55 protein-coding genes and 3 tRNA genes (1 of these 58 running past the window's edge) are annotated in these 55,799 nt (G+C 72.4%); 31 read left to right on the plus strand and 27 right to left on the minus strand.

Annotated features, from left to right (window positions below; translation table 11 throughout):
• Positions 1-23: 23 nt before the first annotated feature.
• Positions 24-515 (plus strand): hypothetical protein, encoded by a 492-nt coding sequence (locus ACFYPS_RS15910; RefSeq protein WP_387325201.1) that lies wholly within the window; start codon positions 24-26, stop codon positions 513-515.
• Between the two features lie 365 nt (positions 516-880).
• Positions 881-1,522: a hypothetical protein gene (locus ACFYPS_RS15915; RefSeq protein ID WP_354962986.1), complete on the plus strand. Its 642-nt coding sequence runs from the start codon at positions 881-883 to the stop codon at positions 1,520-1,522.
• Positions 1,523-1,735: 213 nt separating this feature from the next.
• Here the strand turns inward: ACFYPS_RS15915 and ACFYPS_RS15920 are convergent.
• Positions 1,736-1,807, minus strand: a tRNA-Val gene (locus ACFYPS_RS15920).
• Positions 1,808-1,857: 50 nt separating this feature from the next.
• Positions 1,858-2,487 (minus strand): TIGR02611 family protein, encoded by a 630-nt coding sequence (locus tag ACFYPS_RS15925; RefSeq protein WP_387325204.1) that lies wholly within the window; start codon positions 2,485-2,487, stop codon positions 1,858-1,860.
• 294 nt (positions 2,488-2,781) lie between these two features.
• On the opposite strand from ACFYPS_RS15925, the gene ACFYPS_RS15930 reads away from it, so the two are divergent.
• Positions 2,782-3,213, plus strand: a complete 432-nt coding sequence (locus tag ACFYPS_RS15930; protein ID WP_007457244.1) for an SsgA family sporulation/cell division regulator — start codon at positions 2,782-2,784, stop codon at positions 3,211-3,213.
• A 114-nt stretch (positions 3,214-3,327) separates the two neighbouring features.
• Here ACFYPS_RS15930 and ACFYPS_RS15935 read toward each other — a convergent pair whose 3' ends face one another.
• Positions 3,328-4,104: a glucose 1-dehydrogenase gene (locus tag ACFYPS_RS15935; protein WP_354962988.1), complete on the minus strand. Its 777-nt coding sequence runs from the start codon at positions 4,102-4,104 to the stop codon at positions 3,328-3,330.
• A 227-nt stretch (positions 4,105-4,331) separates the two neighbouring features.
• On the opposite strand from ACFYPS_RS15935, the gene ACFYPS_RS15940 reads away from it, so the two are divergent.
• The 4 genes from ACFYPS_RS15940 to ACFYPS_RS15955 all read left to right on the plus strand — a co-directional run bounded on the left by ACFYPS_RS15940 (position 4,332) and on the right by ACFYPS_RS15955 (position 6,606).
• Positions 4,332-5,294, plus strand: coding sequence for an AraC family transcriptional regulator (locus ACFYPS_RS15940; protein WP_354962989.1), 963 nt, complete (start codon positions 4,332-4,334; stop codon positions 5,292-5,294).
• A gap of 7 nt (positions 5,295-5,301) precedes the next feature.
• The gene (locus tag ACFYPS_RS15945; protein ID WP_354962990.1) at positions 5,302-5,757 is read left to right on the plus strand and encodes an Rrf2 family transcriptional regulator; all 456 of its coding nucleotides are present in this window, start codon (positions 5,302-5,304) and stop codon (positions 5,755-5,757) included.
• Positions 5,757-6,275: a GNAT family N-acetyltransferase gene (locus ACFYPS_RS15950; protein ID WP_354962991.1), complete on the plus strand. Its 519-nt coding sequence runs from the start codon at positions 5,757-5,759 to the stop codon at positions 6,273-6,275. Before ACFYPS_RS15945 ends, ACFYPS_RS15950 begins: the two co-directional genes overlap by 1 nt.
• 151 nt (positions 6,276-6,426) lie before the next feature.
• A complete protein-coding gene (locus tag ACFYPS_RS15955; RefSeq protein ID WP_089016974.1) occupies positions 6,427-6,606 on the plus strand; it encodes a DUF4236 domain-containing protein in 180 nt (59 codons plus the stop codon).
• A gap of 93 nt (positions 6,607-6,699) precedes the next feature.
• Here the strand turns inward: ACFYPS_RS15955 and ACFYPS_RS15960 are convergent, their stop codons facing one another.
• Both ACFYPS_RS15960 and ACFYPS_RS15965 read right to left on the minus strand, forming a co-directional pair.
• Entirely contained in the window at positions 6,700-7,590 is an 891-nt protein-coding gene (locus ACFYPS_RS15960; protein WP_354962992.1) for a hypothetical protein, read from the minus strand.
• 24 nt (positions 7,591-7,614) lie between these two features.
• Positions 7,615-8,136 carry a VOC family protein gene (locus tag ACFYPS_RS15965; RefSeq protein ID WP_074318189.1) on the minus strand — a complete coding sequence of 174 codons (522 nt, stop codon included), beginning with the start codon at positions 8,134-8,136 and terminating at the stop codon, positions 7,615-7,617.
• A gap of 49 nt (positions 8,137-8,185) precedes the next feature.
• On the opposite strand from ACFYPS_RS15965, the gene ACFYPS_RS15970 reads away from it, so the two are divergent.
• Positions 8,186-8,647 (plus strand): MarR family transcriptional regulator, encoded by a 462-nt coding sequence (locus ACFYPS_RS15970; RefSeq protein WP_354963300.1) that lies wholly within the window; start codon positions 8,186-8,188, stop codon positions 8,645-8,647.
• Between the two features lie 57 nt (positions 8,648-8,704).
• Positions 8,705-10,369, plus strand: a complete 1,665-nt coding sequence (locus ACFYPS_RS15975; RefSeq protein WP_354962993.1) for a tetratricopeptide repeat protein — start codon at positions 8,705-8,707, stop codon at positions 10,367-10,369.
• 19 nt (positions 10,370-10,388) lie between these two features.
• Here the strand turns inward: ACFYPS_RS15975 and ACFYPS_RS15980 are convergent, their stop codons facing one another.
• Positions 10,389-11,753: an ATP-binding protein gene (locus tag ACFYPS_RS15980; protein ID WP_354963301.1), complete on the minus strand. Its 1,365-nt coding sequence runs from the start codon at positions 11,751-11,753 to the stop codon at positions 10,389-10,391.
• Between the two features lie 173 nt (positions 11,754-11,926).
• The gene (locus ACFYPS_RS15985) at positions 11,927-12,583 is read right to left on the minus strand and encodes a response regulator transcription factor (protein ID WP_354962994.1); all 657 of its coding nucleotides are present in this window, start codon (positions 12,581-12,583) and stop codon (positions 11,927-11,929) included.
• Between the two features lie 95 nt (positions 12,584-12,678).
• Between ACFYPS_RS15985 and ACFYPS_RS15990 the strand changes: the two genes are divergently transcribed.
• The gene (locus ACFYPS_RS15990; RefSeq protein ID WP_354962995.1) at positions 12,679-13,821 is read left to right on the plus strand and encodes a sigma-E factor regulatory protein RseB domain-containing protein; all 1,143 of its coding nucleotides are present in this window, start codon (positions 12,679-12,681) and stop codon (positions 13,819-13,821) included.
• A gap of 113 nt (positions 13,822-13,934) precedes the next feature.
• Here ACFYPS_RS15990 and ACFYPS_RS15995 read toward each other — a convergent pair whose 3' ends face one another.
• Positions 13,935-14,570 carry an SGNH/GDSL hydrolase family protein gene (locus ACFYPS_RS15995; RefSeq protein WP_354962996.1) on the minus strand — a complete coding sequence of 212 codons (636 nt, stop codon included), beginning with the start codon at positions 14,568-14,570 and terminating at the stop codon, positions 13,935-13,937.
• 13 nt (positions 14,571-14,583) lie between these two features.
• Here ACFYPS_RS15995 and ACFYPS_RS16000 point away from each other — a divergent pair, with 13 nt between their 5' ends.
• Together ACFYPS_RS16000 and ACFYPS_RS16005 are read left to right on the plus strand one after the other, a co-directional pair.
• Complete coding sequence (locus ACFYPS_RS16000) at positions 14,584-14,709, plus strand: hypothetical protein (RefSeq protein ID WP_354962997.1); 126 nt, start codon at positions 14,584-14,586, stop codon at positions 14,707-14,709.
• A 9-nt stretch (positions 14,710-14,718) separates the two neighbouring features.
• Positions 14,719-17,013, plus strand: coding sequence for an ATP-binding domain-containing protein (locus ACFYPS_RS16005; protein WP_354962998.1), 2,295 nt, complete (start codon positions 14,719-14,721; stop codon positions 17,011-17,013).
• Positions 17,014-17,092: 79 nt separating this feature from the next.
• Here ACFYPS_RS16005 and ACFYPS_RS16010 read toward each other — a convergent pair whose 3' ends face one another.
• Positions 17,093-17,515 carry a hypothetical protein gene (locus ACFYPS_RS16010; protein WP_354962999.1) on the minus strand — a complete coding sequence of 141 codons (423 nt, stop codon included), beginning with the start codon at positions 17,513-17,515 and terminating at the stop codon, positions 17,093-17,095.
• Positions 17,516-17,706: 191 nt separating this feature from the next.
• Between ACFYPS_RS16010 and ACFYPS_RS16015 the strand changes: the two genes are divergently transcribed.
• Positions 17,707-19,749 (plus strand): glycerophosphodiester phosphodiesterase family protein, encoded by a 2,043-nt coding sequence (locus ACFYPS_RS16015; protein ID WP_354963000.1) that lies wholly within the window; start codon positions 17,707-17,709, stop codon positions 19,747-19,749.
• A gap of 173 nt (positions 19,750-19,922) precedes the next feature.
• Complete coding sequence (locus ACFYPS_RS16020; RefSeq protein WP_354963001.1) at positions 19,923-20,300, plus strand: hypothetical protein; 378 nt, start codon at positions 19,923-19,925, stop codon at positions 20,298-20,300.
• Between the two features lie 74 nt (positions 20,301-20,374).
• On the opposite strand, the gene ACFYPS_RS16025 is transcribed toward ACFYPS_RS16020, so the two are convergent.
• The 3 genes from ACFYPS_RS16025 to ACFYPS_RS16035 all read right to left on the minus strand — a co-directional run bounded on the left by ACFYPS_RS16025 (position 20,375) and on the right by ACFYPS_RS16035 (position 23,275).
• The gene (locus tag ACFYPS_RS16025; RefSeq protein WP_354963002.1) at positions 20,375-21,328 is read right to left on the minus strand and encodes a sporulation protein; all 954 of its coding nucleotides are present in this window, start codon (positions 21,326-21,328) and stop codon (positions 20,375-20,377) included.
• 142 nt (positions 21,329-21,470) lie between these two features.
• Entirely contained in the window at positions 21,471-22,253 is a 783-nt protein-coding gene (locus tag ACFYPS_RS16030) for an ABC transporter permease (protein WP_354963003.1), read from the minus strand.
• Entirely contained in the window at positions 22,250-23,275 is a 1,026-nt protein-coding gene (locus ACFYPS_RS16035) for an ATP-binding cassette domain-containing protein (RefSeq protein WP_354963004.1), read from the minus strand. Before ACFYPS_RS16035 ends, ACFYPS_RS16030 begins: the two co-directional genes overlap by 4 nt.
• A 43-nt stretch (positions 23,276-23,318) precedes the next feature.
• Between ACFYPS_RS16035 and ACFYPS_RS16040 the strand changes: the two genes are divergently transcribed.
• Both ACFYPS_RS16040 and ACFYPS_RS16045 read left to right on the plus strand, forming a co-directional pair.
• Positions 23,319-24,053 (plus strand): TetR/AcrR family transcriptional regulator, encoded by a 735-nt coding sequence (locus ACFYPS_RS16040; RefSeq protein ID WP_387325215.1) that lies wholly within the window; start codon positions 23,319-23,321, stop codon positions 24,051-24,053.
• A gap of 367 nt (positions 24,054-24,420) precedes the next feature.
• A complete protein-coding gene (locus ACFYPS_RS16045) occupies positions 24,421-24,657 on the plus strand; it encodes a hypothetical protein (RefSeq protein ID WP_387325513.1) in 237 nt (78 codons plus the stop codon).
• Here ACFYPS_RS16045 and ACFYPS_RS16050 read toward each other — a convergent pair.
• The 3 genes from ACFYPS_RS16050 to ACFYPS_RS16060 all read right to left on the minus strand — a co-directional run bounded on the left by ACFYPS_RS16050 (position 24,654) and on the right by ACFYPS_RS16060 (position 28,505).
• Complete coding sequence (locus ACFYPS_RS16050; protein WP_387325218.1) at positions 24,654-25,541, minus strand: bifunctional 5,10-methylenetetrahydrofolate dehydrogenase/5,10-methenyltetrahydrofolate cyclohydrolase; 888 nt, start codon at positions 25,539-25,541, stop codon at positions 24,654-24,656. The genes ACFYPS_RS16045 and ACFYPS_RS16050 overlap by 4 nt on opposite strands.
• A 147-nt stretch (positions 25,542-25,688) precedes the next feature.
• The gene (locus ACFYPS_RS16055; protein ID WP_354963007.1) at positions 25,689-26,465 is read right to left on the minus strand and encodes a DeoR/GlpR family DNA-binding transcription regulator; all 777 of its coding nucleotides are present in this window, start codon (positions 26,463-26,465) and stop codon (positions 25,689-25,691) included.
• Between the two features lie 36 nt (positions 26,466-26,501).
• Complete coding sequence (locus ACFYPS_RS16060; protein WP_354963008.1) at positions 26,502-28,505, minus strand: beta-galactosidase; 2,004 nt, start codon at positions 28,503-28,505, stop codon at positions 26,502-26,504.
• Positions 28,506-28,789: 284 nt separating this feature from the next.
• On the opposite strand from ACFYPS_RS16060, the gene ACFYPS_RS16065 reads away from it, so the two are divergent.
• From ACFYPS_RS16065 to ACFYPS_RS16095, 7 genes are all read left to right on the plus strand, one after another.
• Positions 28,790-30,115 (plus strand): ABC transporter substrate-binding protein, encoded by a 1,326-nt coding sequence (locus tag ACFYPS_RS16065; protein WP_354963009.1) that lies wholly within the window; start codon positions 28,790-28,792, stop codon positions 30,113-30,115.
• A 21-nt stretch (positions 30,116-30,136) separates the two neighbouring features.
• Positions 30,137-31,093 (plus strand): sugar ABC transporter permease, encoded by a 957-nt coding sequence (locus tag ACFYPS_RS16070; protein WP_354963010.1) that lies wholly within the window; start codon positions 30,137-30,139, stop codon positions 31,091-31,093.
• Positions 31,090-32,001, plus strand: a complete 912-nt coding sequence (locus tag ACFYPS_RS16075) for a carbohydrate ABC transporter permease (protein ID WP_354963011.1) — start codon at positions 31,090-31,092, stop codon at positions 31,999-32,001. Before ACFYPS_RS16070 ends, ACFYPS_RS16075 begins: the two co-directional genes overlap by 4 nt.
• Positions 31,998-34,136, plus strand: a complete 2,139-nt coding sequence (locus ACFYPS_RS16080) for an alpha-galactosidase (protein ID WP_354963012.1) — start codon at positions 31,998-32,000, stop codon at positions 34,134-34,136. Before ACFYPS_RS16075 ends, ACFYPS_RS16080 begins: the two co-directional genes overlap by 4 nt.
• A gap of 114 nt (positions 34,137-34,250) precedes the next feature.
• Positions 34,251-34,643: a YciI family protein gene (locus ACFYPS_RS16085; protein ID WP_354963303.1), complete on the plus strand. Its 393-nt coding sequence runs from the start codon at positions 34,251-34,253 to the stop codon at positions 34,641-34,643.
• Positions 34,644-34,646: 3 nt separating this feature from the next.
• Positions 34,647-35,930, plus strand: coding sequence for a sigma-70 family RNA polymerase sigma factor (locus ACFYPS_RS16090; protein WP_354963304.1), 1,284 nt, complete (start codon positions 34,647-34,649; stop codon positions 35,928-35,930).
• Positions 35,931-35,937: 7 nt separating this feature from the next.
• Positions 35,938-36,267: a multidrug efflux SMR transporter gene (locus ACFYPS_RS16095; protein WP_354963013.1), complete on the plus strand. Its 330-nt coding sequence runs from the start codon at positions 35,938-35,940 to the stop codon at positions 36,265-36,267.
• A 45-nt stretch (positions 36,268-36,312) separates the two neighbouring features.
• Here ACFYPS_RS16095 and ACFYPS_RS16100 read toward each other — a convergent pair whose 3' ends face one another.
• A complete protein-coding gene (locus ACFYPS_RS16100; RefSeq protein WP_354963014.1) occupies positions 36,313-37,677 on the minus strand; it encodes a cellulase family glycosylhydrolase in 1,365 nt (454 codons plus the stop codon).
• Between the two features lie 380 nt (positions 37,678-38,057).
• Here ACFYPS_RS16100 and ACFYPS_RS16105 point away from each other — a divergent pair, with 380 nt between their 5' ends.
• A complete protein-coding gene (locus ACFYPS_RS16105; RefSeq protein WP_354963015.1) occupies positions 38,058-39,020 on the plus strand; it encodes a TIGR03557 family F420-dependent LLM class oxidoreductase in 963 nt (320 codons plus the stop codon).
• A gap of 417 nt (positions 39,021-39,437) precedes the next feature.
• Here ACFYPS_RS16105 and ACFYPS_RS16110 read toward each other — a convergent pair whose 3' ends face one another.
• From ACFYPS_RS16110 to ACFYPS_RS16135, 6 genes are all read right to left on the minus strand, one after another.
• On the minus strand, positions 39,438-40,247 hold the full coding sequence (locus tag ACFYPS_RS16110; protein ID WP_354963016.1) for an endonuclease/exonuclease/phosphatase family protein: 810 nt from the start codon (positions 40,245-40,247) through the stop codon (positions 39,438-39,440).
• 10 nt (positions 40,248-40,257) lie between these two features.
• On the minus strand, positions 40,258-41,748 hold the full coding sequence (locus ACFYPS_RS16115; RefSeq protein WP_387325226.1) for a phosphatase PAP2 family protein: 1,491 nt from the start codon (positions 41,746-41,748) through the stop codon (positions 40,258-40,260).
• A gap of 80 nt (positions 41,749-41,828) precedes the next feature.
• Positions 41,829-42,830: a YihY/virulence factor BrkB family protein gene (locus ACFYPS_RS16120; protein ID WP_387325229.1), complete on the minus strand. Its 1,002-nt coding sequence runs from the start codon at positions 42,828-42,830 to the stop codon at positions 41,829-41,831.
• Positions 42,823-43,827, minus strand: a complete 1,005-nt coding sequence (locus ACFYPS_RS16125; RefSeq protein WP_354963019.1) for a diacylglycerol kinase family protein — start codon at positions 43,825-43,827, stop codon at positions 42,823-42,825. Before ACFYPS_RS16125 ends, ACFYPS_RS16120 begins: the two co-directional genes overlap by 8 nt.
• Positions 43,828-43,925: 98 nt before the next feature.
• Entirely contained in the window at positions 43,926-44,504 is a 579-nt protein-coding gene (locus ACFYPS_RS16130) for a Clp protease N-terminal domain-containing protein (protein ID WP_387325232.1), read from the minus strand.
• On the minus strand, positions 44,504-44,740 hold the full coding sequence (locus tag ACFYPS_RS16135) for an HTH domain-containing protein (protein ID WP_074318164.1): 237 nt from the start codon (positions 44,738-44,740) through the stop codon (positions 44,504-44,506). The genes ACFYPS_RS16130 and ACFYPS_RS16135 overlap by 1 nt, the downstream gene beginning before the upstream one ends.
• 168 nt (positions 44,741-44,908) lie before the next feature.
• Between ACFYPS_RS16135 and ACFYPS_RS16140 the strand changes: the two genes are divergently transcribed.
• The 5 genes from ACFYPS_RS16140 to ACFYPS_RS16160 all read left to right on the plus strand — a co-directional run bounded on the left by ACFYPS_RS16140 (position 44,909) and on the right by ACFYPS_RS16160 (position 52,011).
• Positions 44,909-45,769, plus strand: coding sequence for a universal stress protein (locus ACFYPS_RS16140; protein WP_354963020.1), 861 nt, complete (start codon positions 44,909-44,911; stop codon positions 45,767-45,769).
• A 72-nt stretch (positions 45,770-45,841) separates the two neighbouring features.
• Positions 45,842-48,235, plus strand: a complete 2,394-nt coding sequence (locus tag ACFYPS_RS16145) for a phosphoketolase family protein (RefSeq protein WP_354963021.1) — start codon at positions 45,842-45,844, stop codon at positions 48,233-48,235.
• 10 nt (positions 48,236-48,245) lie between these two features.
• Complete coding sequence (locus tag ACFYPS_RS16150) at positions 48,246-49,103, plus strand: universal stress protein (protein ID WP_354963022.1); 858 nt, start codon at positions 48,246-48,248, stop codon at positions 49,101-49,103.
• Between the two features lie 141 nt (positions 49,104-49,244).
• Complete coding sequence (locus ACFYPS_RS16155; RefSeq protein WP_387325516.1) at positions 49,245-50,240, plus strand: Acg family FMN-binding oxidoreductase; 996 nt, start codon at positions 49,245-49,247, stop codon at positions 50,238-50,240.
• A 94-nt stretch (positions 50,241-50,334) separates the two neighbouring features.
• On the plus strand, positions 50,335-52,011 hold the full coding sequence (locus ACFYPS_RS16160; protein WP_387325519.1) for a GAF domain-containing protein: 1,677 nt from the start codon (positions 50,335-50,337) through the stop codon (positions 52,009-52,011).
• Positions 52,012-52,026: 15 nt separating this feature from the next.
• On the opposite strand, the gene ACFYPS_RS16165 is transcribed toward ACFYPS_RS16160, so the two are convergent.
• Entirely contained in the window at positions 52,027-52,665 is a 639-nt protein-coding gene (locus ACFYPS_RS16165) for a response regulator transcription factor (protein ID WP_089017008.1), read from the minus strand.
• Positions 52,666-52,884: 219 nt separating this feature from the next.
• Between ACFYPS_RS16165 and ACFYPS_RS16170 the strand changes: the two genes are divergently transcribed.
• Positions 52,885-53,862 (plus strand): Acg family FMN-binding oxidoreductase, encoded by a 978-nt coding sequence (locus ACFYPS_RS16170; protein ID WP_354963023.1) that lies wholly within the window; start codon positions 52,885-52,887, stop codon positions 53,860-53,862.
• A gap of 34 nt (positions 53,863-53,896) precedes the next feature.
• On the opposite strand, the gene ACFYPS_RS16175 is transcribed toward ACFYPS_RS16170, so the two are convergent.
• From ACFYPS_RS16175 to ACFYPS_RS16185, 3 genes are all read right to left on the minus strand, one after another.
• Positions 53,897-54,889: an NAD-dependent epimerase/dehydratase family protein gene (locus tag ACFYPS_RS16175; RefSeq protein WP_354963024.1), complete on the minus strand. Its 993-nt coding sequence runs from the start codon at positions 54,887-54,889 to the stop codon at positions 53,897-53,899.
• 145 nt (positions 54,890-55,034) lie between these two features.
• Positions 55,035-55,109: transfer RNA gene (locus tag ACFYPS_RS16180), tRNA-Val, on the minus strand.
• A gap of 47 nt (positions 55,110-55,156) precedes the next feature.
• Positions 55,157-55,229 (minus strand) — tRNA-Gly (locus ACFYPS_RS16185).
• 148 nt (positions 55,230-55,377) lie between these two features.
• Here ACFYPS_RS16185 and ACFYPS_RS16190 point away from each other — a divergent pair.
• Positions 55,378-55,620, plus strand: coding sequence for a DUF6458 family protein (locus tag ACFYPS_RS16190; RefSeq protein ID WP_387325239.1), 243 nt, complete (start codon positions 55,378-55,380; stop codon positions 55,618-55,620).
• Positions 55,621-55,758: 138 nt separating this feature from the next.
• Here the strand turns inward: ACFYPS_RS16190 and ACFYPS_RS16195 are convergent, their stop codons facing one another.
• Positions 55,759-55,799, minus strand: the 3' portion of a protein-coding gene (locus tag ACFYPS_RS16195) for an isocitrate lyase/phosphoenolpyruvate mutase family protein (protein WP_354963026.1). It continues 775 nt past the right edge of the window; the window shows 41 of its 816 coding nt (coding positions 776-816); its start codon lies off the right edge, out of view; it ends in the stop codon at positions 55,759-55,761.

Consider the following 55,799-nt stretch of genomic DNA (forward strand, 5'->3'; position numbering starts at 1 on the left):
CACACAACCGTCCATGATCGACGGTGGCTGCCCTCGTTCCCACACCGCACCGAGCCACAGCTCAGCCAAGGTCAACAACCCCGGCTGGAGTACTAGCCGTTCTCTTCCTCGACGAACTCGTCGTCGGGTTCTGGAACCAGGCCTTTCCCGAGAGCTTCTACAAGAACTTTCCGACCGTCGCCCTCACCCCGCCATTCAGCGAGCACTACGCGCGAGACTTCGGCGGAGCCACCCTCGGCCTCGCCGTCGTCCTCGGCATAGCGTTCGTCGCACCTCGAGCCGTGTTCACCATCCCCGCGGCGGCGGCCTTCTCGACCTTCGCCATACCCCACTTCTTCTACCACGTGACCCACCTCGACCACGCCACCCATGGCGAGGCCGTGTTCCTCACGGCTGCCAATGCCGTCGTCGCCCTGCTCGGCCTTCTCGTCATCGCCCTGACCCTTGTCCGGGACGCCAGGCATCGCCGACGCCACGGCGTCGAACGGCCCCCGAGCGGAGCCGTCAGCGGATAATCGTGTACCTGGTCAGGAGCCGCAGATCGCCATCTCGGCTACAGAGTTCTGCCGTGTCTGGACGTCAGCCGCAGCGCGGCGACGGTGGTGCGCGGAATTGTCTCGGAGATCCACAAATTCGGCGTCTTCGTGCGTCTCAAAGGGTGCGGCTGTCGCTGAAAGCGTTGCAGGAGGACCCGCTGGTCCAGTTCGCGGACCAGGTTGGTGAGGTGCTGTCCGGGCCGGTCGTCAAAGGTGGTGCCGTTCGGTGTCTTCGTCCGCGTCGCGCCGGGGATCGCGGGCCTGCTCCACGGGTCCCCGGGCCGTGTATGTCGCACCGATCAGGCAGTATCTGCAACGTCCCCCAGAACGTGAGGAGTCGGCGCATGGCCAAGAAGGCAACGGTCTACACGTGGACGAGCTCAGTGGGACATCCGCTGGCCATCAGCGTCGAGCCCGCATGTATCGACTGGAGGACGTGGGTCGCCGGGCGGGGGAAGGTTGACCCCGCCGAGCCCTATTTCACCGAGTGGACCACGGTTCGTTCCACCGAACTCATCGAGGATCGTTATGTGCTTAATGCCGGCCCGGACCGGCAGGGCGATCGCGATCGCGACTGGGCATGGGCCGCGCCACAGATTATGCGTGGCGTAGCGCCTGCGAAGGAGTATGTGCTTAAACCGCCCGGGAAACGCACCGCCGAGGCAACCAACACCACAAGCAAATGGTCGTGGACCTTCCTGGACGTGTACGACCTCACGCCCGGCGGTGTCGCCTGGGCTCCATTCAAGTCGGAGCATCCGTTCTATGAGCGGTCGCGTCAGATCGCCGAGGAGGCGAGGGCCTGGCTGGAGGCGGCCCACCCGGAATGGCGGGCGGAGTCCAAGAATCTCGGCATCGAGGCCGACCTGACCCACCAACGGGATAGCGTTTCGCGGACGCAAGCAGCTATCCGCGAAGCGCGCGCGACGATCGGAGAGTCGCGCCGCCGCACGAACGTACTGCAGGCGTTGCGCCCGAAGGTGTAGGCATCGGCAAGCGGCCCGATCGGCGTACTGGGCCCGGTTTCCCCGGTGGCGGCGTCGCACATGAGGGCGGTCAATCGGATCGCCAGCAATGACCCGACCGGGACCGCCACCTCCGCCGCTGCTCCCCAACTGCTCCCAACGTAAGCCGCACATACAGCGAAGCCCGTTACCGGCTACTCCGGTAACGGGCTTCGTACCTGCAAATACTTACGGTGGGCGATGCTGGTATCGAACCAGCGACCTCTTCGGTGTGAACGAAGCGCTCTCCCACTGAGCTAATCGCCCTCAGCGCCACTGACTCTACCCGATCGTGGAACCAGACCGGAAATCCGGGGTCAGTGCGTCGCGAGGTAGTGCATCGCGGCGGCCACCACGTCGATGCCGAGGCTGTACTTGAGTGACAGCCACACCACCACGGCCACGAAGACCAGGCCGACGGAGCCGAGCACGATTCGCACCGGCAGCGACTGGCGTTTCGCCCAGTTGGTCCAGCCGTGCACGTGTCGGCGGGTGAAGCCGAGCAGCCGGCGGGCCCAGTGGTATTCGACGGCCCAGATGCCGAGCCCGGCGATGACCAGCAGCCAGCCCGGCCCGGGTAGCGGGATGAGGGCGATGCCGATGGTCACGACCAACGCCCCGGCGATCGCAATGAAGATCTTGAGGGTGATCCGGCCGGTGGGGTTGGCCCGGATCAGGTCGAGGGTGGTGGAGATCCGCTCCCGCCAGTTGGGGCGCCGCGGCGGGTCCGCCACCACGAGGAGGCCACCGGCACGACCGGCCCCGTCCCGGACGGCACGGCCCGTGCCAACGGCGCCAGAACGGCCCGCTTCTCCGGCACCGGGACGGCCGGGCTCGGACGCCGGCCGACCGGACCGCTCGGGCTGCTCCATTGGCACTGCGTACCCCCGCTTTTCGGCTGCTCGGACCGCGACGTTCGGCGGACCGGACGCCGCTGCCGGATCCACTGAGGATCGCTTCGCGACCATTTCACCCCCCAGTGTCGCTCGGGCCCGTCACTGCAACGGCCGACTGGACGTTACCGGAGTAAGTCGACGACTGAGCCACCCGATGCCGGGCGGGATCACGCACTGGGCAGAACCGGAAATCCTACATGAATCCTCACATTCACGCGGCCTTTCCGTCCCCCTTCCCACCACTGGGTGAAGTCAGCGTATGGCGGAGCGTAGCCAGGAGTAGCACCTGAGTATGGGAAAAGCGGGACACGCGCGTTCCGCAGCGGTGCCGGGGGGAGAACGTCCATGAGTGTCATCCGACCGACGACCGTAGAGGTCGAGACGTCGCTAAGGCTCGTCGCACCTGACGCCACCGCATTGCCGGTGCGTGCCAGTCTGCGTTACGACCCTGCTGACCCGTATGCGGTCCATGTCCTGTTCCATGCCGAATCAGCTGGCGGCGAGGCGGTGAGTTGGTCCTTCGCTCGCGAACTGCTCGTCACCGGCCTAGACGAGCCAGCCGGCATCGGTGATGTGCGGGTCTGGCCCTGGGCCACCCCGCGCGGCGACTTCGTCGCGCTGGCCCTGTCGTCACCGGACGGCAACGCCCTCTTCGAGGTGCCGCGCAGCGTCCTGGTGCGTTTCCTTCGACGGACCTACGTCGTCGTCCCGCGCGGCCGCGAGGCCGAGCACCTGGACGTCGACACGGCGGTGAACCGGCTGCTCGCCGGTCGCTGACCACCGCCCGAACGGGCAACACCGGCCATGACGGGGCCGCGCGGATCTGCCGACCGCGCGGCTCCGGCACACCCCGGGAGTACGCGGGCCTGCCCGCTCCGGGTCGGCCGGTGCTCAGCCGTGCGTGGTGATGCCGCCGTCGACCGGGATGACCGCGCCGGTGAGGTACGCGCCGGCCCGGGAGGAGAGGTAGATGGCCGTGCCGGCCATGTCCTCCGGGCGCCCGATGCGGCCCAGCGGCACCTGCTGCTCGATGCTGGCCCGGCTCGCCGGGTCGTTCAGGGCGAACGCCATCATCTTGCTCTCGAACGGGCCGGGCGCGATCGCGTTGACGGTGATCTGCTCGCCGGCCAAATGGTGGGCCAGGCTGCGGGTGAGCATGTGCACGGCCGCCTTGGTGGCCGAGTACGCGTACACCTCCATCCACGGCACCCGGATGCCGTCGATCGACCCGATGTTGATCACGCGGGCCGGGTCGTCGGCGCTGGCGGCGGCGCGCAGCGCCGGCAGCAGCGCGGTGGTCAGCCGGAAGACGGCCTTGACGTTGACCGCCCAGAGCTTGTCGAACGCGGCCTCCGGGTAGCTTTCCAGCGGGGCGCCCCAGGTCGCGCCGGCATTGTTGACCAGCACGTCGAGGCGGGGGAAGCTCTCCCGCACGGCAGCGGCCAGCGACTCGGCCCCGGCGTCGGCGCCCAGGTCGGCCGGGATCGCCTCGCAGCGCCCCTCGGCGGAGAGTTCCTTGGCGACCGCCTCGCAGACGTCCGCCTTGCGGGACGAGATGATCACCTGCGCGCCGGCCCGGACGAAGCCCTGGGCGATCATCAGACCGATCCCCCGCGACCCGCCGGTGACCAGGACCGTCTTGCCTTCGACCGAGAACAGCTGCGTCATGCCCATCCCATCGCGAGTCGGCGGGTCCGCCGGTCCGGCGGGCGGCCGGCGGGGCGCCGGGCGGACCGGAGACCGGACGGCGCTACCGCCGGGTAACGTAGCCCGGCCGCCGGGACCGCGACAAGCCCGTGGCGGCGCGCCGGATCCGCCGGTGGCCGGGATGCGGTGACCTGCGGTTCGGGCTACCGTCGCAGGCGATGGTCTCCACCGGTCCCCTTCCTGCGGCAATGATCGGAGCGGCGCCACCCGTCCCCGACGAGATCGCCACGTTCGCGCTGGCCGACCTGGCCGGCGACCGGGGCTGGCTCCGTCCGGTGTTCGTCGAGCGGGAGCTGCTGATCCTCACCACCCGTGGGCACGGCGACGCCGAGCTGGATTTCCACCTGCTGCCGTGCCGGCCCGGCACGCTGCTGCGGGTGCGCGCCGGCCAGGTGCTGCGCTGCGCCGGCCCACAGTTCGACGCCACCGTGGTCGGTTGGGATTCCGAGGCGCTGCGCGGTCTCGACGTGGACCCGGACGCGCCGCCGACCTGGCGGCAGCTGGCCGGCGAGGACGAGGACGCCGTGATCAGCGAGGTGAGCCAGCTGGCGGTGGACTGCCAGCGGCACCGCGACACCCCCGCCGGCCGCGCCCTTCTCCGCCACCAGCTCGCCGTGCTGCTGCTGCGGCTGGCGCTGCCCGGCGGGGACCGGTCGGGTGGCCGGCCCGAGGCCGAGACGTTCCACCGGTTCTGCCGCGAGGTGGAGCACGCCTACCAGTACACCCGGCGGGTGGAGGACTACGCCGCCGCCCTCGGCTGCTCGGTACGGACCCTGACGCGGGCCTGCCTGGCCGTCACCGGGCGCAGCGCCAAGCAGGTCATCGACGAGCGGGTCGCGTTGCAGGCCGGACGGCTGCTCGCCGCGACCGACGAGCCGATCGCCCGGATCGGTCGGGACCTGGGCTTCTCCGAACCCACCAACTTCGGCCGCTTCTTCACCCGGGAGATCGGGCTCAGCCCCGGCGCGTTCCGGGCCGCCCGGGACCAGCCGGCCGCCGCCCGGGTGGTCCGGCCCCGGTCACCGGCCGAAGCGGCGACCGCCAATGCCGGCTGGTTCCGCCCCGGTGCCCCCGGCGAGCCGGCCAACGGCGGTCACGCCGCCCCACCCGGACAGCCCGCGGGACCGGGCATCGGCGCCAGCCGGGCATGATGGCAGGGTGCAGATCTCCGCGCGCGGCGACTACGCGGTACGGGCGGCGCTGAGCCTCGCCACCGCGTACCCCTCGCTGCTGTCCACCCAGGCCATCGCCGCGGAGCAGGACATGCCCCGCAAGTTCCTGGAGGCGGTCCTGGCCGATCTGCGCCGGGCCGGCATCGTCCGCGCCCAGCGTGGCGCCGAGGGCGGCTACACGCTCGCCCGTCCGCCGCGCGAGGTGACCGTCGGCGCGGTGCTGCGCGCCGTGGAGGGTCCGCTGGCCGGGGTACGCGGCCTGCGCCCGGAGGAGACCCGGTACGAGGGCGCGGCGGAGAACCTGCCCGGCCTCTGGGTGGCGGTACGCGCCGCGGTCCGTCGGGTGGTCGACGAGGTGAGCCTCGCCGCGATCATCAGCGGTCGGCTGCCGGCCCACGTCCGCAAGCTCACCGCTCTGCCTGACGCCTGGGAGCCCCGCTGATGCCCACGCCCACCCTGCGCACCGACCGTCTGCTGCTGGAGCCCTACCGACCGGCCGACGCCGAGGACTTCGTCGCGCTGCTCGCCGACCCCGAGGTGGGCCGGTTCATGGGCGACGGGCCGATGACCGAGGCGGACGCCGGCGACCTGTTCGGGCGGGTGTTCAGCCGGGTCTACGCCGACGACCTCTTCGACGTGTGGGCGGTCCGTCGGGACGGCCGCTACGTCGGGCACGCCGAGATCAAGCGGACCGACGACGTCGAGGGCCACGAGCTCGTCTACGCGCTCGCCAAGCCGGCGTGGGGTGGCGGCCTGGGCACCGAGCTGGCCACCGCGCTGGTCCGGTACGGCTTCGACCGTCTCGACCTGCCCCGGGTGTACGCCACGGTGGCCGACGCCAACCACGCCTCACTCGGGCTGCTGGCCAAGCTCGGCTTCGTCCACCAGCAGGATGTGACCGAGGAGGACGGCAGCGTCACCCGGGTTCTCGCGCTGGACCGGAACCCCGTCCCGGCCTGAGCCGTCGGGCCGCAGCTCGTCTCCGGAATGGAGACCGCGACGCCGCATCGGGCAACCGTCCATGCCGGACACCGAGTGGGTTTCGGAATTCACCGGTTCGGGAATGTTCGATCTCGACACGGCAGGGAACGGTGACGAGGGGAGTCCTCCGATGGGCCTCATGTTTCGCAAGCGCAAGAAGATCGGTCCGATCATCCTGAACTTCACCGAGAACGGCTTCTCCTCGTGGAGCATCAAGATCGGGCGTTGGTCCTGGAACTCCAGGGCTCGGGCGCACCGGGTCGACCTGCCGGGTCCGCTGTCCTGGAAGCAGGACAAGTCCCGGTCGTAGTGTCCCGGGAGTCGAGCGGGGTGCCGGTGATTCACCGGCACCCCGCTCGGCGTCCGCGGGCGGTCGGACACCGACCGGGGCGGCTGGGCGCGCTCAGCGCGTCGAACTGATGATCTCGTCGCCGGCCAGCCGGCCGGCCTCGCGTTCGCGGCGCACGTCGCCCGCGTCGAGCAGGGCGGTGAGTGCCCGGGTGGCGTCGGAGGCACGGTAGACGGTCGCGGTGAGAGTGTGCCGGCGTAGCTCGGTGACCGGCCGCGGCCCGCCCCGGCGCAGCTCGGCCAGCAGCTCGCGGGCCAGCGGCTCGGGGTCGGGGTCGCCGGCCACGTCGACCGGCGCGCCCGCCGGGTCGGCCGGGTCGGACAGGCGCACGTCGAGGTCCGCGCCGACGGCCCAGAGCGCGTCGCGCACGGCCTCCAGGCTCCGGTCCGATCGGCTGCCGAACGCGATCACGCCCGCCGCCGCACCGTCGGGCAGCACCGGCGCCACCTCGGCGACCAGCGGGAAGCCGGCGCCGACCAGCGCGTCGCGGGTGCCGCTGTCGGCGTGCAGCAACAGCTCCCCCGTGCGGCCGTTGCTCGCGGCGGTGACCAGTTCCGGGGCCACGGCGCCGGGCAGGTCCAGGAAGCAGAACAGCGGAGAGCCGGCGGCGCCGGCCGCCTTCACCGCGACCGGCAGCCGGTCCGGGACGCCCGGCAGCAGGTGCACGGTGACCTCGGCGGGCAGTTCCGCCTCGACCGGGCCGAGCCGGGTCGGCAGCTCAGCGGCGCCGTCGGCCAGCACCAGCACGGTCACCCGCCGGCCGCGCACCTGGTCGGCGTGCCCGGCGACCACCCGCAGCGCGGCCTCGGCGCCGCCGGCGTCGTCACCGGCCCAGGCGAGGGCGATGGTGGCCCGCCTGGAGCGGTGCAGGGCCGCGGGCAGCCAGGTCGTCAACTGGCGGACCAGCAGCTCGCGGAGGAAGTCGGTGGTCCGGTCGGTCGACATCGGTCCGTTCTACCCTACGAGCGGTCAGGCCGGGACGGAGATCCCCACCCCGCCGCGGGTCTGCCCGCCGTAGCGCTGCCGTTCGGCGGCCAGGTCGAGCCGGCCGATCCGCTTGCGGGCGGCCAGCGCGTCGTCGTCGAGCCGGTCGGCCGGGACCAGCCAGACCACCTCGAACTCCAGGCCGTCCGGGTCCTGCCCGTAGAGGCTCTTGGTGGTGCCGTGGTCCGAGGTGCCGACCAGAGCGCCGGCGGCCGAGAGCCGCTCGGCGGTGGCGGCCAGCTCGTCGAGGGTGTCCACCTCCCAGGCCAGGTGGTAGAGCCCGACGGTGGCGCGGCCGGCGGTCGACCGCCCGGCGCCGGCGCCGATCTCGAACAGGCCGAGGTCGTGGTCGTTGGTCGAGTCGGGGGCCTGGAGGAAGGTGGCGCCCCGGAATCCGTCCGGGGTCATCGCCACCGGGCGGAAGCCCAGCACGTCGCGGTAGAAGGCGACGCTACGGGCGAGGTCACTGACGTAGAGGACGGCGTGGTTGAGTCGATGGATTCCCATGGCTCCAGGCTAGCGCGGTTTAGTTGAGCTCTCAACCATTGCGGGTATGATGACGGTCATGACCCGCTGGCTGGACTCCGACGAGCAGCGCACCTGGCGGGCGTTCCTCACCGCCTCCCGCGCGCTGATGGACACGCTCGACCGCGAGCTGCAACGCGACGCGGGGATGCCGCACGCGTACTACGAGATCCTGGTCCGGCTCTCCGAGGCCCCCGACCGGCGACTGCGGATGAGTGACCTGGCCGAGGCGACCGGGTCGTCGCGGAGCCGACTCTCGCACGCCGTGGCCCGGTTGGAGGCGGCCGGCTGGGTGCGCCGCGAGGAGTGCGCCACCGACCGGCGTGGGCAGGTCGCACTGCTCACCGACGCCGGCTTCGCCACCCTCGCCGCTGCCGCCCCCGGCCACGTCGAGGGCGTACGCCGGCACCTGTTCGACGCGTTGAGCCCGGCCCAGGTCGACCAGCTGCGCCGGATCAGCGAGACGCTGGCCGAGCACCTGAGCAGATCCTGACCGATCGACACGGGCGCGGGTCTTGTACTTACCGTCGTCGGATGAGCACGATGGGGCGTGCCCTCCGGCTTCGGCGAACTGACTGATCAGGCGCACCACCTCGTGTCCGCCGGCGACCTGACCGGCGCACAGCGGCTGCTCTCCGACGCGCTCACCGACGCCGACCCGCGCCCGGCCAACGCCACTACCGAGCTGGCCGAGGCCGCCAGCCTCCAGGCGCGGGTGCTGGTCGCGCTCGGCGAGCCGCACTCCGCCCGGGGTTGGGCCGCCTTCGCGTACGCGGCCACCACCCGGTTGCACGGCCGCTCCGACCCGCGCACCGTGGCTGCCGCGGCGACCCTGGCCGCGGTGCTGCACCGGGTCGGCAGCCACTCCCGGGCCGCCCGGCTCTACCAGGAAGTCATCATCGAGCTGACCGCCCAGGACGGCCCGGAGTCGCTGCGGGTGCTCGCCGCGCACGCCGACCTGGCCACCGTCGAGTACGCCCGCGGCCAGTGCACGGTGGCCCGCGACCGGCTCCAGGACGCCTGGGAGCTGCACCGCGAGGTGTACGGCGACGGGCATCCCAGCGGCATCAAGATGCTGGCCCGGCTCGGCGCGATGCAGCGCGACTGTGGGCAGTTCGCCGAGGCGCACGACAACCTGGCGCTGGCCCGCGAGCTGTGCCGACAGCACCTTCCCGCCGACGATCCGCTGGCCGTGCAGGTGGCGGCGCTGGCTCGGGCGGCGGCCAACCCCGATCACGCCTGCGCCGACGAGACGCCCCGGGACAGCCCCGTGGTGCCGGCCGCCCGGGCCCCGTCACACGGGGACGGAGCGGTCGGGTCCGGCTATCACCCACCCGCTCCCCCGCCCCAGCACGCCGATCCGGCGGCCGGCCCTGCCATCGGCGACGATGAGGCGCTGGCCGGCCATGGGGGCGTGGCCGGCGGCGGCGCGGTGCCGAGTCCTCGGTCGCCGGCCGACGAACCGGGTGGGTCGGTGGGCTTCACGTGGCCATCCGATCCGGCGGACGAGCCCGCCCGCCAGTCCACCGACACACCGGTCCCCCCGTCCGTGGTCGGGCTCGCGGGCGGCGCGGAAGAGGCGTCGGGGGTGTACCGGCTGCACCGGCCAGGCGAGCCGTACCAGCCGTCCGAGCCGTACACGCCGCCCGGCGCGTACACGCCGCCGGATCCGTACGCGCCGCTTGAGCCGTACACACCGTCCCGGCTGCTGCCGGTGCCCGTGCACCGGGCACCGGCACCGCGACGCAACCGGCTGGTGCCGGTGCTGGTCGCCGGCGTGGTCGTGGTGCTGCTGGGCACCGCGGCGGTGATCGCCGGGGTGGCGAGGGTCGGCGACGGGGACGACCAGCGTCCCGGCCCGGGCACCGCCTCCCCGACCGGCACGGGCGCGCCGGCCAGCAACAGTGCCTCCCCTTCCGGCGCGGCGCCGCCCACGGCCGCGCCGGGCACCCCACCGGGCGCGGTGGCCCTGCGTGACAACCGGGACAACATCGCCCTGCGCTGGACCTACCCGGCCGGTGGTGAGGGGCCGGTGGTCGTCTCCGCCGGCCGGGCCGGCCAGGGTAAGAACGCCATCGCCACGCTGCCCGCCGGTGCCACCAGCTTCGTCGTCTACGCGCTCAACCGCGCCAACGACTACTGCTTCACGGTGGCCGTCGTCTGGTCCACCGACACCGTGGCCAGCGCCGACGAGGTCTGCACCCGCCGCCACTGAGCGTGCTGAGCCCCGTCGGTCAGCGGCCGGCCCGTGGCTCCTCGTCGGTTGGCAACGCCGGCAGCAGCAGACGTACCCGTAGGCCTTGCTGGTCGTCGCCGTCGGTCAGCGTGATGCTGCCGCCGGCGCGGCGGACCAGCTCCCACACGATGGCCAGGCCGAGGCCAGCCCCACCGTCGTCGCGGGCCCGCCCGTCGTCCAGACGGGTGAACCGGCCGAAGACCCGGTCCCGGTCGGCCACCGGAATCCCCGGGCCGTCGTCGGTCACCGTCACCAGGTGGTACGCGGCCTCCTGGTTCCTGGCCGGTGTCGCCTCCACGGCGAGCAGAACAGCGCCGTACGCGTGCCGGACCGCGTTGTCGACCAGGTTGGCCAACACCCGGCGCAGCTCGTCGGCGTTCGCGACCGTCCACAGCGGGCCGGGCGGCGGCACCACCCGCACCGGCGGCGACGGGTACCGGCCTGCGACCTCGGTCAGCAGGGCGCCCAGCTCCACCGGCCCGGTCCCCCGGGCCGGTGGCGTCTCGTCCAGGCGGGCCAGCAGCAGCAGGTCGTCGACCAGTCGGCTCAGCCGATCGGTGTCGGCGAGCAGGTTGGCGGTCACCGCCGTCCAGTCCGTCCGGCCGGCGAGGCGCTGGGCCACCTCCAGCTCGGTCCGGATGTTGGTCAACGGGCTGCGCAACTCGTGTGCCGCATCGGAGACGAACGCCCGCTGCCGGGCCCGGGCGGACTCCAACCGGCCCAGCATCCCGTTGAGGGTGACCGCCAACCGGTGGATCTCGTCGGCCGAGGCGGGCACCGGCAGTCGCCCGGTCCCGGCCCGCCCGGTGATCTCCTCGGCACCCCGGCGCAGCGCCTCCACCGGCCGCAGGGTCGCGCCCACCACCCGCCAGGCCACTGCGGCCAGCACGGCCACCAGCAGCGGGAACGCCACCAGCAGGATGGTCCGGACCACGTGCGTGCTGTGCCGCACATCGGCCATCGAGCGGGCGACCAGCACGGTGAGCGGGTCGGCCGCGGTGCCGGCCGGTACGGCGACCACCCGGACCGGGCCGGCGAGCCCGACCCGCTCCGCCTGCACCTCCAGCCGCTGCCGGCGGTCACCGTTCAGCCGCTCCGGGCGGACCATCGGGACCAGCCGGTCCGCGTCGATCGAGGCGGCCCGGATCCGCCCCTGTGTGTCGATCACCTGGACGCGGACCTGCCCACCGGCCACCGGCAGCGGGTCGGGCAGCGCGTCCTCGGCGGCGAGCAGGGCGACGGCGTCGGCGGTCCGGAACGCCTCGGTGTCCACGGTGCGCTGGAGCACGTAGCCGAGCGCGCCGAGCAGCACCACCCCGCCGAGGGCCAGCGCCACGGTGAGGCCGAGCACCCCGATCGCCATGAGCCGGCCGCGCAGCCCGAGCACCGGCACCCGGCTGCGCCAGTTCCGGCGGACGCGCCCCGGACCGCCCGAGGTCGCCGGACCGGCGGAGGTCCCCCGGCGGTCGGCGGTCGGCGCGGCGGCCTCAGGCGCGGTCGGCCCACCGGCCGTCAGGTCGGCCGGCACGTGCGTGCTCACGTCGCCAGCCGGTAGCCGGCGCCCCGGACGGTCTCCAACCGGTCCCGGCCGAGCTTGCGACGCAGGTAGCCGACATACACCTCGACCGCGTTCGGCGCGGTCTCCAGGCTGGCGTCCCAGACGTGGTCCAGCAGCTCGATCTTGGAGACCACCTGGCCGGGTCGACGCATCAGGTAGTCCAGCAACGCGAACTCCCGCGCGGTCAGCGTCACCTCGGCGTCGGCCCGGGTCACCCGCCGCCGGGCCGGGTCCAGTCGCAGGTCGCCGACGGCCAGCACCGCCGGGCGTTCCGGCGCGCCCCGGCGCAGCAACGCCCGCAGGCGAGCCAGCAGCACCACGTACGAGAAGGGCTTGGTGAGGTAGTCGTCGGCGCCGCAGTCCAGGCCGTCGGCCTGGTCGTACTCGCCGTCCTTCGCGGAGAGCATCAGCACCGGCAGCCAGTGCTCCTCCGCGCGCAGCCGCCGGACCAGCTCGTAACCGGACAGGCCGGGCAGCATCACGTCGAGGATCATCGCGTCGTACCCGCCGTGCCGGGCGGCGTCCAACCCGGCCGGGCCGGTCGCCGCCACGTCCACCGCGAACCCCTCCGCCTGCAACCCGCGTTGCAGCGCAGCCGCCAACCGGGCCTCGTCCTCCACCACCAGCAACCGCACGACTCAAGGGTGCCACCTGGGTCAAAGCAGGCGGATCGGCGTCCTCAGCGTGTTCACAGCGCCGAGAGGGCAGGATGGTCGGCAGGAGGTACCACATGTCCGTTCTGAGAAGCCGTCCCGTCCTGCGCTGGCTGGTCCCGGCGACCGCCGCCGTCGCCGTCATCGGTGGCGGCGCCGCGATCGGCACGTTCGCCGCCGAGGCCGAACCGAGCCTGCCGCCGCGCACCGCCGCCCAGCTTCTGGTCGACCTGCAGACCTCCCGGCTGGAGGGGCTGTCCGGCACGGTCGTGCAGCGCGCCGACCTCGGCCTGCCGCCGCTGGTCGGGCTGGTCCCCGGCAACGACCTGACCACCCTGTTGACCGGCACGCACACCCTGCGGGTCTGGTACTCCGGCCCGGAGCGGCAGCGGGTGGCGCTGCTGGACACCCTCGGCGAGCAGGACATCATCCGCAACGGCCGGGACGTGTGGAGCTGGGAGAGCCGCGGCAACACCGCCCGCCACGTCACGCTGGGCGACGCCATGGCCGGGGGTCCGGCGCCCGAGGCGGCGCCGAGCCTGCCGGCAACCCCGCAGGAGGCAGCCGACCTGGCGTTGCGCGCGGTCGACCCGAGCACCGAGGTCAGCGTCGGCCGGTCGGCGACCGTCGCCGGGCGGGACGCGTACGAGCTGGTGCTCCAGCCGCGCGACAAGGACTCGCTGGTGCACCAGCTACGGATCGCCATCGACGCCAAGCAGCACGTGCCGCTGCGCTTCGAGGTGCTCGCCACGGGCAGCGACCAGCCGGCGTTCGAGGTGGCCTTCACCCAGGTCGACTACCAACGCCCAGCCGCCGACCAGTTCACCTTCAACCCGCCGCCCGGTGTGACCGTCACCGAGGAGTCGGCCGAGCAGCGGCCCGCGGGCCGGCCCGACCACTCCAAGCCGGCGGGTGATCCGCAGGTACGCGCCGTGGGCACCGGCTGGACCACCGTGCTGGTGGCCCGCCTCGACGGGGCCGTCGGCGGCAAGCCGGCCACCGAGAAGCCGGCCGGCGACAAGCCAGCCCGCGACAAGCCGGCCGGTACGCCGGACGTCGACGTGTCGAAGCTGCTCGGCGGGCTGACGGCGGTCAGTGGTGATTGGGGCAGCGGTCGGCTGCTCGCCGGCAAGCTGTTCAGCGTGCTCCTCACCGACGACGGCCGGGTGCTCGCCGGCGCCGTCACCCCGGAGCGGCTGTACCAGGTCGCCCGCGGCTGATTTACCGGTGTTGTCGCGCCGGGTCGACCCACCGGTCGGCCCGGCGCGCCGTCGTGTCCGGTGGGCGCCGTGGTCGAGCGAAGCGGACCGTCAGCCGGCGCCGGGCGGCGGCGTCAGGGGGTGGCGGTCGCGCCGAGGGCGGTGAGGAACGCGTCGGCGAGCACCGCGTGGCCGGGCAGGTGCGGATGCACCCGATCGTCGGCCCAACGCTTCGCCGGGCTGACCGCGAGCACCCGGTCGAACGCCGCCTGGGTCGGCACGTGCACCGCGTCGAACTCGGTGGCCAGCGCGGCCACCACGGCGCAGTACCGGTCGGTGTCGGCGCGCTGCGGGTCGCCGCGGTCCGCCTCGATCAGGAACGGGTCGCCGAGGATCAGCCGGCAGCCGGTGGCGTCCACCGCACGGCGGAGCAGGTCGCGCAGGGTGCGCTCGTACTCGTCGAGGGGGACGGCCTCGTCGGGCCGGTCGCCGTAGCGCCGCCAGATGTCGTTGATGCCGATCATGACCGAGAGCCAGTCCGGACGCTCGGCGATGGCGTCGTCGTCCCAGCGGGCGGCCAGGTTCCGCACGGTGTCCCCGCTCACACCCCGGTTGATCCACTCCGCGTCCAGCTCGGGGTGGCGGGCGCCGACCAGGGCACGAACGAGGCTGACGTAGCCGGCGCCGTAGGGCGCCGCGGTGTCCCGCCGGCCGCAGTCGGTGATGCTGTCGCCGATGAAGACCACCCGTTGCCCGGTCCGCAGGATCATCCGCCGCCACCTCGTGATCACCGAGCGCGCCGCCCCGGTCAGCGTGGTCGAGGCCGGCGGGACGCGCTATCTTCAACTGTTCGAGGGCACAAAAAAGAACGGCTCAAAAGCCGTTCCTGCAAAGGATTCTAATCTTTAGGGAGACGGCTTGTCAAGGCACTCCGGCGGTTCCGGCGAATTGCCGCTTGACGACGAGATCGGTCGCGAGCAGGAGTACGTCTCGATGCTCTACGACCGGCTGGACGGGCTGCGTGATCAGGCCGCCGAGCGGCTCACCGGCGAGCTGCGCAACACCGGCGGCACCCTGCAGGACCGCTCCCAGCGCGACAGCTCGGTACGGATGTACGCCGACCAGGTCGAGCAGTTCTCCGCCGTGGAGAACGGTCTCTGCTTCGGCCGCCTCGACGGCGACGATGGCGCCCGCCACTACATCGGCCGGATCGGCATCTTCGACACCAGCGGCGATTACGACCCGCTGCTGATGGACTGGCGGGCCCCCGCCGCCCGCCCGTTCTACCTCGCCACCGCCGCCAACCCGCAGGGCGTACGCCGTCGGCGGCACCTGCGTACCCGCCAGCGCAAGGTGACCGGGCTCAACGACGAGGTGCTGGACATCTCCACCGCCGCTCCGGGCGCGCACGAGGAGCTGACCGGTGAGGCGTCGCTGCTCGCCGCGCTCAACGCCGGCCGGACCGGCCGGATGCGCGACATCGTGGAGACCATCCAGGCCGAGCAGGACGGGATCATCCGCGCCGACCTGCCCGGGGTGATGGTGGTCCAGGGCGGCCCGGGCACCGGCAAGACCGCGGTCGCGCTGCACCGGGCGGCGTACCTGCTCTACACACACCGGCGGGAGCTGTCCAGCCGGGGCGTGCTGCTGGTCGGCCCGAACGCGACCTTCCTGCGCTACATCTCCCAGGTGCTGCCCACCCTGGCCGAGACCGGCGTGCTGCTGCGTACCCAGGGAGACCTCTTTCCCGGGGTGAGCGCCCAGCGGACCGAGCCCGCCGAGACCGCCGCCCTCAAGGGCCGGGCGGTGCTCGCCGAGGTGCTGGCGCGGGCCGTACGGGACCGGCAGTGGGTGCCGGACGAGCCGCTGGAGATCGAGGTGGAGCGGGAGGCGCTGACCCTCGACCCGGAGACCGTGCGCACCGCCCGGGACCGGGTGCGCCGCGCGGACCGGCCGCACAACCTGGCCCGGGCGCTCTTCGACGTGGAGATCGTGCACGCGCTCGCCGACCAGGTGGCCGAGCGGATCGGCGCCGACCCGCTGGGCGGGGACAACCTGCTCGACGAGGCCGACCGCGCCGAGATCCGCCGGGAGCTGCGCGACGAACCGGAGATCCGGGCCGCCCTCGGCCGGCTCTGGCCGGTGCTGACCCCGCAGCGCCTGCTCGCCGACCTGTACGCCGACCCGGACCGGATCGCCGCCGCCGCGCCGATGCTCACCGACGACGAACGGGCCCTGCTGCACCGCGAGCCGGGTGGCTGGACGCCGGCCGACGTGCCGCTGCTGGACGAGGCCGCCGAGCTGCTCGGCGAGGACGAGCGGGCCGCCGCCGCCCGGCGGGACCGGATCCGCAGGATGGAACGGGAGTACGCCGAGGGCGTGCTGGAGATCGCCCGGGGCTCCCGGTCGATCGACGTCGAGGACGAGGCCGAAGGTGGTGAGATCCTCGGCGTCACCGACCTGATCGACGCGGACCGGCTGCTGGAGCGGCAGGAGGAGGCCGACCGGCTGACCACCGCGCAGCGCGCCGCCGCCGACCGGAAGTGGGCGTTCGGCCACGTCATCGTGGACGAGGCGCAGGAACTGTCACCGATGGCCTGGCGGCTGCTGATGCGCCGCTGCCCGAGCCGGTCGATGACGATCGTCGGGGACGTGGCGCAAACCGGCGCGCTCACCGGCACACCCTCCTGGGCCGATGCTCTCGCGCCGTACGTGGCGCAGCGGTGGCGGTTGACCGAGTTGACGGTCAGCTACCGCACCCCGGCCGAGATCATGGCGGTTGCCGCCGACGTGCTGGCCGAGATCGACCCGGCACTGCGGCCGCCGCGCTCGGTGCGGGAGAGCGGCGTACCGCCGTGGGACCGGACGGTGCCGGACGAGCAGTTGGCCGCGGAGTTGGTGGCGGCGGCCACCCGGGAGGCGGCCCGGCTGGCCGAGGGCCGGCTCGGCGTGATCGTGCCGGCCGGCCGGGTGGACGCGCTGGGCGCGACGGTGACCGCGGCGTTGCCGGAGGCCGCGGTGGGCGAGCATCCGGAGCTGGAGAGCCGGGTGGTGGTGCTGACCGTCGCGCAGGCCAAGGGGTTGGAGTTCGACTCGGTGCTGGTGGTCGATCCGGACCGGATGGTGGCCGAGTCGCCGCGCGGGCGCAGCGACCTGTACGTGGCTCTCACCCGCGCCACCCAACGCCTGGGCATCCTGCGCCCGAGCAGCTGACCGGCGTACCCCGGAAACCGCAACGCCCCCGCCGAGTGGTCGCTCGGCGGGGGCGGCGGTGCGAACTCGCTCGACAGGGTCAGTCGCCGACGGACCTGTCCCTGATGGACTTGCCCGGACCGGTCGCGGACGTGGACTGGTCGCTGGTGCCGCCGCCCATCGGGGTGCTCAGACCGCCGGTGGTGGCGTCGCCGGTCGCCGTCGGGGCCACCTTGCCCCGGTGCCGCTCCGGCTGCCGGGCCACCCGGCGAACGCTCGCCGGACCGGCGGTGCCACCGGTGGTGGTCACCGCGCCCTGCCCCCCGACGGGGCCGCCGTCGCGCAGCACCTGCGGATCGACCCGCACCTTCGCCGGATCGTCCGGGTCGTCCTGCTGAATCATCCGCTCCACATCGGTGCGCGGCACCGTCACCTCGTCGACGGCGCCCTTGCCGTACACGCCACCTGCGATCCGGTCCTCGGCCTGGCGGGCGGCGTCCTGCCGCATGTCGTCCTCACGCACGTCCATCACCTCGCAGAAGCTGTGGAACTGACTGCGTGCCCGACGGCCGGCCGGTCAAACCCGCCGAGGCCCGGAGGTCGTCCACCCCGGTTCACCGTCGCGCCGTCCGCCGGCCGCCTGCCGGCTGTCCACGATGCCCATGCTGTCCGGCGACCGGTGGGAGACGCCCACCGGCGGGAGGGGATGACAGCGTGCGCAGAGTACGCCGTACCGCCGTCGCGGCCCTGGTGGCCGCGACGGTGACGACCGGGCTCGCGGTGCCCGCCCAGGCGAAGCCGCGACCGGACCGGACATTCGACGTGCAGGCCCACCGCGGGGGCCTCGGGCTGCGGGTGGAGAACACCCTCGCCTCCTTCGGCAACGCCCTCCAGCTCGGGGTGAGCACCCTCGAACTGGACGTGCAGATCACCGAGGACGGTCAGGCCGTGGTCACCCACGACCGGAAGGTCACCGGCACCAAGTGCGTCGACACCACCCCGGTGTCGCCCGGTGACCCGGAGTTCCCGTACGTCGGGAAGTACATCAACACGCTCACCCTGGCCCAGGTGCGCACCCTCGACTGCGGTTCGAAGACGCTGGCGGACAAGCCCGGCCAGCTCGCCGTGCCGGGTGCCCGGATGCCGCTACTGCGTGAGGTGTTCGCCCTGGTCAACCGCTATCGGGCGAAGGACGTCAAGCTCAACGTCGAGACCAAGGTGGAGGCCGGCGCGCCGAGCGAGACCGCGCCCCGCGAGCAGTTCGTCCGGGTCACCGCGGCCGAGATCCGCGCCGCCGGGCTGCTCAAGCAGGTCACCATCCAGAGTTTCGACTGGGGCGCGCTGATGCGCATGCGCCAGGTCGAGCCGAAGCTCCCGCTGGTCGCCCTGACCAACTACGACTTCCTGCAGACCGGCCAGCCGGGCGCCTCGCCGTGGCTCGGCGGGCTGGACATCGACGACTTCGGCGGCAACCCGATCAAGGCGATCCGCAGCTTCGGCGCCAGCGCCTTCTCCCCGGTACACGGCTTCCCGCAGAACGGCACGGTCACCGACCCGGGCTACAAGCCGTACGTGACCCGGGAGATGGTCGCCGAGGCGCACCGCTACGGGATCAAGGTGATCCCGTGGACGGTCGACGACCTGCCGACCATGACCAAGCTCATCGACGACGGCGTGGACGGCATCATCACCGACTACCCGGACCGGCTGCGCGCCCTGCTGGCGCAGCGCGGCTACCGGCTGCCGAAGGCGTACGCGGCGCCGTTCGACATCCAGGCGCACCGGGGCGGTCGGGCCACCCGGCCGGAGAACACCCTGCCGGCCTTCGCGAACGCGCTGGCCAACCGGGCCATCTCCACGCTGGAGCTGGACACCGGGGTGACCGCCGACGGCAAGCTCGTGGTGCTGCACGACCGCACGGTCAACGGCTCGCACTGCGTCGACACCGCCCCGGTGCGCCCCGGTGACCCTTCGTTCCCGTACGTCGGCAAGCCGGTGCACGAGCTGACCCTGGCGCAGCTCAAGACCGTCGACTGCGGCACGAAGACACTGCCCGAACTGCCCGCTCAGGTGCCCGCGCCGGGTGCCCGGATTCCCACGCTGGACGAGGTCTTCGCCCTGGTGAAGGCGAGTGGCCGCAGTGACATCGGGATGAACATCGAGACGAAGATCAGCCCGGTGGTGAACGACACCGAGCCGTACCGCAGCTTCACCCGCAAGCTGGTCGGCGCGATCCAGCGGGCCGGCTTCACCGACCGGGCCACCATCCAGTCGTTCGACTGGCGCACCATCACCTACGCCCGGCAGCTCGACCGCCGGATCGGCACGGTCGGCCTGGTCTGGCAGTACGGCCCGGCCGAGTGCACCACCCTCGCGGACGAGTGCTCGCTCGAGGCGGTGTACGGCGACCCGTCGGTGAAGAGCCCGTGGACCGATGGGCTGGACTGGTGGAAGTCCCAGGACCTCGGCAAGCTGACCCGGGCCGCGGGCGCCGGCACGGTGTCGGCGAACTGGCAGGTGCACGACCCGCACCAGGGCACGGTCGCCTCGCCCGACTGGTACCTGCGGGAGAACCCGGCATACTTCCACGGACCGGACGTACGGACGCTTCAGACGCGGTACGACCTGAAGGTGATCCCGTACACCGTCGACGACGCGCGGGTGATGCAGCGGGTCATCGACCTCGGTGTCGACGGCATCATCACCGACGACCCGGATCTGCTGGTGAGCGTCGCGGTCCGCAACGGCCTGCGCTGACCGCACCCGACCGCCGGCCGGGATCTTTTTGGCCGGCGGTCGGGTGTTACCTGCTCAGGGGGCTCGGGTAGTCGGGGGATGTCCCCGCCTGAACACGAACCGTGCCGTGGCCGAAACGCGGTAGCGGGGCGAGGGAATGCAGGTACGACTCATCGCATCCTGAGGAGGACCAGATGAGCACGCAGGCTGCTTCCACCCGGCCGATGAACCGGCCGACGTCGGACGTCCAGAACCCGGCGTCGATGCAGAACACGCAGACCAGGCAGATGCCGGTCATGCAGGACGGGCGCCGGAACGACATGCAGGCACCCGGTACGGAGACCAAGCAGGCGTTCAAGACCACCGAGTTCTGGATCTACCTGATCGCGGTGGCCGGCGTACTGGTCGCCTCGCAGGTAGTCGGGAAGAACTCCGCCGGGGTGGACATCTTCCGCGCCAACAACGCCTGGTTCCTGATCACCCTGCTGACGCTGGGCTACCTCGGTAGCCGTGGACTGGCCAAGGCCGGCAGCAACCACCGCAGCAGCGAGGAGCGCAAGGCCCGGCACTGACCGGGTACGCGGTAGCACTACGCGCAGTGGCCTCCGGGAGGAATCTCCCGGAGGCCACTGTCGCGTCTGGACGACTACTCGCCGAAGTCGCCACCGAAGTCACCCTCGAAGGCGTCCTCGATCATCTCGCCGGCGATCATGCCGCCGGCCACGCCGAGCGCCGCGCCGGCCACCATTCCGCCCATCCCGTGCCCCCGGCCGTGCCCGTGCCCGTGCCCGTGACCCGGCCCGAAGCCCTGGGAGCGCAGACTGCCGTAGCGGGAGGTGGTCTCGCGCAGCCAGCCGTCGACCACCTGCGCCCAGTCGACCCGGTCGACGTCGGCGTGCGACACCTGGTACCGGCCGAACGCGTCGTGCCCGGCGCTGAGGAAGCCGCCACGCTTGTCGCACTCCAGGATCACGTCCACCCCGCGCTGGCTGGTCACGAAGGTCAGCTCGACCTCCCGGATCGTGCTGGCGTACTGCGGCGACGCGAAGAACTCGATCTCCTGGTAGAACGGCAGCGTCTGCTGGACGCCCCGGATGTGACCGCGCTCCAGGTCGGCGTGCTTGAACTGGAAGCCGAGCCGCTGGAACGCCTCCAGGATCCGCTCGTGCACCGGCAGCGGGTGCACCGCCACCTGGTCCAGGTCGCTCTTGTCCACGGCGCGGGCCACGGCCAGCTCGGTGCGCAGGCCCATGGTCATGCCGTGCAGGCGCTGGCCGTACACGTCGGTGATCGGGGTTTCCCACGGCACCGGCAGCTGGAACGGCAGCGAGAGCTGCTGCTTCGGCGCGAGCTGGAGTGGGCCGCTGACGGCCATGCGGTGAAACTCCATGGTGCCCGCGTACTCGGTGTCGTGTCCCTCGACCTCGACCCGGGTGACCAGGCCGATCACCACCTGCTCGATGGCCGCCGGGCTGTCACCGCCGACGAGGTTGACCTGCCCGTCGAGGGTCAGGCCAGGCCGGGTGTTGGGGTTGGTCAGCACGGTGTCCACGCTGGGACCGCCGACACCGAACGCGCTCAACATCTTCTTGAAGACCATCGGAACTCCTGTGCGACAGCCGACCGCTCCACCATGGAGTCGGACGTTGACTCGTGGGCACCCTATCGGGAGGCCCTGTGAGATGGCTGTGAAGTGCTGGCGGTGGGCACTCCGTGTCGCCATGTCGGCGTGTTGTGTCGTGTCAGCGGCTCGCTCGGCGCCGGAACAGCACGCCGGACGCGGCCACGCCCACCACCAGGAACCCGATGGCCCAGGCGAGCGCGGCCGGGGCCGACTCGGCGACGGGGCCGCCCACCAGCAGCCCACGGACCGTCTCGACCAGTGGCGTCATCGGCTGGTTGCGGGCGAATCCCTGGAGGAAGTCCGGCATCGTCTCCGGCGGCACGAACGCGCTGCTCACGTACGGCAGGAACAGCACCACGAAGGAGAACGCTCCCGCCGCCTCCGCGTTCGTCACCAGCAGGCCGAACGCGGCCGACAGCGCCGATATCCCGCACATGAACAGAGCCAGCAGCCCGAGCAGGGCCACCCAGTCGAGCACCGAGGCCGTCGGCCGGAAGCCGAGGAGGAGCGACACCGCGACCACGACGGCGGTCGAGACCAGGTTGCGCGCCACGCTGGCCACGATGTGCCCGATCAGCACCGCCGAGCCGAGGACCGGCAACGAACGGAGGCGGGCGATCATCCCGGTGGTCATGTCCTGGTTCACCCCCACGCCCGTGGAGGCCGAGCCGAAGGCCGCGCAGATCAGCACGATCCCCGGCACGACATAGGTCAGGTACCGGGTGCCCGTCTCGATCGCGCCACCGAAGACGTAGACGAACGCCAGCAGGATCAGCACCGGCAGCAGGATCGCGGTGATCAACGCGTCGACGCTGCGTACCGATCGTCGCAGACCGCGACCGACCAGCGCGCTCACGTCCACGAGCACGCCGGGCATCCGGGTCAGCTGAGGCGTGGTCATCGGGTCACCGCCACGGCCGACGCCCGCTCGGTCGGCGACTGCCCGGCCGCCTGCTGGGTCAGCGGCTGCTCGGTCAGCGGCTGCTCGGTCAGCGGCTGCTCGGTCAGCGCGAGGAACACCTCGTCGAGGCTGGGGCGGTGCAGTGCGAGCCGGTCCACCTCGATGCCCTGGGCGTGGAGCAGACCGAGCAGGTCTCGTATCGCGGCCGCGCTGCCGTCGGTGGGCACGTGCAGGGATAGCGTCTCGGCGTCCTCCCGGGCGGGTACCGCGTTCGCGGCGAGCACCGCCACGGCGCGGGCGAGCGCGTAGGCGTCGGGCAGGACAAGTTGCGCGGTTTCGCCGCCGACCCGGGCCTTGAGCTGCTCGGCGGTCCCCTCGGCGGCGACCCGGCCGCCGTGCAGCACGGTGATCCGGTCCGCCAGCCGGTCCGCCTCCTCCAGGTACTGGGTGGTGAGCAGGACGGTGACTCCGGCGGCTGCCAGTTCCGCGATCGAGCCCCAGACGTCGCGGCGGCTGCGCGGGTCCAGCCCGGTGGTCGGCTCGTCGAGGAACAGGACCCGGGGCTCGACCACGAGACTCAGCGCGATGTCCAGCCGGCGGGCCATTCCGCCGGAGTAGGTCGACACCCGCCGCCCGCCGGCCGAGGTCAACTCGAAGCGGTCAAGCAGCTCGTCGGCTCGGGCCCGCGCCGCTGCCCTGGTCAGGTGACGCAGCCGGCCCATGAGGACCAGGTTCTCCCGGCCGGTCAGCATCTCGTCGACCGCCGCGTACTGGCCGGTGAGGCTGATCGATCGGCGTACCGCCGCCGGCGCGGACACGACGTCGTGCCCGGCCACCACCGCCCGGCCGCCGTCCGGACGCAGCAGCGTGGAGAGCACCTTCACCGCCGTCGTCTTGCCGGCCCCGTTCGGCCCCAGCAGTGCCGCGACGTTGCCGCGTTCGACCCGCAGGTCGACCCCATCGAGTACGGCGACACCGCCGAACCGTTTCGTGACTGATTCAAGTTCAACTGTGTATGCCATAAACTCAGTGTATGCCATACACCGGGTATAGGATCAACCCCTCATGGAACGCGCGATGTCACCGCTCGAGGCGGTCTGGACGGCCAAGCCCGCCCCCGAGGCACGGGAGGGGCTGTCGCTGGCGCGCATCGTCGGCGCCGCGATCGAGGTCGCCGACACCGACGGCCTCGGCGCCGTGTCGATGAGCCGGGTCGCCAAGAGCCTCGGGTTCACCACGATGTCGCTCTACCGGCACGTCGCGAAGAAGGAAGAGCTGATCCTGCACATGCAGGACGCCGCCGTCGGCCCCCCACCCGCGGACCTGGTGACCGGCCAGGGCTGGCGGTCGGACCTGGACCGCTGGTCGTGGGCCGCGGTCCGCAAGCTCCGCCGCCACCCGTGGATCCTGCAGACGCTGTCGATGTTCGGCCCGCCCGCCACCCCGCACCAGCTCAGCTGGTTCGAGTACGGCCTGCGCGCCCTGGGCCCGACTCCGCTCGACGAGAACGAGAAGGTGTCGGCCATCCTGCTCATCCAGGCGCACAGCTTCGCCGACCTGACGTTCCACGCGGCCGGTGCGCCCACCGCGATCGCCGACGCCGACCCTTACGAGACGCTCTTCACCCGGATCATCGATCCGGCCCGGTTCCCCGCGCTGATGGCCGCGTTCAGCGGCGGTGGCTTCGCGTCGACCGACGACCCCGAGGCCGACCGGGACTGGCTGTACCAGTTCGGCCTGCAACGGATCCTCGACGGTGTCCAGGTCCTCATCGAGCACCGTCTCGCCCGGAAAACCTGAAACCTCCGCCCCTTCCCCCTTGCTGATCAACTCGACATCAGCGAAATCGGGGTATCCCGGTCGCGGGACACCCCGACATCCGCGATACCGAGTCGATCAACTGACGCCACCGCCTGGAAGGGTGCAACCGGAATCAGTGGGTTGCGCGCCCGAACGTGCCGCTCTTGACGCCGCCGACGAGGCTGGCTCGGCTCAGCGGGGAGAACGCCCGCGTGAAGCGGGCGCTGTGCGACTGGCAGGGCGCCTGGTCCGAGCGGCGTCAGCGGTGAGCCCGGGATGGGAACACCAGTACAGCGGGCTCTTCACGCCGCTGCCGCGATTCGCCGTGGAGGCGTACACCGAACCGGCGGAGCCGCCGCCCCGGCACGTGATCCACCTGCCGGTGACGGTCGCCGACCTGGCCGGGGCGCTGGACCTGGCCCGTACGATCGCCCGGTCGTTGGCCTCGACGCCGCAGGTCGACGTCACCGGCGCCACCGTCTCGGCCGAGGACGCGCAGCACGTACGACATTGGGTGTTCTGCGACCGGATCATGCCCGGTCGCCGGCGGTGCGCGCGCCCGGCCGACCACCGCGGGCCCTGCCTGCCCGCCGATGCTCCCTAGCCGACCTGACGCTCGGCGGCGGCCACGGCGTTGCGGAAGAGCATGGCCACCGTGGTGGGGCCCACCCCGCCCACTCGGGGGGTGATCGCCCCGGCGACCTCGGCGCACGCCTCGTCGACGTCCGGCAGCAGCCGCCGACCCGCGTACCGCACGCCGCCGCCGATGACGACGGCCCCCGTTTTGACGTGCTCGGGCTGGATGATGCCGGGTACGCCAGCGGCGGCGATCAGGATGTCGGCCCGGCGGGTGTATCGGGGCCAGTCCGCGACGCCGGTGTGCACGACGGTGACGGCCGCGTTGGCGGTGGGGCGCTTCTGGGCGAGGAGGGTGGCGAGTGGCCGCCCGAGCGTGGCACCGCGACCGAGGATGACCACCTCGCGCCCGGAGACCGGAATGCCATGGTGGGCCAGCAACGCCTCGATGCCGGCTGGCGTGCAGGGCACCGGCCCCGGCAGCCCGAGCGCGAGCCGACCGAGGTTCAGCGGATGCATGCCGTCGACGTCCTTGTCCGGGTCGATCCTCTGCAACGCCGCGTCGTAGTCCAGGTGGTCGGGGACCGGGTACTGGACGAGGATCCCGTGCACGGCGGGATCGGCGTTGAAGGCGGCGATCACCTCGTGGAGTTGTTCCTGCGTGGCGTCGGCGGGCAGGTGGCGGTGCGGCGAGGCGAAGCCCAACTGGGCGGCCTGGCGCTGCTTGATGCCGATGTAGCCGGCACTGGCATCGTCGTCGCCGACCAGAACGGTGGCCAGGGCCGGGACGACGCCAGCGGCGCGGAGCACGGCCACCCGCTCGGCAACATCGGCGAGGACCGCGTCGGCCACCGGCTGACCCGGCAGCATAGTGGCAGTGTGCGGGGTGGTCTGCTCATCGGTTGACGGCATGGCTCTCCTCGGCGCGGAAGCCCAGGCGGTCGACCCCCGCGATGAGCTCCCCGATGGTTCTGCCATCCCAGGTGCCGCCAGTCGCGTCGCCACCCATTTTGCCCGACGACCCGGGCAGCGGACCAACCGGCTGGGAGCTGCGGGCCGTCAGCTGGCCTGGACGACGACCAGCTCGCCGACCTGCTCGCCGATCGCGGTACGCGCCTCCGCCGGCAGCCCGACGTCGGTGATCAACACGTCGGCCGCTTCCAAGGGGGCGATGGTGGCGATGCCGATGGTCTCCCACTTGGTGTGGTCGGCGAGCACCACCAGCCGTCGGGCCGCGCCGATCAGACACCGGTTGACCCCGGCCTCCAGCAGGTTGGGCGTGGTGAAGCCGGTCCGCGGGCTGAGCCCGTGCACGCCGAGGAAGAGCAGGTCGACGTTGAGCGCGCTGATCGCCGCCTCGGCCACCGGCCCGGTCAGCGCGTCCGACGGGGTACGGATGCCGCCGGTGAGCACCACCGTCTGATCCGCGCGCGGATTCTGGTAGAGCGCGTCGGCCACCGGGATCGAGTTGGTCACCACGGTCAGCCCCCGCACGTCGGAGAGCAGCGTGGCCAGCGCGGCGGTGGTGGTGCCGGCGGAGAGCGCGATGGCCATCCCCGGCTCCACCATGGTCGCCGCCCGCTCGGCGATGGCCCGCTTCTCCGCCTGCTGGCGGATCGACTTCGCGGCGAAGCCGGGCTCCTCGGCGGAGCCCGGCCCGGCCAGCGTCGCGCCGCCGTGCACCTTGTCCACCAGCCCGCGTTCGGCCAGCACCTCCAGGTCGCGACGGATCGTCATGTCGGACACGCCGAACCGGCTGACGAGCTGACTCACCCGTACGCCGCCACGCTGGCGGATCAGATCGAGGATGGCGGTCTGCCGCTGCTGGGCGAGCACCTGGGGAACCTCCTTCGCGCCGTGACTGTCACCGGGTCAGGCCGGTCCGTCAGCCCGATCCTCCCGGACCACGGCCACCTCGCCGGCCGGCACTGTCAGCTCACCGGCGCACCGTGCTCCGGTCAACAACTCGGTGCCGGTCACCGCGAGCCGTACCTCGCTCCCGGTGTGGTTGATCGCGAACAGCCAGCTTCGCTCACCGTCGCGGCGCCGGACCACCTCCACCCCGGTCGGCGCCGGCGCCGCCGGGCGGACGCCGGCCTCGTCGAGCAGCCGGGCGACCAGCCGATCGGTGGCCGGCTCGTCCAGCCGGGTGCCGACGTACCAGGCGGCGCCCGCGCCGACCGGGCGCCGGGTCAGCGCCGGCACGCCCGGCAACGGCCCATCGGTGTACGAGGCGAGCACCTCGGCGCCCTCCGGGTGCAGCCACTCGGTCCACACGTCGGCCGTGCTGCCGTCGTCCAGCCGCACCTGCTCGCCCTCGCGCAACGGGAAGAACTCCTCGGTCCGTACGCCGAGCAGCTCCCGGAACGCGCCCGGGTAGCCGCCCAGCCGGATGTGGTCATTCTCGTCCACGATGCCGCTGAAGTAGGTGATCGCCACGGTGCCGCCGGCCTCGACGAACCGGCTCAGCGCGTCGGCGTCGGCATCGCGGACCAGGTAGAGGGTGGGTGCCAGGACCAGCCGGTAGCCGCTGAGGCCGGCGGACGGGTGGACGATGTCGGCGGTCACGCCGGCCCGCCACAGCGCGCCGTACAGGGCGGTCAACCGGTCGGCGTAGCGGACGTCCACGCTGGGGTGCGAGTCCAGCTCGACGCCCCAGCACGCCTCCCAGTCGAACAGGATCGCCACCTCGGCGTCCACCCGGCTGCCGCGTACCTCGGCCAGCGCCCTGAGGTCCGCGCCCAGCTGGCAGACCTCGCGGAACACCTTGGTGTCCGGCCCGGCGTGCGGCACCAGCGCGGAGTGGAACTTCTCGGCGCCGGCCCGGGCGGCCCGCCACTGGAAGAACAGCACCCCGTCGGCGCCCCGGGCGACGTGCGCCAGGCTGTTGCGGCGCATCTCCCCCGGCAGCTTCGCCACGTTGCGCGGCTGCCAGTTCACCGCGCTGGTGGAGTGCTCCATCAGCAGCCACGGATCACCGCCCGCGACGCCGCGGGTGTGGTCGGCGGAGAGGGCCAGCCCGAGGTGCGCCTGCGGGTCGGCGGCGGTCAGGTAGTGGTCGTTGGAGACCAGGTCCACGTCGTCGGCCCAGGAGTGGTAGTCCATGTGCTTGATGCCGGTGCCGATCATGAAGTTGGTGGTCACCGGCTGGCGGACCAGCGTCTTCAACAGCTCGCGTTCGGCGCGCAGCTGGGCCCGCTGCTCGTCGGAGGAGAAGCGCAGGAAATCCAGCTGCTGCGTGGGGTTGGCGAAGGTCGGCGCGGTGCGCGGCGGGTTGATCTCGGCCCAGTCGCCGTAGCGCTGGCTCCAGAACGCGGTGCCCCAGGCGTCGTTGAGCCGGTCCAGGTCGCCGTACCGCTCGCGCAGCCAGTCGCGGAACGCCTCGGCGCTGACGTCGCAGTAGCAGTGCACGTTGTGGCAGCCCAGCTCGTTGGAGACGTGCCACATCACCACCGCCGGGTGCTCGGCGTACCGACCGGCGACCGCGCGTACCAGCTCCAGCGACCGCTCCCGGAACACCGGGGAGCTGGGGCAGTACGCCTGCCGCCCGCCCGGCCAGAGGATCGCGCCGTCGGCCCGGCGGGGCAGCGTCTCCGGGTGTGCGCGGGCCAGCCACGGAGGCGGGCTGGCGGTGGCGGTGGCCAGGTCGACCTGGATGCCGCCGTCGTGCAGCAGGGTCAGCACCCGATCCAGCCAGCCGAACTCGAACCGGCCCGGGGTGGGCTCCAGCAGGGCCCAGGAGAAGATGCCGACGGAGACCAGGTTGACCCCGGCCCGACGCATCAGCTCGACGTCCTCCGACCAGGTCTGCTCAGGCCACTGCTCGGGGTTGTAGTCGCCGCCGAAATAGATGCCGTTGCCCTGCCATCGCCGCATGAAAGCTGAGGTTGCACCCGGCAGCCCACGAAAGTCAACAGGTTCCAACATCGACTTCTTTTCCAACGTTTACCACGTAACGGCCGTGTCACGACTGGGTTCCGGGAGGCGAATTGCCCTCTTGACAGCGCCCGGCGGACGGGTAGCTTGAGGCCCCAATGGCCGTTCGTGTTCGCCATTGTGGATTCTCGTGGGATCCGAATGTGCATTCACGGCGCTGAACCTGCCTTCACCACCCCCGACGGCCCTTGGGCGTAGCACCTCTTCATCCGCAGGAGGCACAGATGTCCCGTCCCCGATCCCAAGCCGAGTACCTGGCTCGGCTCGTACCGCCCTCCGTAGCCGGCATCAACCGACGCTCGCTGCTGGCCGGCGCGGCCGGCACGGGCGCGCTGCTCGGCACCGGCCTGCTCGCCGGCTGCGGCGACGACTCCGGCGGGTCCGAGTCGAAGGAGGTGTCCCTCGGCTCGAACCAGTCCGACCCGAAGCCGAAGGACGTCCTCGCCAAGGTCACGGACGGTTTCAAGACCTCGTCCGGCGTCCAGGTCGCGGTGAACACGGTCGACCACAACACGTTCCAGGAGAACATCAACAACTACCTGCAGGGCAAGCCGGACGACGTGTTCACCTGGTTCGCCGGCTACCGGATGCGCTTCTTCGCCCAGAAGGGCCTGGCCAGCGACATCAGCGACGTGTGGGGCAAGCTCTCCGGCTATTCCGACGCCTTCAAGAAGGCGTCCACCGGGGACGATGGCAAGCAGTACTTCGTTCCGGCGTCGTACTACCCGTGGGCGGTCTTCTACCGCAAGTCGGTCTGGCAGCAGCACGGCTACCAGACGCCGAAGACCCTCGACGACCTGACCACCCTCGCCGCTCAGATGAAGAAGGACGGCTTGACCCCGATCGCCTTCGCCGACAAGGACGGCTGGCCGGCGATGGGCACCTTCGACATCCTCAACCTGCGGATCAACGGCTACCAGTTCCACGTCGACCTGATGGCCGGCAAGGAGGCCTGGACCTCCGACAAGGTCAAGAAGGTCTTCGACACCTGGGCCGGCCTGCTCCCCCTGCACCAGCCGGACAGCCTCGGCCGCACCTGGCAGGAGGCGGCGCAGTCGTTGCAGCAGAAGAAGAGCGGCATGTACCTGCTCGGTCTCTTCGTCGGCCAGCAGTTCAGCAACGAGGAGCAGAACGACCTCGACTTCTTCACGTTCCCGGAGATCGACCCGGCGATCGGCGCCAAGGCCCTGGACGCCCCGATCGACGGTTACATGATGGCCCGCAAGCCCAAGAACGAGGACAACGCCCGGAAGCTGCTGGAGTACTTCGGCGGCAAGGCGGCCGCGGACATCACGGTCAAGAACGACCCGGCCACCCTGGTCGCCAACTCCGGCGCGGACGTCAGCGGCTACACCGCCCTGCAGAAGAAAGCGGCCGAGCTGGTCGGGTCGGCCACCGAGATCGCCCAGTTCCTCGACCGGGACACCCGGCCGGACTTCGCCTCCACGGTGATCATCCCGGCGCTCCAGCAGTTCATCAAGGACCCCAAGGACATCGGCGGGCTCACCTCGAGCATCGAGAACCAGAAGAAGTCGATCTTCACCGACTGACGGCGGAAGGGGGAGGACATCGTGTCCGACCTGCCCCTGATCCAAGCGGATCGCGCCGTGCCTTCGCCGGCCGCGACCACCCCCACGGGTGGTCGTCGCCGGCGGCTACGGCTCCTGTCCCGCACCGACCGCGTGGTCATCACGCTGATGGTGCTCGTCCCGCTGCTGCTCGTCACCGGGTTCGTCTGGCTGCCGGCAGCGGCCACCGTGCTGCTCTCCGGCACCAACTGGGACGGCATCGGCCCACTCAACGAGATCGAATTCGTCGGCGCCCGCAACTACAGCGACGTGGTGAACATCTACCCGCCGTTCGTGCCGGCGATCCAGCACAACCTGCTCTGGCTGGCGGCGCTGTTCCTGGTGGCCAGCCCGTTCGGCATGTTCCTGGCCGTCCTGCTCGACAAGGAGCTGCGCGGCAGCCGCTTCTACCAGACCGCACTCTACCTGCCAGTGGTGCTCTCGCTGGCGCTGATCGGCTTCGTCTGGCAGCTGCTCTACTCCCGCGACCAGGGTCTGATCAACGCCGTGTTCGGCAGCAACGTCGACTGGTACGGCGACTCGAACGTCAACATCTGGGCGGTGATGGTCGCCTCCGGCTGGCGGCACGTCGGCTACATCATGCTGCTCTACCTGGCCGGGTTGAAGGGCGTCGACCCGTCGCTGCGGGAAGCCGCGGCGGTCGACGGCGCCTCGGAGAGCAGGACGTTCTTCCGGGTGGTGTTCCCGGTGATGCGGCCGATCAACATCATCGTGCTGGTGGTGACGGTGATCGAGTCACTGCGCGCGTTCGACCTGGTCTGGGTGGTCAACAAGGGCCGCAACGGATTGGAGCTGATCTCCGCCCTGGTCACCCAGAACGTGGTGGGTGAGGCGAGCCGGATCGGATTCGGCTCGGCGCTGGCCACCATCATGCTGGTCGTCTCGCTGGTCTTCATCACCATCTACCTGGCGACCGTGATGAGGGAGAACCGGCAATGAGCACGGCGACCGTGACCCGGCGTACCGAGGGTGGGGTCGAGGCCCCGGCCCGCCGCAAGCTGACCCCGCTCCGGCTGCTGCTGCACGGCTTCCTCATCACCGTCGCACTGACCTGGCTCTTCCCGATCGCCTGGGCGGTGCTCACGTCGCTGCGCTCCTACGAGTACACCGCCGCCAACGGCTACGTCTCGTTCGGCGGCTGGACCCTCGACAACTACGTCACCGCCTGGCGGACCGCGGAGTTCGGCAAGCACTTCCTCAACTCGGTGTACATCACCGTGCCGGCGGTGCTGCTGACGCTCTTCCTCGCCTCCTGCGTGGCGTTCGTCATCGCCCGGTTCAGCTGGAAACTCAACCTCGTGCTGCTCGGGGTGTTCACCGCGGCCAACCTGCTGCCCCAGCAGGCGCTGCTCATCCCACTGTTCCGGCTGTTCACCGAGGTGCCACTGCCGGAGTTCATGAGCGACTCCGAGCTGCTCTACGACAGCTACTGGGGTCTGATCCTGATCAACGTGGCCTTCCAGTGCGGGTTCTGCGTCTTCGTGCTCAGCAACTACATGAAGGCGCTGCCCCGCGACCTGTACGAGGCGGCGATGGTCGACGGGGCGAGCATCTGGCGGCAGTACTGGCAGGTCACCATGCCGCTGTGCCGGCCGGCCCTGGCCGCGCTGGCGACCCTGGAGGTGACCTGGATCTACAACGAGTTCTTCTGGGCCACCGTCCTCATGCGCACCGGCGACAAGTTCCCGGTGACCAGCTCGCTGAACAACCTGCGCGGCGAGTTCTTCACCGACAACAACCTGGTCTCGGCGGGCAGCGTGCTCGTCGCGATCCCCACTCTGGTGATCTTCTTTATGCTCCAGCGGCACTTCGTCCGGGGCCTGACCTTGGGAGCCTCAAAGGGATGACAATCCTGCACCTGCGCCGCGCGCGGACCAGCCTGGTGCTCGACGCGCGCGGCCCGGGGCTGCCCCGGATCGCGCACTGGGGCGGCGACATCGGCGACCTCGACGACGACGACCTGCGCCAGCTCGTCGACGCGACCGTACCGCCGGTGGTGCCGAGCAGCTTCGACGAGCCGACCGTGCTCTCCCTGCTGCCTGAGCCGAGCGCCGGCTGGAGCGGCCGGCCGGGTCTGGCCGGGCACCGCGGCGGCACCGGCTGGTCCACCGCCTTCCGCCTGGACGGCCTCGACGTCGAACCACCCGCCGACGAGGGCTCGGCACGGGTGACCGTACGGGCCAGCGACCCGGACGCACAGCTGTCCCTGACCATCGAGATCGAGGTGGACCCGACCGGGTTGCTGCTGCTGCGCCACCGGCTGCGCAACGACGGCGACGACGCGTACGAGCTGCGCGAACTGACCCCGGTGCTGCCGGTGCCGGCGGTCGCCACCGAACTGCTCGACCTGACCGGCCGGTGGTGCCGGGAGCGGTCCCCGCAGCGGCACTCGTGGCAGTTGGGCAGCTGGGTCCGGGAAGGCCGGCACGGGCGCACCGGGCACGACGCCACCCTGCTGCTGGTGGCCGGCACCGCCGGGTTCGGCTTCGGCCACGGCGAGGTCTGGGCGGTGCACACCGCGTGGAGCGGCGACCACGTCACCTTCGCCGAGCGCCGGCCCACCGGCGAGTCCACTCTCGGCGGCGGTGAGCTGCTGGCCCCCGGCGAGGTCCGGCTCGGCCCCGGCGAGTCGTACGCCACTCCCCTGCTCTACGCGGTCTGGTCCGACGCCGGGCTGGACGGGCTCAGCGACGTGCTGCACACCCACCTGCGGGCCCGGCCCCGGCACCCACGCTCCCCCCGCCCGGTCACCCTGAACGTCTGGGAAGCCGTCTACTTCGACCACGACCTGGACCGGCTGCGGGCGCTCGCCGACCGGGCCGCGCAGATCGGCGTCGAACGGTTCGTGCTCGACGACGGCTGGTTCCGCGGCCGGCGCGACGACACCGCCGGGCTCGGCGACTGGTTCGTCGACGAGGGCGTCTGGCCGGACGGCCTGCAACCGTTGATCGACCACGTGACCGGTCGGGGTCTGGAGTTCGGCCTCTGGGTGGAGCCGGAGATGGTCAACCCCGACTCCGACCTGTTCCGCGCGCACGCCGACTGGTTGCTGGCCGTGCCGGGGCGGCTGCCGCCGCTCTGGCGCAACCAGCAGGTGCTCGACCTGGGTCGCCCGGAGGCGTACGACCACCTGCTGGAACGGCTCGACAAACTGCTCACCGAGCACCCCGGCATCAGCTACCTCAAGTGGGACCACAACCGGGACCTCACCGAGGCCGGGCACCACGGCCACCCCGGGGTGCACGGGCAGACCCTGGCGGTCTACCGGCTCCTCGACGAGCTGCGCCGCCGCCACCCCGGCGTGGAGATCGAGAGCTGCGCATCCGGCGGCGCCCGGGTGGACCTGGGCATCCTGGCGCGCACCGACCGGGTCTGGGCCAGCGACTGCAACGACGCCCTGGAACGGCTCAGCATCCAGCGCTGGACGGGGCTGCTGCTGCCACCGGAGCTGATCGGCACGCACGTCGGGCCGGAACGCTCGCACACCACCCACCGGGTGCACGACCTCGGCTTCCGGGCAGCCACCGCGCTCTTCGGCCACCACGGCATCGAGTGGGACATCGCGTCGATTAGCGCCGTCGAGCAGACCGAGCTGGCCGCCTGGGTCGCGCTGCACAAGCGGCTGCGTCCGCTGCTGCACGCCGGCCGGGTGGTCCGGGTCGACCATCCGGACCCGGCCGTCTGGGCGCACGGCGTGGTCGACCACGACGGCACCAGAGCGGTGTACGCGGTGGCCCGGCTGGCCACCTCGGTGGCGCAGACCCCGGGCGCGGTCCGGCTGCCCGGTCTGGACCCGGGCCGGCGGTACCGGGTGCGACCGGTGTCGGACGTGCCGGCCCCGGCGACCATCGACCGGTCCGCGCCGGCCTGGCTGGCCGGCGGCGTCACCCTCAGCGGGGCGGCACTGGCCCGGGTGGGGGTGCAGGTGCCCGCGTTGCATCCGGAGCAGAGCCTGGTGCTGGAGGTCGACGCCATCGACTGAGAAAATTCCCGGAACATCTCTGGCCGGGGTGTCGAGAACGGTGCCGGCTGCTTCTACCTCAGGGTGAGAGCACCGAAGATGGTGCGCAGGCGTGAGGAGCGAATCGTGAAGTACATGCTGCTGATGCAGTTCAGCGCCGCCGGGACCGACTTCCCGGGCATCGACACCTGGACTCCGGAGGAGATCCAGGCGCACATCGGGTTCATGGGTGAGGTCAACGGCAAGCTCACCGCGGCCGGGGAGTGGGTCGACGGGCAGGGCCTCGGCGGCCCGCAGCAGGCGCGGATCGTCCGCGCCGGTGAGGGCGGGGCGCCGGTGGTCACCGAGGGACCGTTCGCCGAGACGAAGGAGTTCCTCGCCGGGTTCTGGATCGTCGACTGCGACAGCCCGCAGCGGGCGGTGGAGCTGGCCGCGTACATCTCCACCGCACCCGGCCCCGGCGGCCGGCCGCTGAACATGCCGATCGAGGTGCACCCGATCATGTCCGCCCCAGCCCAGGAGCTGTGAGGGCTGGCCACCACCGATCCCCGCGTCGAGGACCTGCTGCGCGAGCTGGCGCCGCAGGTCCTCGGTGTGCTCGCCCGCCGGTTCGGTGACTTCGCCACCGCCGAGGACGCGGTGCAGGAGGCGCTGCTGGCCGCCGCCACCCAGTGGTCGGCGGACGGGCTGCCGGCGAACCCGCGCGGCTGGCTGATCCAGGTCGGCTACCGCCGGATGATCGAGCTGGTCCGCGGCGAGCAGGCGCGGCGCCGCCGCGAGGACCTGGTCGCCCGCCGGGACCCGGACGACCGCCAGCACGCGCCCGCGGCGGACGAGGAGTTGACCGCCGAACGGGACGACACCCTGGTCCTGCTCTTCCTCTGCTGCCACCCGGCGCTCATGCCCGCGTCGGCCGTCGCGCTGACCCTGCGGGCGGTCGGTGGGCTGAGCACCGCCGAGATCGCCCGCGCGTTCCTGGTGCCCGAGGCGACCATGGCGCAACGGATCAGCCGGGCCAAGCAGCGCATCCGCTCCTCCGGGCTGCCGTTCCGGATGCCGGAGCCGGCGGAGCGGGCCGACCGGCTGGCCGCCGTACGGCAGGTGCTCTATCTGATCTTCACGGAGGGGCACACCAGCACCACCGGCCCGGACCTGCGCCGGGTCGACCTGGCGGCGGAGGCGATCCGGCTGACCCGCGCGCTGCACACGCTGCTGCCCGACGACAGCGAGTCGACCGGCCTGCTGGCGTTGATGCTGCTCACCGAGGCGCGCAGCCCGGCGCGGACCGGGCCGTCCGGTGAGCTGATCTCGCTGGCCGACCAGGACCGCGCCCGCTGGGACGCCTCGGCCATCGCCGAGGGCGTCGCGCTGGTCACCCGTGCGCTGCCGCGCGGGCCGGTCGGCCCGTACCAGGTTCAGGCCGCCATCGCCGCGCTGCACGACGAGGCGTCGAGCACCGAGGCGACCGACTGGCCGCAGATCCTGGCGCTCTACGGGGTGCTGGAACAGCTCTCCGGCAGCCCGGTGGTGGCGCTCAACCGGGCCGTGGCGGCCGCCATGGTGCACGGGCCGGCAGCCGGCCTGGCCGCTCTCGACGCGCTGGCCGACGACCCACGGTTGGCCGGGCACCACCGGCTCTCCGCCGCCCGCGCGCACCTGCACGAGATGGCCGGCGACCGAGCCCGGGCGATCGCCGACTACCGGGCCGCCGCCGGGCGGACGAGCAGCCTGCCCGAGCATCGCTACCTCATGGTGCGGGCGGCCCGGCTCGCCGCCGAACCCGGACCGACCGACCCACCGAACACTCAGGACTGAGGACCGCATGGCGTACGTGCTGCTGGGGATCGCCATCGCCGCCGAGGTGCTGGCGACCAGCCTGCTCAAGACCACCGCCGGGTTCACCCGGATCGGGCCGACGGTGGCCTGCCTCGGCGGCTATCTGCTGGCGTTCATTCTGCTGGCCCAGGCCGTCAAGGAGATACCGGTGGGCGTCGCGTACGCCCTCTGGTCCGGCCTGGGCACCGCCACCATCGTGGCGATCGGCGCGGTCTTCCTGGATGAGCCGGTCGGGCTGGCCAAACTCGCCGGCATCGCACTGATCATCGCCGGGGTCGTCATCGTTAACCTGGCCGGGAGCACCGACCACGGCTGAGCACGGTGGCCGGGCCCGGTGCGGGCCCGGCCACCTGCGCGTCGATCAGCTCGCGGTGCAGCTCACCTCCGGCCTGGCGTTGCTGCCGGTCCAGCTGGCGAGGAAGCCGAAACTGGTGCTGGCGCCGGCGGCCAGCCGGCCGTTGTAGGCCACGTTGCGCGCGGTCACCGCGGCTCCGCTGCTGGTCAGCGTCGTGTTCCAGGACTGGCTGACGCTCTGGCCGTTGGCGAAGGTCCACCGGGCGCTCCAGCCGGTGATCGCGGTCGCGCCGGCGGTCACCCGCACCTCACCCTGGAAGCCGCCCCGCCACTGGCCGATGACCGTGTACGTCGCCGTGCACCCACCGGCCGGCGGGGGCGTGGTCGGCGGCGGGGTCGTCGGCGGCGGAGTGGTGGGCGGTGGAGTGGTGGGTGGCGGAGTGGTGCCGCCGAAGACGCTGGCCTCCCGGGCGGTCTGCCGGATGCCGTTGGCGCCGTTGAAGATCCGCTGGCCCCAACTGGTCAGGCCGGCCGGGTTGCAGGCGGTGGCCATGTCGAGATACTCCACGCCGCCGCCGTTGCCGCTCCACGACCAGCCCAGCCAGCCGATCCCGTTGGCCTGGCTGTAGGCGAGGATGGTGTCCTCGTCGGGGTCGCCGTCGGAGTGGTTGAAGGCGAACTCGCCGACCACGATGGGCAGGCCGGCCGCCCGGAAGCGACCCAGGTAGTCGCTGATCTCCGCGGCGGTGTCGAAGACGCCGTACATGTGGATGGAGAAGACGGTGTTGCGGGCCGGGTCGGCGGCGAAGACCGAGGCGGCGTTGTCGCGCATCGTGAACGACCAGTCCTGCCCCCAGTTCGGCGCGTCCACCATGATCGTGTGGGTCAGACCGCCGGCGCGTAGCCGGGTGATCGCGTTGGCGTTGTCGGTGGCCCAGGAGGCGTAGTTCTGGTTGCCGTAGGGCTCGTTGCCGATGTTGACGATGACGTACTTCTCCTGGCCGGCCAGGACGTCGGCGAGACTGAGCCAGTAGTCGACGGCCCGGGCGAGGGTGATCGCGCCGCTCTGCTCGCCGTAGCCGGTGGTGTCGTGCACCTCCAGCACACAGATCAGCCGGTTGGCCTTGCACAGCGAGATGACGTTGGCGACGTCGGCGTTGGTGTTGCGGGTCCACCGGTCGCCGCTGGAGAGCACCACCCGGACGGTGTTCGCGCCGAGCGCCTTCACGTCGGCGAACGAGCTGGTCTGCTGTGGGTACCAGGTGTGCGCGTGGTTGACCCCGCGCATGATGAATTCGGTGCCGTTGGCGTCGTACAGCTTGCCGCCCGCGACGGTGAAACCGGCCGCGGCGTGCGCCGGCTGGCCGAACGCCAGCACGGCGACGAGCAGCGCGAGCAGGGCCGCGCCGGCGGCGGAGAGTCGAGTCTTCATGGCCTTCCTCAGGGAGGACCCCCGGTGCCCGACAGGGGTGGGACGTGACAGGGGAAGGCGGCTGCAGCCCGACAGCCGCCGCCCGGATCCCGGCGGCGCACGCATCAGCGTAGGGCGATGGATTGGTCGGCGCAACCGGTTCAGTGGCCGAGCCGCAGCCGGCGGACGGCCGTGACGGCCCACGCGAACGCGGGCCGTCACGGGGCGGTCATCCCCACCACAGGGTGTGCGCCACACCCGGCACTCTTAACCGGTTAAGACCGACCGTAGGCAGGTCACGGTCATCCGTCAAGCGCCTCCCGTCCGAACCGGACGGGAGGGTTGACCGCTGCCGAGCTGGGTATCCCGGGACGATCCGTCGGCGGGAAGGAGAAACCAGAATGGTCAGCGTCGGCTACACCCTGATGTGCGAGCAGGCCGGTCCGAAGCAACTGGTCGACCACGCGGTACGGGCCGAGGCGGCCGGCTTCGACCAGCTGGTGATCTCCGATCACTACTATCCCTGGCTGGATGCCCAGGGCCACTCCCCGTACGCCTGGTCGGTGCTGGGCGCGGTCGCCCACGCCACCTCCCGGGCGGAGCTGATGTCCTTCGTGACCTGCCCGATCCGCCGCTACCACCCGGCCGTGGTCGCGCAGAAGGCCAGCACCATCGGAGCGCTCTCGGACGGCCGGTTCACCCTCGGCCTCGGCGCCGGGGAGAACCTCAACGAGCACGTGGTCGGTGGCTGGCCGCACGTGCAGCAGCGGCACGAGATGTTCGAGGAGGCCCTGCAGATCATCCGACCGCTGCTCAACGGCGAGTCGCTGACCTTCTCCGGCAACCACTTCGACGTGCCCGACGCCTACGTCTGGGACCGCCCGGAGCAGCCGGTCCCGATGGCCATCGCCGCCTCGGGCCGACAGTCCGCCACCCTGGCCGCCGAGTACGGCAACGGCATCGTCGCCACCGAGCCCGACCGGCACATCATCGAGATGTACGACGACGCGGGCGGCGCCGGCCAGCCGCGCTACGGGCAGGTGGCCATCTGCTACGGCCCGGACGAGGCCGAGTGCCGCAAGATCGCGCACGACCAGTTCCGCTGGTTCGGGATGGGCTGGAAGGTCAACGCCGAACTGCCGGGCCCGGACTCCTTCGCCGCCGCCACCCAGTTCGTCCGCGAGGAGGACGTCGCCGACGGCATCGCCTGCGGCCCGGACGTGGACGCGCACGTCGAGGCGTTCCGGAAGTTCGTCGACGCCGGCTACACCCACGTGGCGATCGTCCAGATCGGCGGGGAGACCCAGCCGATGTTCCTCGACTGGGCGCAGGAGCAGCTGCTGCCCCGGCTGCGCGAGCTGTGAGGCTAACCCGGCCGGGCGGTTCGGTCGGGCCGAACTGCGGCTGGCGCTGGCCGCGCCCCGGCCGGCCGCCGGGCTGACCAGCGAGTGGCGGCAGGTCGGCGGACTGCGGACACACACCCGGCGCAGCACGGATCCCGGGACCGGGGCGCCGCCGATCGTGCTGGTGCACGGCCTGGCGGTCTCGCACCGCTACCTCACCCCGCTGGCCGTCGCGCTCGCCCCCACCCCCGCTTTCACGGACAGGTGAACCCCATGCGCTTCGGCAACACGGAGATCCGCCCGCTCGGCGGTGGCCTCGGCTGCCTCCTGATGATCCTCTTCTCGATCGTGGCCTCGGTCGTGCTGACCGTCCTGCTCAACCTGGTCCTCTGACCCGCCCGGCGCCGTGCGTCCCGGGCCGGGGCGCACGGGCCCGGCTCAGGCCGGGTCGAGGTCCAGCTCGGCGACGACGGGGTAGTGGTCGGAGGCGGTCTCGGCGTCCCCCTCGCGGACCACCCGGACGCACCGGCTCCGCTCGGCCACCGCCGCAGTGCCGAACAGGTAGTCCAGCCGCATCCCCGCGAACTCCTCCCCGCCGAACCGGGTGGGCACGGTGAGGCCGTCGGCCTCCGGTGCTCCGGCGGCGTACGAGAGCCAGAGGTCGACCAGGCCGGCGGCCCGCAGCCGGGCGACAGCGCGGGTGTCCACGGCGCCTCCGGTCCGCTGCAGGTGGCGCCGACGGTAGAGATCGGGCATCCCGGCCAGGCGCGCGGTGTGGTCGACGGTCGGGTCGAGCGAGTTGAGGTCACCGGTGACCAGCGTCAGCGGCCCCTGGGCGCGTCGCACCGCGGCCACCAGCCAGTCGACCTCCATCCGACGCCGTCCCCCGGAGTACGGGTGGAGGTGGGTGCTGAGCACGGTCAGCGGGCCGGCCGAGGTGGCCACCACGACGCGGGCGGCCGCGTGGTGGAACGGCCGACGCAGCGCCCCCGCGGCGACGACCCGAAGCGGCGGCCGGGCCAGCACCGCCACCGGCTGCCCGAAACACGACCGGGCCAGGTGCTGTGTCATCCCCACCCGACCCGCGATCTCGGCCATCAGTCCGCCCCGGTCGAAGCCGCGCAGCTCCTGCAGGGCCAGCACGTCCGGCGCCTGCGCCGTGACGACCCGGACCACCGCGTCCAGCCGGTCGGGGCCGCCCCGGTCCCGACCGCCGGTACGGATGTTCCAGGTCATCACGCGCAGCACGGCGCGGCGCTCAGTCGGCCCGGCCGGCCCGCGCCAGCTCGTCGTCGAGGGTGTCCACGTCCTCCGACTCGATGGCCGGCTGATTGCCTTCCTTCAGGTCGGCGTTGGGGCGGATGACCAGGTAGAGCAGCCCGATCCAGAGCGCGGAGAGCAGGATCGCGCCCATGAAGTCGGTCGGGTGGTGCATCCCGCGGTACATCCGGGACGTGGCCACCCCGACCGGCATGATCACCGCCAGCGCCACGAAGATCCAGCGCCACCAGCGGTCGGTACGCGGTAGCACGATGACGGCGATCGCCAGCCAGACGCAGATGGTCGCCGCGATGTGCCCGGACGGGAAGGAGGAGGTGGGCATCTGCCCGTCCAGGTTCTCCACCGGCGGGCGTGGCCGGTCGACCGCCCGGGCGGAGGCGAGGAAGAGGGTCAGCTCGCCGACCATCGCCAGCGCCACGAACAGCACCGGCCGCCAACGCCGCCACACCGCCAGCACCAGCGGACAGAACACCAGCGAGATCAGCAGGATGGCGTGCGTGTCGCCGAACTTGCTCCACCACCAGCTCACCTCGGTCAGCGCCTCGGTGTGCCGATCGGCGAACCAGCGCGGCACCTCGGTGTCGAGCGTGGCGAAGAAGGTGCCCTTGGCGTGGTAGCTGACGTACGTGCCAAAGGCGTACAGCGCCCCGAAGACCAGCACCCAACCGACCAGCAGCTCGGCCACCGCCGAGCGAGGGTGGGCCAGCACGTGCTCCTCGGCCGGGGCGGGGGCGATGTCGTGCCCGGCCTCCGGTTCCAGACCCTCGCTCAGCGGCGGCACCGGGCGCCCCCGCTCGCGCCGCCACAGCCGGAACGCGTACGCGGTGACGCCCAGCCAGGCGGCGCCGAGCAGCCAGCCGGCCAGCACGTCGGAGACGAAGTGCACGCCCAGCGCGATCCGGGTCAGCCCGACCAGCGCCACCAGCACGGCCGTACCGGCGATCGCCGGCCTACGCCACCGGGGCGCCATCGCCGGCAGGAACACCAGCAGCAGCGCCCCGTACGCGACGAACGAGCCGAGCGCGTGCCCGCTCGGGAAGCTGTTGCCCGGCGCGCTGGCGATCGGCACGTCCACGACCGGGCGGAGCCGACCGACCAGCGTCTTCAGGGACGGGTCGAGGATCAGGCCACCGACCCCGGTGATGATCAGATAGACGGCCAACCGTGGCTGCCGCCGGATCAGCAGCCCGACCACGGCGATGGTGACCAGCCAGATGAGGATCGGCCGGCCGCCCAGGTCGGTCACCGCCTGGAGCACGGTGACCAGCGCGTGGTGCGGGGCGACGAGACCGTTGAACCACTCGGCGACCGCGTGGTCGGCGTCCTGCAACGGGCTCCACCGCATCCGGACGAGCAACAACAGCAGCCCGAAAGCCACCCCGGCGCCGGTGACGGCTACCAGGCCGGCGATGCTCCGCTCGGCGAAATGCCCGATCGGACGCCGCGCCACCTCTTTGAGCGCCGTCACCCCGCACCTCCCATGTCCATTGGCGAGGGCGCTTTACCCGATCGGCGCTGCCCGTACACGCGGGCGACCGGCGGCGGGCACTAGAGGGCGGTCATGTCCCCGGTGTCGAAGAGCTCGGCGCGGTCCGATTCGGGCTTCCACAGGTCCGGTTGGGCCGGCTCCTGCACGCCGATGCGCAGCGCCTCCAGCTGGGCGGCGAAGGCCAGCCCGCCGAACAGCGCCATCCCGGTGAGGTTGGCCCAGAGCAGCAGCGCCATCATCCCGGTCAGCGCGCCGTACGTCTGCCCGAAGCCGTCGCTGAACCGCACGTACGCGGCGAGCAGCAGGCTGGCGAGCCACCACAGCGCGGTGGCGATGCCGGCGCCGAAGAACAGCCAGGACAGGCCAGGCTGCTTGCGGCGCGGCGCACGCCGGAACAGCACCGCGACGGCGAGCACGGTCAGCGCGAGGCTCAGCGGGAAGCGGACCACGGTCCAGATGCCGTCGGCGACCTCGCCCCACTCGTAGTGCTCCCGCACCGAGTCGCCCATCGCGCCGCCGCCCACCAGGATCAGGAAGCCGGCGAGCGCGGGCAGGCCGGCGGTGACGGCCAGCACGGCGGCGCGGAGGTACTTCCACAGCGCCGGGCGGTCCCGCTCCACGCCGTAGATCCGGTTGGCTCCCCGTTCGATCTGGGCCATCGTGGTGGTCAGTGCGACCAGCCCGGTGAGCAGACCGAGGGTGAGCGCCAGCTCACCGGCGTCCTCGACGCGTTCACCCTCGCCGAGCAGCTCGGCCACCATCTGCTCGCTCTGGCCGGGGGTCAGCGCCAGCACGGTGTCGGCGACGATGCGGCCGCCCTCCTCGACGCCCAGCTCGCTGATCAGACCGGTGAGGGCGATCAGGAACGGCACCACGGCCAGGCAGAGTTGCAGCCCGAAGGCCCGGGAGTGGCTGAACCCGTCGCCGTAGCGGAACCGGATGAAGGCGTCCCGCAGCAGGTGCCAGCCGCCCTGGCGGCGCAGGGTGTGCCAGGCGTCGTCAGCGGAGAGCTCCTCGTCGGCCATCAGCCGGGTCTCCGGCACGATCCGGGTGCTACTCACGGCGTGCTTCCTCGATCAGCTGCTCGCCTCGCTCCCCGGCGCTTCGCGCGTCGACGGCCAGGTCGGGGGCCTGCTCAGGCTGGGGCACACACAGCCAGAGCGCCTGGGGTCGGACTTCCGCCCGCAGCCGCCGGCTGGGGGAGATGAGATCGCCGTCCAGCTCCCGGGGCTGGGCCCGGTTGCTGGTGACCACCACGCGCCGACCGCGGAACACCTCCATCTGCGGCACCCGGCCGTTGCGGCGGACCACCGCCCAGCCGAGCGCGAGCCAGTGCCGCAGGTTGCGCGGGGTGAGCACGGCGACGTCGAGCCAGCCGTCGTCCGGCTCGGCCTCGGTGAGCAGCCGCACGCCGCCTTGGAGCCGGCCCACGTTGGCGATCAGCACCGAGCGGGCCCGGCGGCGTACCGGCGGCCGGTCGTCGATGCGGATCTGCACCCGCATCGGCCGGTCCCGCAGGTGACGCGCGGCGCCCACCACGTATGCCGGCCAGCCGATGCGGGCCTTGGTGGTCTCGGAGGTGGCGGCGAGCATCTGGGCGTCGAAGCCCATCCCGGCCATCACCGTGAAGTACCGGTCCTCGACGGCGCCGACGTCGAGCAGCCGCCGGCCGCGCTCGACGGCGACCTGGAGCCCGGCGGCCAGGTCGGTGGAGAGACCCAGGTTGGCGGCGAGCAGGTTGCCGGTGCCCTGAGGCAGCACGGCCAACGCCACGTCGGTGCCGACCAGGGCGCTGACGCAGGACATCACCGTGCCGTCGCCGCCGCAGGCGAAGACCAGGTCGACGCCGGCCTTGACGGCCTGCTCGGTCTGGCCGCGGCCGGGGTCGTCGACGGTGGTCTCGAACCACTGCGGCTCGGGCCAGCCGGCGGCGGCCAGGGCGTCGTTCACGGTGCGGCGCAGGTCGTCGAGATCGGCGACCTTCACCGGGTTGACCACCACGGCGGAGCGCAGTCCACCGTCGCCGCCCGAGGGCCGCCTGTCCTGTCGAGCATCCACGGCGCCAGTGTGCAGCACCGGGGCGGCTTCAGCGAGCCCGCGAGCGGCCCGCGTCGGAAGTGCCACAGACAGGTTTCAACGCGCCGGCCACCGCATCGTCAGGCCGCCGTCCGTAGCGCGCTCTCCACCCGGCGGCGCAGGTCGTCGAGGTCGACCCCGGCCTCGGTGAGCACCAGCGCGCCCATCCCCTGCCCCTCGCGGAGCACCCCGAGCAGGATGTGTTCGGTGCCGATGTGGTGGTGCCGCAGCCGCACCGCCTCCCGCAGCGACAACTCGAGCGCCTTCTTCGAGCGGGGCGAGAAGGGCCCGCCCAGGTACCGCCGGCGGCCCCAGCGTCGGCGCGGCGCCGGCACGGCCTCGCGCAGGGCGTCCGGGCCGAAGGACTGCTCGATGCGGGCCACGATCGCGGCCAGGTCGATGCCGATTTCCCGCAGTGCCGCCGCGTCGGCGTCACCGAGGCCGGCGCCACCGCTGGCGGTGTGCCGGCGGATTCGCTCACGCAGGTCGTCGGCGCGTACGTCGGCGTCGGCCAGCACCCGGCTGGCCAGACCCGCCTCGTCGGCCGTCAGGGCGAGCAGCAGGTGCTCGGTGCCGACCGGGCGCTGGCCCTCGGCCCGCGCCTCCTCCAGCGCCCGCCGCACGACCGTGCGCGCCCGGTCGGTGAACCGTTCGAACATCACGCCTCCCAGGATTGATTGACCGCCGGCCGCCCGGCGTGCTTCTTGTGAACCGCCTGCCGGCTGACCTCGAGCGCGTCGGCGATCTCCTGCCAGGACCAGCCCTGTCGACGGGCGTTGTCCACCTGGACCACCTCGAGCCGCTCGAGCAGCCGGCGCAGCGCGCGGACGGCGCGCAGCCCGACCCGGGGGTCGGTGCTGCCGGCTGCCGCCGCGAGTTCCGTCGCCTGACTCATGTCGTCAACATACGTTGACGGTGCCACTCGTGTCAACCATCGTTGACGAGCTGCCGCCATCACGTCCGGCGGCGCTGCCCGATCCGGCCCGCCATCGTTACCACCCGACTACCCTCGGTCAGGGACAGCGTGGTCGTGCCGGGCGCGACGCCCGGGAGGTGATGTCGGATGGCTACATCCGCCGATGCAGCGGTGCTGGTTGGCCTCGGCTCGGACCGCGACCTCCCGGTCGTTCACCAGGCCGCGCAGGAGGCCTCCGCGCACGGCCGGCCACTGCACCTGCTGCACACCTTCGACTGGCACGCGGCCTTCTCCGCCGACACCGTCGCCGCGCCCCGGGACCACGCCGAGGATCTGATCACGCGGGGCGCGCAACTGGCCCACGGGATCGAACCGGGGCTGACCGTCCGCGGGGAGATCGTCGAGGGCGGCATGTTGCCGATCCTGATCCGTCGATCGGAAGCAGCCTTCCTGCTCGCGGTCGGCGACAGCGGGATGGCCGGCACCGCCAGGTGCATTCCGGCCGACACGTCCGCCGTGCAGCTGGCCGCGCGGGCCGGCTGCCCGCTGCTGGTGGTCCGCCAGGAGCAGCCGCCGCCGGGCCCGGTGCTGGTCGGGGTGGACGGATCGCCCAGCTCGACCCTCGCTCTGGAGTGGGCCTTCGAGTGCGCGGCCCGGCGCTGCACCCGGCTGCTGGCGCTGCGGGTGGTGGAGCCCGACGAGGACACCGACAGGGTCAGCGACCAGCTGGCCGAGGTCGTGGCCCGGTTCTCCACCCGTCGGACGGACGTGGAGGCCCAGTGCCGCGTCATCCGTGGCGATCCCGGACAGGTGCTGGTGGACGTGTCCCGCTCGGCGCAGGTCGCGCTGGTCGCCGCCCGGGGCGACGAACCGGGCCGCGGGATGCTGGGGGCGGTCGCCCAGTCCATGCTCTACCACTCCCCGGCCCCCGTGATCGTCGTCCGAGGGCTGGCCGAGGCCCCGCTCACCGGGCCCGACGCCCGCCCGAACCGGGACCAACGGCCCTGACCTCGGGGCGCAGGCGACGGCGAGGCTGGACGTCGGATGCCCCACTCCCCGATCTGCGAGAGGCACAGCATCATGGACACCGCACTCGATCCGAACCGGTCGATCACCGACGACGAGCTGCGCCGACTGCACGCCTACTGGCGCGCCGCGAACTACCTCACCGTCGGGCAGATCTACCTGCTCGACAACCCGCTGCTGCGGGAGCCCCTGACCCCCGACGACATCAAACCGCGGCTGCTCGGCCACTGGGGCACCAGCCCCGGGCTCAACCTGATCTACGCCCACCTCAACCGGGTGATCGTGGCGCGCGACCTGAACGCCATGTTCGTCACGGGCCCCGGGCACGGCGGGCCGGCCATCGTGGCCAACACCTGGCTGGAGGGCACCTGGTCGGAGCGCTACCACGACGTGTCGCGCGACGAGGCGGGGATGGCCCGACTGTTCCGCCAGTTCTCCTTCCCCGGCGGCATCCCCAGCCATGTGGCGGCGGAGGTGCCGGGTTCGATCCACGAGGGCGGCGAGCTGGGGTACGCGCTGAGCCACGCCTACGGCGCCGCCTTCGACCACCCGGACCTGGTGGTGGCCTGCGTGATCGGCGACGGCGAGGCCGAGACCGGGCCGCTGGCCGGCAGCTGGCTCTCCAACGTCTTCCTCAACCCGGCCCGCGACGGCGCGGTGCTGCCCATCCTGCACCTCAACGGCTACAAGATCGCCAGTCCGACCGTACTCGCCCGGATCCCCGAGGCGGACCTGCTCGACCTCCTGCGCGGCTCCGGCTACCAGCCGTACGTGGTGGCCGGTGACGACCCGGCCCAGGTGCACCGCACCCTCGCCGCGACGCTGGACCGGGCGCTGGACGAGATCGCCGCGATCCAGCAAAGGGCCCGCTCCGGCGGCGTCGTCGAGCGTCCCCGCTGGCCGATGATCATCCTGCGGACGCCGAAGGGCTGGACCGGCCCCCGCGACGTCGACGGCAAGCAGGTGGAGGGCACCTACCGCGCCCACCAGGTGCCGCTGTCACAGGTACGCGACAACCCGGCGCACCTGGCCGAGCTGGAGCACTGGCTGCGCAGCTACCGCCCGGAGGAGCTGTTCGACGCGACCGGCGCGCCGGTGGACGAGCTGCGGACACTGCCGCCGCGCGGCGACCGGCGGATGAGCGCCAACCCGGTCACCAACGGCGGCGTGGTGCTCCGCGACCTGCGCCTGCCCGACTTCCGCGACTACGGCTTGGAGGTTCCCCACCCGGGCGAGCCGATGGCCGGCGCGACCGGGGTGCTCGGCCCGTGGCTCCGGGACGTCATCGCCGCCAACCCGCAGACGTTCCGGCTGTTCGGCCCGGACGAGGTCGCCTCCAACCGGCTGGACGCCGCCTTCGAGGTGACCGACCGGGCCTGGGTGGCGGGCACGGTGCCGGGCGATGAGCACCTCTCCCCAGACGGCCGGGTGATGGAGGTGCTCTCCGAGCACCTGTGCCAGGGCTGGCTGGAGGGCTACCTGCTGACCGGCCGGCACGGCCTGTTCACCAGCTACGAGGCGTTCATCCACATCGTCGACTCGATGCTCAACCAGCACGCCAAGTGGCTGAAGGTGACCCGGGCCATCCCCTGGCGGCAGCCGCTCGCCTCGCTGAACTATCTGCTCTCCAGCCACGTCTGGCGGCAGGACCACAACGGCTTCTCCCACCAGGACCCGGGCTTCATCGACCACGTGGTCAACAAGAAGGCCGAGGTGGTTCGGGTCTACCTGCCGCCGGACGCCAACACCCTGCTCGCCACGATGGACCACTGCCTGCGCAGCCGGCACTACATCAACGTGGTGGTGGCCGGCAAGCAGCCGGCACCGAACTGGCTGACGATGACCGAGGCGATCCAGCACACCCGGCGTGGCCTGGGCATCTGGGAGTGGGCCAGCAACGACGGCGGCACCGAGCCGGACGTGGTGCTGGCCTGCTGCGGTGACGTGCCCACCCTGGAGACGCTGGCCGCCGCCGAGCTGCTGCGTCAGCATCTCCCGGAGCTGAAGGTGCGACTCGTCAACGTGGTGGACCTGATGCGGCTCCAGCCGGACACCGAGCACCCGCACGGCCTGACCGACAGAGAGTTCGACACCATCTTCACCGAGGACCGCCAGATCATCTTCGCGTACCACGGCTATCCGTGGCTGATCCACCGGCTCACCTACCGCCGTACCAACCACGAGAACCTGCACGTGCGCGGCTACAAGGAGGAGGGCACCACCACCACCCCGTTCGACATGGTGATGCTCAACGACCTGGACCGCTTCCATCTGGTCATCGACGTCATCGACCGTGTGCCCGGGCTGGCCGCCCGCGCCGCGCACCTGCGGCAGCAGATGGTCGACGCCCGGCAGTCGGCGCGCGACTACACCCGCCGGTACGGCGAGGACGACCCACAGGTCGCGGAGTGGCGCTGGATCCGCGAAACCGATCCGACCAACCGCTGAGGAGGACGACGTGCGTGACGCGGAGATCCTGGTCGGCTACGACGGCTCGACCGACGCCTCGGTGGCTCTGGACTGGGCGCTGGACGAGGCCGAGCACAGCGGCCAGCCGGTGCGGCTGGCGTACGTCTTCGAATGGCTGACCGTGGCCGGCTGGGTCGGTCCGGGCGTGGCGCCCGGCGTCTGGCCGGACGACACCGCACGGCGGCAGGTGGAGGAACTGGTCCGGAAGGCGGCGACGCAGGCCGCCGCCGCGCATCCCGGGCTCACCGTCACCGGCGAGGTGTACGACGGCCCGCCCGCCCTGGTGTTGCAGGAACGCTCGGCCGAGGCCGGTCTGCTGGTGCTCGGCAGCCGCGGCCACGGCGGGTTCGGTGGACTGCTCGTCGGGTCGACGGCGGTGGCGGTCGCCGCGCACGGGCACTGCCCGGTCGTGGTGGTCCGGGACGGGGCCAGCGGGGCACCGGCCGACGCGTCGGGTGGACCGGTGGCGGTCGGCGTGGACGGCTCCGAGCCGTCGCTGGTGGCGCTCGGCTTCGCCGCCGAACGGGCGGCCCAGCGGCGGGTGCCGCTGCGCGTGCTGCACGCCTGGACCCAGGGCCCCGGCGGGGCGGCCGGAGCGCCGGACGAGCGGGCCGCCGTGGAGCAGTCGCTGGAGCCGTGGCGGCGGACGTACCCGGATCTCGCCGTGAGCATCGACCTGGTCCCGGGCAGCCCGGCGGCCATGCTGATCGAGGCGAGCCGTGACGCGCGGCTGGTGGTGGTGGGCAGTCGGGGCCGGGGCGGGCTGGCCGGCATGCTGCTGGGCTCGGTCAGCCAGCAGCTGATCCAGCACGCCCACTGCCCGGTCGCCGTCGTCCGGGAACGTTGACCCCGGGGGCGTAACGACCCGGCCCGACCGGGACCTACGACCCCTGCGCGCCGTCGTCGGATGCCACAGGATGGAGCGGGCAACCCCACGCGCATCACCGCCACGTCAGGCACGATTGGCAGAGACGGAGAGGTCGTGACGATGAGTCAGGAAGGCCAGCTGACCACCGCGCTGGCGGCGGCCGCGGCAACCGCCGGCCACGCCCCCTCGGTGCACAACACCCAGCCGTGGCGCTGGCGGGTGCTGCCCGACGCGTTGGAGCTGCGCACGGTCCGCGACCGCCAGCTCGCGGCCACCGACCCGGAGGGCCGGCTGCTCGCCCTGAGCTGCGGCGCGGCCCTGCACCACGCCCGGCTGGCGCTGGCCGCCGAGGGGTGGCGCGCGGTGGTGGAGCGGCTGCCCGACCCGAGCGACACCGAGCTGCTGGCCCGGCTGACCACCCTGGACCGCGCCGAGGTCGACCCGGACGCGATGCGGATGGTGCAGTGCATGCAGGTCCGGCACACGGACCGGCGGCCGGTCAGCGACGAACCGGTGCCCACCGCCGCGATCGAAGAGATCATCCGAGCGGTCACCGCCGAGGGCTGCCGGCTCCAGATCCTCGACCGCGACCAGGTGCTGGAGCTGGCCGCCACGGCGGCGCACGCCGACACGGTCGAGGCCGAGGATCCGGCGCTGCGCGCCGAGCTGGCGTACTGGACCAGCCGCGCCGGCACCGGCACCGGGCTGCCGCCGGAGGTGCTGCCCGAGCAGCCCCCGCAGACCACCGTGCCGGCCCGCGACTTCGGCCGCCCCGGCAGCCTGCCGGTAGGCCCCGGCCACGACCGCATGGCGGTGTACGCGCTGCTGCACGGCGACGAGGACGAACCGGACAGCTGGCTGCGCGCCGGCGAGGCGCTCTCCGCCGCCTGGCTGACCGCCACCCGGCTCGGCGTGTCGGCGGTGCCGCTCAGCGCGGTGGTGGAGGTGCCGGGCACCCGGCAGACCCTGCGACAGCTGCTCTCCGGCCTCGGCTTCCCGTACCTCGTGCTGCGGTTGGGGATCGCGGACCCGGCGCACGCGGGCCCGCCACACACCCCGCGGCTGACCACCGCGCAGGTGGTCGACACCTCCGCGGTCCGCGGCGGGCACGGCTGACGGGCCTGGACAGGACGGGCACCGGCGATACCATCGCGCGGTGACCAGCACGCCACAGCCCCGCAAGGAAGCCCAGGTGACCCCGTCGCTCGGGCTGAGCCCGCTGTCCCGGGTCCACCTCGACGAGCTGCTCCAGGAGATGCTGGACCGGGTCGGCGAGGTGGTCACCAGCCGGGAGCGGCTGCGCGCCCTGCTCGACGCGGTGGTCGGCATCGGCACCAACCTCGATCTGCGCAGCACCCTGCAACGCATCGTGCAGGCGGCCTGCGAGCTGGTCGGCGCCCGGTACGGGGCGCTGGGCGTGGTCGGCCCGGACCGGCTGCTCTACGACTTCATCGTGCACGGCATCACCCCGGAGCAGCACGCGCAGATCGGCGACCTGCCGCACGGTCGGGGCGTGCTCGGCCTGCTCATCGACGACCCCCGGCCGCTGCGGATGCCGGACATCACCCAGCATCCCCGCTCCTACGGCTTCCCGCCCAACCACCCGCCCATGCACAGCTTCCTGGGCGTGCCGGTGCGCATCCGGGAGCAGGTGTTCGGCAACCTCTACCTGGCCGAGAAGCAGGGCGGCGCGCAGTTCACCGAGGACGACGAGGAGATCGTGGTCGCGCTCGCCGCCGCGGCCGGCGTGGCCATCGAGAACGCCCGCCTGTACGCCCTGGCGCACCGGCGGGAACGCTGGCTGGCGGCGACCGCCGAGATCACCACGGTGCTGCTCGGCGAGGTCCGCCGCACCGACGCGCTGGCGCTGGTCGCCCGCCGCGCCCGGGAGGTCGCCGAAGCCGAGCTGGCGCTGGTCATGCTCTACGACACCGACGCCGCGCAGTACACCGTCGAGGTGGTCGACGGCGCCGACGAGCAGGCGCGCGCGCTGGTCGGCACGGTCCTGCCGGCCGCCGACACCAGCTTCGGCGCGGCGATCGCCGAGGGCCGGCACGACCAGGTGGACGATCTCGCGCACGCCGCCCCGTGGCCGGCGCTGCTGCACACCGGGCCGGCGGTGATCTCCCCGCTGGCCACCGCCGAGACCCTGCACGGCGTGCTGGTGGTGGCCCACCGGCCGGACCGCGGTGGCGGCGCCACCGAGGACGACGTGGCCCTGCTGGGCAGCTTCGCCGGTCAGGCGGCGCTGGCCATGGAACGGGCCCGCGGCCAGGAGGAGCGGGAGCTGCTGGTGGTCCTGGAGGACCGTGAGCGGATCGCCCGCGACCTGCACGACGTGGTGATCCAGCGGCTCTTCGCCACCGGCCTGCAACTGCAGAGCGCCGCGCCGATGATGACCCGCCCAGAGGTGGCCAAGCGGATCAACGCCGCCGTCGACGATCTGGACGCGACCATCCGGGACATCCGCCGGACCATCTTCGAGCTGCGTACGCCGATGACCGCGGCTCTGCGTACAGAGATCCGTGAGGCGATCGAGGTGGCCGCCGAGTCGTTGGGCCACAAACCCCACCTGGAGCTGACCGGGCCGGTGGACAGCGCCGTCCCGGACGCGGTCCGCCCGGACCTCACCGCCGTGTTACGCGAGGGGCTGTCCAACGCGGTACGCCACGCGCAGGCCACCCAGGTCACCGTTGGCGTCCGCGTCGACGCCAGACACGTCACCGTCACGGTCACCGACGACGGGGTGGGCTGCGACCCCGCCGCCGCCCGGGGCGGCCTGATCAACCTGAGCGAACGCGCCGAACGTCACGGCGGCACCTTCACGGTCCGCCCGGTCGAGCCGCACGGCACCGAGGTCAGCTGGTCCGTGCCGCTGCGCGACTGACCGGGGCGGGTCGGCTCAGGAGGTCTTACCGAGCAGGCGGGTGGCCAGGACGGCGGCCTGGGTGCGGCGCTCCAGACCCAGCTTGGCCAGCACGCTGGAGACGTAGTTCTTCACCGTCTTCTCGGCCAGGAACATCTTCCCGGCGATCTCCCGGTTGGTCAGCCCCTCCGCCACGTACTCCAGGATCCGCCGCTCCTGCTCGGTGAGCGACTTCAGCTCGCGCGGCTGCTCGACGCCGTTGCGGATGCGCTCCAGCACCCGGGTCGTGATCGCCGGGTCGAGCAACGACTGCCCGGCCGCCACCCGCCGCACCGCGTCGACCAGGTCGGTGCCGCGGATCTGCTTGAGCACGTACCCGGCGGCACCCGCCATGATCGCCGCGAACAGCGCCTCGTCGTCCTCGTACGAGGTGAGGATCAGACCCTTGATGGACGAGTCGACGGCGCGCACGTCCCGACACACGTCGATGCCGTTGCCGTCGGGCAGCCGCGCGTCGAGGATCGCCACGTCGGGCCGCAACGCCGGAATACGGCGGGCCGCCTCCAGGGCGGAGCCGGACTCGCCGACCACCTCGATGTCGCCGCTGCTCTGCAACAGGTCGGCCAGGCCACGGCGGACGACCTCATGGTCGTCGAGGAGGAACACCCGGATCATTCCTCGTTTCTACCCCGGTCCCGCGACCCGCGCACGGGCCGAAGGTCCCGACCGGGGCGGTCCGAGGTCCGGGGTGGGCCGGCGCACCAGCCAGGGGCGGTGGGGCCCGACGGGTCGGGACGTCCGGCCCTGCCCGGCACCCACCCGACGGACGGACCGTAGGGGTGCGGCGAACGTCGGAGCACCGCCGGCTGCCGGCCATCGGAGAGGAGCACCGCCATGGACATCGGCTACACATCGGCCCACCTGCGGACCGCCGCCGTGGACGCGGTCCGGGCACCCTCGCTGCACAACACCCAGCCGTGGCGGTTGCGGCTGCGCGACGGCGGGATCGAGGTGCTGGCCGACCCGGCCCGGCGGCTGCCGGCGACCGACCCGAGCGGGTGGGGTGTCCGCATCGCCTGCGGCGCGGCGCTGTTCAACCTGCGGATCGCGCTGGCCGTGGCCGGCGTCCCGGCCCGGGTGCGGCTCCGCCCCGACCCGGCCGAGCCGGACCTGCTGGCCCGCCTGGTCCCGGACGTTCCGCGCCCGCCCACGCCCGGCGAGCAGAGCCTGCACGCCGCCATCCCCCGCCGGTTCAGCAACCGGATGCCGTTCTGGCCGAACCCGGTGCCGGCGGACGCACGGTGGCGGCTCGGCGAGGCGGCCCGCGCCGAGCAGTGCTGGCTGGAGCTGTTGATCGGGGTGAGCGCGTTTTCCGCGTTCGGCGAGATCGCCCGCGGCGCGCACCGCGTACTGGAGCGTGACCCCGCCTACCGGTCAGAGCGCGAGCGGTGGCTCCGCCAGGAGCCCGCGCCGGACGGCGTGCCGGCCTCGGCCGGCGGTCCGCAGGGCGAGCCGCAGGACGTGCTGCCGGCGCGCGGTTTCGGCGGGCGCGACCGAGCCCCGAGGCGCGACTTCGAGCCGGAGCCACTGGTGGGGGTGCTCGGCTCGGTGGGCAACACCGCCGTCGACCAGGTGGTCGCCGGGCAGGCCCTGCAACGGGTGCTGCTCACCGCCACCGACGCCGGGCTCAGCGTGTCGCTGCTCTCCCAGCCGATCGAGGTACCCGGCGCGCGGGAGCAGCTACGGCTGTCACTGGGCCGGTTCGGCACGCCGCAGATGGTGCTGCGGATCGGTTACGGCCAGCCCGGCCGGCCGACCCCCCGCCGCGCTGTCGACGAGGTGCTGGACCTGCCGGTGGCGCCGGCCCCCTGAGCCGGCGCCACCGCCCCGCTCGACGAACCCCCGTTCAGGCGGCGAGCAGCGCCGCCTCCCGCGCCGGGTCCAACCCCACCGTCGCCCGGCGCGGCTTGCCGGCACGCGGCGGCACCGACCCCACCGCGTCCAGCCAGCGCCAGGTGTCGGCGACGGTCTCCGTCACCGGGCGGCAGGTCAGCCCCGCCGCGTACGCCTTCTCCACGCCGCGCTCCTGCAACCACCGGAACTCGTGACGCGGCGGAATCCAGATCGGCAGGTCGTTCCAGGGCACGACGCCGGCGGCCAGGATCGCTGCCGGGTCGGTCCAGCGCAGCGTCGCGCCGGAGCCGGTGACCTTGACGACCGAATCCAGCAGCTCACCCATGGTGGTGTGCCCCGAACGGCTGACCACGTTGAACGCACCGCCGACCCCTTCGGCGGCCCGGTCCAGCGTCCACCCCACCAGATCGCGTACGTCGATGTACTGCACGGGCAGGTCCACCGGGCCGGGCGCGAGCACGTCACCGCCGCGGGCCACCCGCCGCAACCACCAGGGCAGCCGGCCGATGTCCTCCCCCGGCCCGAGGATCAACCCGGCACGCACCAGCAGCGCCCGCTCGCCGTAGACCTCCGTCGCGGCCAGCTCCCCGCCCGCCTTGCACTCCGCGTAGTCCCCGTCGACGGCATCGGCGGACGCGTCCACAGTGGGTGCCTCCTCGCCGACGTGCGTCGGCGCCGGCGGGGCGTAGACCGATCCGCTGGAGATGTAGGCGTAGTGCGGGACCGCCCCGACCAGCGCGCGGGCCGCGTCCCGCACCGCCCGGGGAGCGCTGTCCCAGGTGTCGACCACCAGGTCCCACTCACCGCCCGCCAGCGCCGCCAGGCCGCCCGGCGCGCTCCGGTCACCCCGCAACCGGTGTACGCCGGGTGGCGTCGACCCGTGCAGCCCCCGGTTGAACACCGTCACCGACCAGCCCCGACGGACCGCTTCGGCGACCGTCGCACCACCCACGAAACCCGTCCCGCCCAGCACCAGCAGTCTCATGCGGTCCACCCTGCCGGGTCGTGGCGACGGGCGGCACCCGTGTTCACCCGTAGCGGATCTCCCCACAGCAGAACGCGCTCCGACGGCGACGTCGTCCAACGCGGAACGGCTCGTTACCGGTATTCCGGTAACGAGCCGTTTTCGTTGGTGGGCGATACTGGGTTTGAACCAGTGACCTCTTCCGTGTCAAGGAAGCGCGCTCCCACTGCGCCAATCGCCCGTGGTGACCGCCCGAACCGGCAGCCAGGCCCCGTGGGGCGGATCGCGAGCGGACGACGGGATTCGAACCCGCGACCCTCACCTTGGCAAGGTGATGCGCTACCAGCTGCGCTACGTCCGCACGTCGCCGGTGTGCCCCGGCGACAGGTGAACTCTACCCGATCGCAAGATCGCCCGGAGCGCCACCCTGGCCGGTGGCGGGTTGCGTTGGTCGGCGCCGGGGTACTGAAGGGCTCGACAGCGCACCACATCCCCCTAAGGAGGCTGTCGTGGGTATCGGCACCAGCATCTTCCTGATCGCGCTCGGCGCGATCCTCACCTTCGCGCTGGACGCGAGCGTCGGCGGCATCAACCTCGACGTGGTCGGCTGGATCCTGATGGCGGCCGGTGTGCTCGGCCTGATCATGACCACGCTGATCTGGGGTCGCCGCCGTGCGGTGGTCACCACCAGTGAGCAGCCGGTGGAGTACCGCCGGGTCGAGGAGCGGCGGGACATCGGCCCGCCGCTGTGACACGACCACCGGCGGCGCCGGCGGATCACGCGATGCCGGGCCGGCTACCTCGATCGAGGTGGCCGGCCCGTCGCATCCGTGACCCCGACTGACCGCGGGAGGCACCGCCTCCTTCCGGCACCGCACGGCCCTCGTCGCTCAACGCATCAGCGCGTTGAGCGTTCCGTAGTCGAGGGCGT

The sequence above is a fragment of the Micromonospora sp. NPDC005087 genome, from assembly GCF_042872965.1.
Classification (GTDB): domain Bacteria; phylum Actinomycetota; class Actinomycetes; order Mycobacteriales; family Micromonosporaceae; genus Micromonospora.

Coding starts and splice junctions, on each gene's coding strand:
- ACFYPS_RS15915 (WP_354962986.1), top strand. CDS start 881: ATGGCCAAGAAGGCAACGGTCTACACGTGGACGAGCTCAGTGGGACAT.
- ACFYPS_RS15930 (WP_007457244.1), top strand. CDS start 2,782: ATGAGTGTCATCCGACCGACGACCGTAGAGGTCGAGACGTCGCTAAGG.
- ACFYPS_RS15935 (WP_354962988.1), bottom strand. CDS start 4,104: ATGACGCAGCTGTTCTCGGTCGAAGGCAAGACGGTCCTGGTCACCGGC.
- ACFYPS_RS15940 (WP_354962989.1), top strand. CDS start 4,332: ATGATCGGAGCGGCGCCACCCGTCCCCGACGAGATCGCCACGTTCGCG.
- ACFYPS_RS15950 (WP_354962991.1), top strand. CDS start 5,757: ATGCCCACGCCCACCCTGCGCACCGACCGTCTGCTGCTGGAGCCCTAC.
- ACFYPS_RS15955 (WP_089016974.1), top strand. CDS start 6,427: ATGGGCCTCATGTTTCGCAAGCGCAAGAAGATCGGTCCGATCATCCTG.
- ACFYPS_RS15960 (WP_354962992.1), bottom strand. CDS start 7,590: ATGTCGACCGACCGGACCACCGACTTCCTCCGCGAGCTGCTGGTCCGC.
- ACFYPS_RS15965 (WP_074318189.1), bottom strand. CDS start 8,136: ATGGGAATCCATCGACTCAACCACGCCGTCCTCTACGTCAGTGACCTC.
- ACFYPS_RS15970 (WP_354963300.1), top strand. CDS start 8,186: ATGACGGTCATGACCCGCTGGCTGGACTCCGACGAGCAGCGCACCTGG.
- ACFYPS_RS15980 (WP_354963301.1), bottom strand. CDS start 11,753: ATGGCGATCGGGGTGCTCGGCCTCACCGTGGCGCTGGCCCTCGGCGGG.
- ACFYPS_RS15990 (WP_354962995.1), top strand. CDS start 12,679: ATGTCCGTTCTGAGAAGCCGTCCCGTCCTGCGCTGGCTGGTCCCGGCG.
- ACFYPS_RS15995 (WP_354962996.1), bottom strand. CDS start 14,570: ATGATCCTGCGGACCGGGCAACGGGTGGTCTTCATCGGCGACAGCATC.
- ACFYPS_RS16020 (WP_354963001.1), top strand. CDS start 19,923: ATGAGCACGCAGGCTGCTTCCACCCGGCCGATGAACCGGCCGACGTCG.
- ACFYPS_RS16025 (WP_354963002.1), bottom strand. CDS start 21,328: ATGGTCTTCAAGAAGATGTTGAGCGCGTTCGGTGTCGGCGGTCCCAGC.
- ACFYPS_RS16030 (WP_354963003.1), bottom strand. CDS start 22,253: ATGACCACGCCTCAGCTGACCCGGATGCCCGGCGTGCTCGTGGACGTG.
- ACFYPS_RS16035 (WP_354963004.1), bottom strand. CDS start 23,275: ATGGCATACACAGTTGAACTTGAATCAGTCACGAAACGGTTCGGCGGT.
- ACFYPS_RS16040 (WP_387325215.1), top strand. CDS start 23,319: ATGGAACGCGCGATGTCACCGCTCGAGGCGGTCTGGACGGCCAAGCCC.
- ACFYPS_RS16050 (WP_387325218.1), bottom strand. CDS start 25,541: ATGCCGTCAACCGATGAGCAGACCACCCCGCACACTGCCACTATGCTG.
- ACFYPS_RS16060 (WP_354963008.1), bottom strand. CDS start 28,505: ATGCGGCGATGGCAGGGCAACGGCATCTATTTCGGCGGCGACTACAAC.
- ACFYPS_RS16065 (WP_354963009.1), top strand. CDS start 28,790: ATGTCCCGTCCCCGATCCCAAGCCGAGTACCTGGCTCGGCTCGTACCG.
- ACFYPS_RS16075 (WP_354963011.1), top strand. CDS start 31,090: ATGAGCACGGCGACCGTGACCCGGCGTACCGAGGGTGGGGTCGAGGCC.
- ACFYPS_RS16080 (WP_354963012.1), top strand. CDS start 31,998: ATGACAATCCTGCACCTGCGCCGCGCGCGGACCAGCCTGGTGCTCGAC.
- ACFYPS_RS16085 (WP_354963303.1), top strand. CDS start 34,251: ATGCTGCTGATGCAGTTCAGCGCCGCCGGGACCGACTTCCCGGGCATC.
- ACFYPS_RS16095 (WP_354963013.1), top strand. CDS start 35,938: ATGGCGTACGTGCTGCTGGGGATCGCCATCGCCGCCGAGGTGCTGGCG.
- ACFYPS_RS16100 (WP_354963014.1), bottom strand. CDS start 37,677: ATGAAGACTCGACTCTCCGCCGCCGGCGCGGCCCTGCTCGCGCTGCTC.
- ACFYPS_RS16105 (WP_354963015.1), top strand. CDS start 38,058: ATGGTCAGCGTCGGCTACACCCTGATGTGCGAGCAGGCCGGTCCGAAG.
- ACFYPS_RS16130 (WP_387325232.1), bottom strand. CDS start 44,504: ATGTTCGAACGGTTCACCGACCGGGCGCGCACGGTCGTGCGGCGGGCG.
- ACFYPS_RS16135 (WP_074318164.1), bottom strand. CDS start 44,740: ATGAGTCAGGCGACGGAACTCGCGGCGGCAGCCGGCAGCACCGACCCC.
- ACFYPS_RS16140 (WP_354963020.1), top strand. CDS start 44,909: ATGGCTACATCCGCCGATGCAGCGGTGCTGGTTGGCCTCGGCTCGGAC.
- ACFYPS_RS16145 (WP_354963021.1), top strand. CDS start 45,842: ATGGACACCGCACTCGATCCGAACCGGTCGATCACCGACGACGAGCTG.
- ACFYPS_RS16155 (WP_387325516.1), top strand. CDS start 49,245: ATGAGTCAGGAAGGCCAGCTGACCACCGCGCTGGCGGCGGCCGCGGCA.
- ACFYPS_RS16165 (WP_089017008.1), bottom strand. CDS start 52,665: ATGATCCGGGTGTTCCTCCTCGACGACCATGAGGTCGTCCGCCGTGGC.
- ACFYPS_RS16170 (WP_354963023.1), top strand. CDS start 52,885: ATGGACATCGGCTACACATCGGCCCACCTGCGGACCGCCGCCGTGGAC.
- ACFYPS_RS16175 (WP_354963024.1), bottom strand. CDS start 54,889: ATGAGACTGCTGGTGCTGGGCGGGACGGGTTTCGTGGGTGGTGCGACG.